This is a genomic window from Pseudomonas sp. P7779 (assembly GCF_013386315.1).
GTDB lineage: Bacteria > Pseudomonadota > Gammaproteobacteria > Pseudomonadales > Pseudomonadaceae > Aquipseudomonas.
Map to the genome: position 1 here is coordinate 56,265 of NZ_JACARZ010000003.1, position 55,308 is coordinate 111,572.

The window sequence follows — 55,308 nt, forward strand, 5'->3', positions numbered from 1 at the left end:
TACGAAGGGATCCTCAAGGGCGTACTGCCGATCAAGCGCCTGCTGGTCAATGATCCGGACAAAAAAGTCGCGGACGTCATGGCCAGTGACCCGGTGAGTTTCCATCCGGACGAAGACGCTTACGACGCGGCCCAGGCGTTTGAGCGTTATGACTTGATCTCGGCCCCGGTGGTCGACAAGAACGGCAAGCTGATCGGCCGTCTGACCATCGATGAAATGGTCGACCTGATTCGTGAGGAGAGCGAAAGCGAAGTCCTCAACATGGCCGGTCTGCGGGAAGAAGAGGATATTTTTGCGTCGGTCTGGAAGTCCCTGCGTAACCGCTGGGCCTGGCTGGCGGTGAATTTGATTACCGCGTTTATTGCTTCACGGGTGATCGGCCTGTTTGAAGGCTCCATCGAGAAGCTCGTGGCCCTGGCTGCACTGATGCCGATTGTGGCGGGTATTGGCGGTAACTCGGGTAACCAGACCATCACCATGATCGTCCGCGCCATGGCGCTGGATCAGGTGGGGACCGGGCATGGCAAGCGTTTGATGCGCAAGGAGCTTGCGGTCGCGCTGATCAACGGCCTGGTGTGGGGCGGTGTCATCGGTATCGTGGCGTACCTGCTGTATGGCAGCTGGTCGCTCGGCGTGGTCATGACGGCGGCCATGACGCTTAACCTGCTGCTGGCAGCGTTGATGGGGGTTCTGATTCCAATGACCCTGGTGCGCCTTGGACGAGACCCGGCGATGGGCGCCAGTGTGATGATCACGGCCATGACCGACAGTGGCGGCTTCTTCATCTTCCTGGGCCTGGCAACCATCTTCCTGCTTTGATCCCTTCCATGGATCGGGGGCATTTGCCCCTTGATCCTTTCCTGACCAAATCCCGGGCAAAAAAAAGCCAGCGCATGGCTGGCTTTCAGCTTTCAGTTGCCAATCAGTTGGCTTCTGCAGCTGCCTCAACGTCGTGGGCGATCAGCGAGACGAGAGCATTTTGCTGGCGGTGGGAGAGCTGACGAAAACGCTGCAGCAGTTCGCGTTCGTGCAGTGACAGCTCGGGGCTGTCCAGGCGCATGCTCAGCTCGTCGCCCAGCGCACCTTCCTGAATCAGGCTTTGTTCCAGGCGTGCGATGATTTCGGAGTTCATGCTGCGGTGATGATTGCGAGCCACCTCGGCAATGCGTTCCCGCATTCCGTCTGGCAGACGTACGACGAACTTGTCAGCCGTACGGCTGGAATAAATTGCCTGTTTCAATGGGCGCATATATTTAACCGGTTAGTTCAGGGGAGCGGTTTTTGGAATTGGCCGCAAGATGCATGTTAGGACAAGGTTTGCTGCCAAATGTTCAACCTGAATTGCAAAGAGGCCGCATCATGCCTCAGATTTGCCAGTTCCTTGGCGTCAATTCTGTGACAAATATTGAACCGGCTACCGGCTTTATGCCAGTACTCATTTCAAAATTTGCGGACTGGTTGGAAAACTTTCCGCGGACGCACCCAAATGAGTGTTGAGCCCGCAGACCCTGGGCGCAAAAGGCTTTTCGGGCGCACATCCTATAGCAATATGGCCTTTTGCCCTTAACTTTAAGATTAGTGGCAAATTGCCAATTTACGAATGCGGAGCGACATATGGTCGGCTGTCCGGACGGACGAGCCGAGGCGTGGCAGCGATTTTAGCGAGGGCGACGAGCGGGGGGATTCAGCGCAGTACGGGATCGAATTTGATGCGGCGACCAATGAAGACTGCCAATACCCACAGGCTGCCAAACACGCCGGCGGCGACGAAGGAGACTGTCTGCACGTCTTGCGACAATACGTTCAGGCCGAGGCCGGCGGCGGCGAGTGCCAGGGTCAGAAACAGCCAGGCGGACTTGTTCATGGAATGCTCCGGTAAGCGGTTCAGAAAACCCAGTGTTCAGTGGCAGGAGCAGCTTGAGTGCCCTGGGTCAGTTGCAGTGGGGATTGCATGTTCGGCTTCATGACAGCCAGTTGCGGGCGCTGTTGCAGGTGATGGGGAATCGCCTGGCTGACCTGCGCGGCGTCGTCGGAAGTGGTGGACTGAAAATGGAACATCACCAGCGCAGCCAGTGCAACGGTATTGAGGGCTAGTAGAAGTGCGCTGTTCATGTGCATGTTCTCCGCAGAGGGCTGGGCCGGACTGTATTTGTAGGATAAAGGATTGCAGGTGTCGTGCCAGTCTTTAATTGACAATAAATCCTTTAAAATCAGACATTTATATAGCGTCCAGATTGCCATGCTGTTGCAATTTGCAATGATGGCATTTTGGGGGAGTGCATTTTGCACGATGGTCCGAACCGTCCGTAATCGTTGAGCGGAATACCACCGGCTGTCACTGGCATGGGCCTACACTCAAAAAGCCAACGGACGACATGACAAAATTCACCTGCGCCGTTAACATGCACGCCGTCCGTCGCCGTGCCCATCGCCGGTTGGCTGTCATTAGTCCCAGTAGCTCAATTGGATAGAGCATCCCCCTCCTAAGGGGAAGGTTGGCCGTTCGAACCGGCCCTGGGACACCACTTCACCGTTGCTGCCCAAGCGGCCTCGATGTCCGCAAGCCCCGATCAGATTTATCTGGCGGGGCTTTTTTGTGGCCGGGCGTTTGAGTGCGGCAGTCTTTTCAAACACCAACCGAACCTTGCCCGCGTTTGAGGTTCACACGGGAGGCAAGAGCGGGGCGGCGCAAGTATTCGTCTGCATCCTGTACCTCGCGGGTGACTGGCGAGCGTCTGACACGTAGCCAATTGGCATGAGCAAAATATTCCCCGGCAACCGCATGTTTTGGCTGTCCGGACCCGACGACGCGGGACTATCATTCCGGTAGTCCTGACACCCACAGCAAGGAGCCGCTCGGAACGCCGATGCGCCAGATCTGGAAACCTTTTCGAGCCCTTTATTTTGCTTCCCTGATGATGCTGATCGGCTCTGGCCTGCTCAGTACTTACCTGGCCTTGCGCCTGGCGGCAGATCACGTCGACAGCCTGTGGGTCGGTGCGTTGATGGCCGCCAACTATTTTGGCCTGGTGTTGGGGGGCAAGATAGGTCACCGCCTGATTGGCCGCGTCGGGCATATCCGGGCCTACGCCACTTGTGCCGGGATCGTCGGCGCGGCGGTGTTGGGCCACGGGCTGATCAACTGGCTGCCAGCCTGGATTGTGCTGCGGATGATTGTCGGCCTGGGCATGATGTGCCAGTACATGGTCATCGAGAGCTGGCTTAACGAACAAGCTGAGGCCAAGCAACGCGGTGCGGTGTTCAGCGGCTATATGATCGCCTCGTACCTGGGCCTGGTGCTGGGCCAGTTGATCCTTGTGATGCACCCACAGTTGGGGCTTGAGTTGCTGATGCTGGTCGCGCTGTGTTTTGCGCTGTGCCTGGTGCCGGTGGCCATGACTCGCCGCATTCACCCGGCGCCGCTGCATCCGGCGCCGATGGAGCCGCGCTTCTTTATCAAGCGGGTGCCGCAGTCCCTCAGTACGGTGTTGGGGGCCGGGCTGATCGTCGGCTCGTTCTACGGTTTGGCGCCGCTGTACGCGTCTCAGCAAGGGCTGACCACCGAGCAGGTCGGCCTGTTCATGGGTAGCTGCATTTTCGCCGGGCTGCTGGTGCAGTGGCCGTTGGGCTGGCTTTCCGATCGATATGACCGCGCGCTGTTGATTCGCTGTTTCGCCTTGTGCCTGGCGGTGGCCGCGTTGCCGTTGGCGATCATGACCCAGGTACCACTGGAAGTGCTGTTCGTCGCGGGCTTTCTCTGTTCCCTTGTGCAGTTCTGCCTGTACCCGCTGGCTGTGGCGTTTTCCAACGACCACGTCGAGGGTGATCGCCGGGTGTCGCTCACTGCGATGTTGCTGGTGACCTACGGCATCGGCGCCAGTGTCGGCCCGCTGTTGGCCGGTGTGGTGATGAAGCTGTTCGGCAGCCATATGCTGTATGCGTTTTTCAGCGTGTGCGCATTGATCCTGGTGTGGCGCATCCGGCCCAAGGCGGTCACCAACCTGCATCAGGTGGACGACGCACCGCTGCATCACGTGGCGATGCCCGACAGCATGTCCAGCTCGCCCCTGGTAGCATGCCTCGATCCGCGAGTGGACGAACAGGTGGTGCAGGACCAGATGCAGACCGCCGTTGTGGATCCCGAGCCAGTTGTCGATCCCGAACTGGATCAGCCGGAGCCTGTCACCGAGCCACCAGAGCATCCGGACCCGGATGATCACCCCCACGACTTGAGCAGGGCGCGCCCCTGAAAGCAAAAACGGGCAGCCCCCTTGAGGGACTGCCCGTTTTTTTGTCGCGACCTTTATTGTTTAAAGGTCGTCGTCCTTGTCAAACCGGCGCGCTTCACGCTGCAGTTGATACACAAACCGCTCGACCTGGCGCTGCACCAGCCCGCTCATGTTATGAAAACGTAGGCCGGCGAAGGTGGTGTTGATCCTTTCTTCGAAGTGCAGGTAACGCAGTTCTACCGAGGTGGTCATGCTGCCAAAGGGTAGCGCGGCGATAAATCGGTCGTAGACCTGGCCCAGTTGCAGGCGCTCGGAAATATCCCCTTCGAAGCGCAATTTGCAGCCGGTGGCGGAAATATCCAGCAACTTGCCGCTGATGGGGGCCTTGAGTTTGTCGCCGCCCAGTTCGACGCTCACCAGTTGCGCCAGCTTCAACGCCGCGCGGAAGGCGTTGCGACGCTGATGGTAAATCACCTCGCCAGGCATGCTGCCGCGGTAAATACGGTGGCCGCCGGCTTCATCGAGGGTCAGGGTGCCGTTGCTTTCCCAGGCTACCCGCACCCCCTCGTGAAAACCTTCGATCCGGAAAGCTTCGCCATTCTCGAGGTAGCGTTCGCCGTCGCGCGGGACCATTTCGTCCAGGGCCAGTGTCTTGCTGTCCCGGTCGATTTCCACCAGGTAGCTTTGAAACCGCTGGTTGCGTTCATGGAAGGTGATGATCAGCGGATCATGGCTTTCTTGCAGCATCCGCAAGGTGCCAGCGATTTCCAGCGGCGTGGTGAGTACCTTGGGTGGCTGCGGAGCATCTTCCGCGTTAAGGGTGTTGAACACGGTTCTTCCATCTCCAGACAAAATACGACTACACGCAAGTGCTGTCATTTTGCCAGTATGTGGCGCGACTTGGATAGGGCGCGCTCAAACTGGTTTCAGGCTTGGCTGCGGGTGCTTGGCTTGGCCAGGCGTGAGGTGGAGCCTTGAGCGTTGTAGAGAGCCGGAGGCTCGCCGCCGTGGAGGATACGCAACTGATTGGCGGTCGTGGCTTGCTGAAGCTGGATGGCCTGGCCGTTGAGGAGGTTGGTTTCCTGGCACAGGGTCAGCAACTGGTTGAGTTCTTTGCTCTGGGCCAGCAACTGGTCGCCCACCGTGGAGTGGCTGGCGAGTTGTTCCAGGCCCTTGTGGTCGGCCGTGAGGCCCAGGCTGATCAGAATCTGGCTGCGCTTCTTGCCGTGCTGTTCCAGCAGGACGATCAGCGATTGCTTGCGCGCCAGGATTTCTTCCAGCATGCGCATGTCCCGGCCGTACAGGGCCAGTGATTCTTCTCGAAGGAGCTCCAGCAGCTGCTGTGCGGGAGGCAGGTCTTCAATGATCAGTTGTAGCAAGTTTTCGTCGTGCATGGCTGGCCTTGGGGTTTAAGCGTCCAAAAGCCTGGCGCAGGCCTTTGCCTAGCGCTCGGCTTCGAAGTTAAGCAGTTTGCTGGCTACACGGTTGCTGTCGACCTTATAGCTGCCATCGGCAATCGCCTGTTTCAATTCGGCCACACGGGCTTTATTGACAACTGGCTGATCGCTCAGCGAGTCAGTGACCTTCTGCAACTGTTGAGCCTCATTGCTCAGGTGTACCGATTCCCCGCTTTGGCTCGCACCGGCCTGTTCTGTCTTGGCAGGCAGAGGCTGGGACTTGGCTTCAACGCTGTCTTTGGCACCGTTGGTGCGCGAAGAACCGGGCGTTGGCAGGGCGTTATTCAAACGACTGAAATCGATGACCATGTTAAAAAAACCTCTGGGTATTTGGACGCTTGCCATGTTTTCGGCCATACCCGGACAAACTTTAGGCTCGATTGACAATAAACCTATGCGCGATGCCGCTTTGCGCACAGTGTAGGAAAAGCTGGCGTCCGATGCCAGTGATCTATAAAGCCACCTCAACCTGCCCCGGCGCAGTCACCCGGGCCTTGATCACGCGGTTGGAATTCAGGTTCTTGACGCGAATCTGTTCACTCATGCCGCCGTTGGACAGGGCTTCCCCCGGCATTTTTACATTCAGGCCACCGCTGCTGGCGGAAATCACCACCTGGTCACCTTTGCGCACGACTTCGGCCTGCTCGAGATGGACCAGGGTAATCACCTGGTCAGCAACCATTGGTCGGGTAAGTTTCTGCCCGAGTGCCTGGTCAAGGGACGTGAGGTAGCTCTGGGTGATCATGCTGATGTCGCGCTCGCGCATCGCGACGTCATCATAACCAATGATTCCGGTACGTTTCAGCGGGCGCGTCACCACCACCACTTCGCGAAACAGTTTGACCTGGGCGGGCACGAACACCGTCCAGGGCGAGGCGCCTTCGCAGCGCACTTTCACGGTCACGCGCCCGATGGGTTGGGCGGGGCTTTCCAGGGAAGCTGTCAATTCTCTGTCGCACATGGGCATGCGCAGGCGCGGATCCAGCTGGTTGACCTGGATTTCGTAGCGGCCCGGTGTCTGCGTCGTGGCCAGATAATCTTCTACAGTGAACTCAAGAAAGCCTTGAGTGACGCCGATAAGCAGATCAGGCAAGGTGACGTTATCGGCGCGGGCCGGCTGGCCCGTAGCCAAGGCAAGCAACGCCATCGAGACGCAGAGCAATCTGCGGTACTGTGGGGATCGGAGGCGTCGGGAAACTGTCGTTTTGATGTCCATGGCCAATAAAAAAGCAAAGCTCGTGCCGTTTAGTGTTGGGTACGCGTCGTACCCCTAAGTTTTAGCGTAGGAGTCTGGGCATGGCCGGTGTAATGGATTCAGTGAACCAGCGCACACAGCTGGTGGGGCAGAATCGCCTGGAGTTGCTGTTGTTCCGTCTGGACGGCAAGCAGTTGTACGGGATTAATGTCTTCAAGGTTCGCGAAGTGTTGCAGTGTCCCAAGCTGACAATAATGCCCAAGTCCAGCCCGGTGGTTTGCGGTGTGGCGAACATTCGTGGCGCGACCATCCCGATTCTTGACCTGGCAATGGCCACCGGTTCGGCGGGGTTGCAGGACCGCGAGAGCCCGTTCGTGATCATTACCGAGTACAACACCAAGACCCAGGGTTTCCTGGTGCGCTCGGTGGAGCGCATCGTCAACATGAACTGGGAAGAGATCCATCCGCCGCCCAAGGGCACCGGTCGCGATCACTACCTCACGGCGGTGACGCGGGTCGACAACCAGTTGGTGGAAATCATCGACGTGGAGAAAATCCTCGCCGAAGTGGCCCCGACCTCCGAGGCGATATCGGTGGGCGTGGTAGACGCCGAAACCGCGCACAAGGCGATCTCGCTGCGGGTGCTGACGGTGGACGACTCTTCGGTCGCGCGCAAGCAGGTGTCCCGTTGCCTGCAGACCGTTGGGGTCGAAGTGGTCGCGCTCAATGACGGTCGCCAGGCCCTGGATTACCTGCGCAAGCTGGTGGATGAGGGCAAGAAGCCGGAAGAAGAATTCCTGATGATGATCTCCGACATCGAGATGCCGGAAATGGACGGCTACACCCTCACGGCCGAGATACGCAACGACCCACGCATGCAAAAACTACATATCATCCTGCATACTTCGTTGTCGGGTGTATTCAATCAGGCGATGGTCAAGAAGGTCGGTGCCGATGACTTCCTGGCCAAATTCCGCCCTGATGACCTGGCATCCCGGGTAGTCGACCGGATCAAGGCAGCAGATCACGGCTAGGGGCCTTTTCCCTGGCGGTCACACGATTTAAGAGGCGGTATCATTGTCTACGGGTAATTTGGATTTCGAACAGTTCCGGGTCTTCCTGGAAAAGGCCTGTGGCATATTGCTCGGTGAAAACAAGCAGTACCTGGTATCCAGCCGTCTCAACAAACTGATGGAGCAGCAAGGCATCAAGTCCCTCGGGGAGTTGGTGCAACGGATCCAGGGCCAGCCACGCAGCGGGCTCAAGGAGATGGTGGTCGACGCCATGACCACCAACGAAACCTTGTGGTTTCGCGATACCTATCCGTTTGAAGTGCTCAAGAACAAGGTGCTGCCCGAGGCGATCAAGGCCGCTCCCGGCCAGCGCCTGCGCATCTGGTCGGCCGCCTGTTCGTCGGGACAGGAACCGTATTCGATTTCGATGGCCATCGATGAGTTCGAGCGGACCAACATGGGCCAGTTGAAGGCCGGGGCGCAAATCGTGGCCACGGATTTGTCCGGCACCATGCTCACCAACTGCAAGACCGGCGAGTACGACAGCCTGGCGCTGGGGCGCGGGTTGTCCCAGGAGCGCTTGCAGCGTTTCTTCGATCCCAAGGGAGCAGGGCGTTGGGCGGTCAAGGCGCCGATCAAGAGCCGGGTGGAGTTTCGTTCGTTCAACCTGCTGGACAGTTATGCCAGCCTGGGCAAGTTCGACATGGTGTTTTGCCGCAACGTGCTGATCTACTTCTCGGCCGAGGTGAAGAAAGACATTCTGTTGCGCATCCACGGCACCCTCAAGCGTGGCGGTTATCTGTTCCTGGGGGCTTCCGAGGCGCTGAACGGTTTGCCGGATCATTACCAGATGGTGCAGTGCAGTCCTGGAATCATTTACCAGGCCAAGTGACGAGTGCTTGGACAAAAAGGGAGGCCTGCACAGGCCTCCCTTTTTTTATGGCCGCAAAGCGGCAAGCCCTCATTGCCGCTTTACTGGCGTTTCGCGGAAACCCTTTGCCGCTTTTCTGGCATTGCCGCCGGCAATTCCCTCGCAAACCCTTGATTTACGGGGCTCAAGCAACTTGGCATGGCCCTTGCTAAATCCTTGTTACGAAAAGCAGGTCAGCCCCTAAAGGTTTCCGCCATGAGCATCAGCTTCGATAAAGCGCTCGGTATCCACGAACAAGCACTGGGCTTTCGCGCCCAGCGTGCCGAAGTCCTGGCCAACAATATCGCCAACGCCGACACCCCGAACTACAAGGCTCGGGACCTGGACTTCTCTGCCGTGCTCGCCGCCCAGCAAGACAAGACCAAGAACGGCACCTTCGCCCTGAACATGACCAACAGCCGTCATATCGAGGCGCAAGGCCTGGGCAATGGTGACGAGTCGCTGCTGTATCGCACGCCGATGCAACCGTCGATCGACCAGAACACCGTGGACGCCCAGTTGGAGCAATCGGCCTACGCCGAGAACTCAGTGAACTTCCAGGCCAGCTTTACCCTGCTCAACAGCAAATTCAAAGGGCTGATGTCAGCCCTGCGTGGAGAATAAGCCATGTCCCTCGCCAGTGTTTTCAATATTGCCGGTAGTGGCATGAGTGCGCAGACCACGCGCCTCAACACCGTCGCCAGTAACATCGCCAACGCCGAGACCGTGTCTTCGAGCATTGACCAGACCTACCGCGCCCGGCACCCGGTGTTCGCCACCATGTTCCAGGGCGGCCAGGGCGGCCAGAGTGGCAGCGGCGATTCGCTGTTCCAGAACCAGGATGCCGCAGGCCAGGGCGTGCAGGTGCTCGGTGTGGTCGAAGACCAGAGCAACCTCGAAGCCCGCTACGAGCCGAACCACCCTGCCGCGAACGAAAAAGGGTACGTGTACTACCCCAACGTCAACGTGGTCGAGGAAATGGCCGACATGATTTCCGCCAGCCGCTCGTTCCAGACCAACGCGGAAATGATGAACACCGCCAAAACCATGATGCAGAAGGTCCTGACCCTGGGTCAGTGATAAGGGGCGCCAAATAATGGCCATTGTTGATAACAGTTCGACGAACACGGCAGTCCAGGACCTTTTTAACTCCAAGGTCAAGACGGCGACAGATAACACCAGCGTCGGTGACGCCGCCAAGTCGGCGACGGGCAACCAGGCGATGGGCAAGGACGCGTTCCTGCAATTGCTGGTGACCCAGCTGAAAAACCAGGACCCGCTGTCGCCCCAGGACAATGGCGCGTTCGTCGCACAGTTGGCGCAGTTCAGCAGTCTGGAAGGCATCAACAACCTGAATGACTCGGTGAATGCGATTTCCAGCAACTTCAGCTCCTCCCAGGCGCTGCAGGCTTCGTCGCTGGTGGGGCGTTCGGTCATCACCCAGACCGACAAGGCGATGGTGGATACCAGCAAGAGCATGACCGGTTCCGTGGCGGTGACGGCGGCGACGGGCAACGTCTCCGTCAAGATCACCGACAAGGATGGCAACGTCGTTCGCACCATCGACATGGGCGCCCAGAGCGCCGGCAACTCCAGCTTCGTCTGGGACGGCAAGACCGATGCGGGTGAGACGGCGCCACCCGGCACCTACACCTTCAATGCCACCACCAAGAATGACAAGGGTGACTCGGTGGCCCTCGCCACCTCGCTGCCGGCAACGGTGACCAGCGTAACCCTGGGCACGAACGGCGCTGAAATGGTGCTGAACCTGGCGGGCGGCCTGGGCAGTATCAAGCTGTCGCAAATTCAGACTATCGGTACATAGAGCCGGCTAAATACGGCAAAAGGAGAGAACAATGTCTTTTAACATCGGCCTTAGCGGCCTCTATGCGGCCAACAAACAACTGGACGTGACGGGCAACAACATCGCCAACGTCGCGACCACCGGCTTCAAGTCGTCCCGTGCGGAATTCGCGGATATCTACGCGGCTTCCAAGCTGGGTACCGGCCAGAACAGCATCGGCAATGGCGTGAACCTGGCGGCCGTGTCCCAGCAGTTCACCCAGGGTGACGTCAACAACAGCGGCGGCACGCTCGACATGGCGATCCAGGGCGGCGGCTTCTTCGTGCAGAAGGGCAGCGACGGTTCGCTGGAATACACCCGCAACGGTGCGTTCCGGGCCGACAAGGACGGCTACATCACCAACAACACCGGCACCTCGCGGCTGCAAGGCTACGCAGCGGATGCAGATGGCAACATCCAGAAGGGCGGCTTGACCGACCTGCAGCTCAACCTGTCGTACCTGCCGCCGAAGGCTTCGAGCAAGGTGGATTCCACCAGTAACCTGAACTCCTCCGAGACGGCGATCGACCAGACGGCGCACCCGTTTGATCCGACCAAATCGGACAGCTTCACCACTCAATATTCCACCACGCTCTACGATACGCAGGGCAACGCGCATCCGATGGTGCAGTACCTGGTGAAGACCGACTCCAACACCTGGAAGTCCTACACCCTGATCGATGGGCGCAACCCTGACGGCTCGCCGATCAGCGGCACCGGTACTGACGTGAAGGCGCCAGTCGCCTCGACGCTGTCGTTTGACACCTCCGGCAAGCTGACCGGGATCGTTACCCCGCCAGCCACCGCTTCCAATACCACCCTGACCATTTCCGACTGGAAGCCGGGCGGCCTGGTCAATGGTGTCTGGACGCCTAACGGTGCGGCCGCCAACGCAGACGGCGTGGCCGTCAACATGGGGAACATCACCCAGTACAACTCCGCCACCTACCGCAACCCGCCGACCACCGATGGCTACGCCACCGGGCAAATCACCGGGCTGAAAATCGACGGCAGCGGCGTACTGTTCGCCACGTTCAGCAACCAGCAGAGCAAGGCCATCGGCCAGATCTCCCTGGCCAGCTTCAACAACGAGCAGGGCCTGCAGCCAGCCGGCGGCACCACCTGGAAAGAAACCTTCGCGTCGGGCCAGCCGGGTTTTGATACCCCGCAAGTCGGTACCCTGGGTTCGATCGTGGCCAACTCCCTGGAGAACTCCAACGTCAACCTGACCAACGAGCTGGTGGACCTGATCAAGGCCCAGAGCAACTATCAGGCGAACGCCAAGACCATCTCCACCCAAAGCACCATCATGCAGACCATCATTCAGATGACCTGATGTTGTCGCTTTAACTCGCTTTACCGAAAAGCCCCTCGCGTGAGGGGCTTTTTTTTGGATGTTCAGATAACGCCTATAGGTGGGGGCGTCACAGGCGGATACACGGCTGTCGGAACGGTACAAGGCCAGCCGGGCGATATCTGGAGCGGATTCAGTCAGGGCTCCGACGGCAACTGCATCACTGTTTCAGCGATAAAAGTCGCCATGATGCACGTCGGTCAGAAGCCCACCGATGTTTTCAAAGAGGTGAAATACCTGCGCGAATCGCGACGGTGTTGTTCCAGGCAAAAGAAAACCCCCGATACGCCGTAGGCCTATCGGGGGTTTTTCAACCTTGGGTGGTTAGACCCAGGGTTTGCTCAGCTTATTGGCAAGCTTCGCAATCCGGCTCGTCGATCGCGCAGGCTTTAGGCACTGGCGCCGGGCCGGCAGGTGCGGCGAGAACCGAATCATCACCGTGGTTGCCGCCGCTGGAAACAGCGTTCAGCTTGCCGGTGTTGATGGTCGACTTCTCGGTGCTGGTGGCAGCCAGGGCACGGAGGTAGTAAGTGGTTTTCAGGCCACGGTACCAGGCCATGCGGTAGGTCACGTCGAGCTTCTTGCCCGATGCGCCGGCGATGTACAGGTTCAGCGACTGAGCCTGGTCGATCCACTTCTGGCGACGGCTGGCGGCGTCGACGATCCACTTGGTGTCCACTTCGAAGGCAGTCGCGTAGAGCTCTTTGAGTTCTTGCGGGATGCGCTCGATCTGCTGCACCGAACCGTCGTAGTACTTCAGGTCGTTGATCATGACCGAGTCCCACAGGCCGCGGGCTTTCAGGTCGCGAACCAGGTACGGGTTGATCACGGTGAATTCGCCCGACAGGTTCGATTTCACATACAGGTTCTGGTAGGTCGGTTCGATCGACTGCGATACGCCAGTGATGTTGGCGATGGTGGCGGTCGGTGCGATGGCCATGATGTTGGAGTTACGAATGCCTTTCTGCACGCGGGCACGTACCGGCGCCCAGTCCAGGGACTCGTTCAGGTCAACGTCGATGTACTTCTGGCCACGTTGCTCGATCAGGATCTGTTGCGAATCCAGCGGCAGGATGCCTTTGGACCACAGCGAACCCTGGAACGTCTCGTAGGCGCCACGCTCGTCGGCCAGGTCGCAGGAAGCCTGGATCGCGTAGTAGCTGACCGCTTCCATGGACTTGTCGGCGAACTCGACTGCAGCGTCCGAACCGTAAGGAATGTGCTGCAGGTACAGCGCGTCCTGGAAGCCCATGATGCCCAGGCCGACCGGACGGTGCTTGAAGTTGGAGTTCTGCGCCTGGGGTACCGAGTAGTAGTTGATGTCGATAACGTTATCGAGCATGCGAACGGCGGTGTTCACGGTGCGTTCCAGCTTGGCGGTGTCCAGCTTGCCGTTGACGATGTGGTTCGGCAGGTTGATCGAGCCCAGGTTGCAAACGGCGATCTCGTCCTTGTTGGTGTTCAAGGTGATCTCGGTGCACAGGTTCGAGCTGTGGACCACGCCCACGTGCTGCTGCGGGCTGCGCAGGTTGCACGGGTCTTTGAAGGTCAGCCATGGGTGGCCGGTTTCAAACAGCATGGAGAGCATTTTGCGCCACAGGTCTTTGGCCTGGATGGTCTTGAACAGCTTGACCTTGCCCGGGTATTCGGTGAGGGCTTCGTAGTACTCGTAGCGCTCTTCGAAAGCCTTGCCGGTCAGGTCGTGCAGGTCCGGTACTTCGGATGGCGAGAACAGGGTCCACTTGCCGTCATCGAAGACGCGCTTCATGAACAGGTCAGGGATCCAGTTGGCGGTGTTCATGTCGTGGGTACGACGACGGTCATCACCGGTGTTCTTGCGCAGCTCGATGAACTCTTCGATGTCCATGTGCCAGGTTTCCAGGTAGGCACATACAGCGCCCTTGCGCTTGCCACCCTGGTTCACGGCTACGGCGGTGTCGTTCACTACTTTGAGGAACGGTACAACGCCCTGGGACTTGCCGTTGGTGCCCTTGATGTACGAACCCAGCGCACGCACCGGGGTCCAGTCGTTACCCAGGCCGCCAGCGAATTTGGACAGCATGGCGTTGTCGTGGATCGCGTGGTAGATGCCCGACAGGTCATCCGGCACGGTGGTCAGGTAGCAGCTGGACAGCTGTGGACGCAGGGTACCGGCGTTGAACAGGGTCGGGGTCGACGACATGTAGTCGAAGGACGACAACAGGTTGTAGAACTCGATGGCACGGTCTTCTTTCTGCTTCTCTTCGATCGCCAGGCCCATGGCCACGCGCATGAAGAACACTTGCGGCAGTTCGAAGCGGATCCCGTCCTTGTGGATGAAGTAACGGTCGTACAGGGTTTGCAGGCCCAGGTAAGTGAACTGCTGGTCGCGCTCGTGGTTGATCGCCTTGCCGAGTTTTTCCAGGTCGAAGGTGGCCAGGATCGGGTTCAGCAATTCGAATTCGATACCCTTGGCGATGTAGGCCGGCAGGGCCTTGGCGTACAGGTCGGCCATCTCGTGGTGGGTGGCGCTGTCGGCGACTTTCAGGAAGCCCAGGCCTTCGGCACGCAGGGTGTCCATCAGCAGGCGCGCGGTGACGAACGAGTAGTTCGGCTCACGCTCGACCAGGGTACGGGCGGTCATCACCAGTGCGGTGTTGACGTCGGTCAGGGCCACGCCGTCGTACAGGTTCTTCAGGGTTTCGCGCTGGATCAGGTCGCCATCGACTTCTTCCAGGCCTTCGCAGGCCTCGGTGATGATGGTGTTCAGGCGGCCCAGGTCCAGCGGTGCAAACGTACCGTCGGCCAGGGTGATGCGGATCGACGGGTGAGCTTGTACGGCAGCTTCTTCGGCCGGGGAACGTACGGCACGTTCCTTGGCGCGCGAGTCACGGTAGATCACGTAGTCGCGGGCGACTTTCTGCTCGCCGGCACGCATCAGGGCCAGTTCGACCTGGTCCTGGATTTCTTCGATGTGAATGGTGCCGCCCGATGGCATGCGACGCTTGAAGGTTGCGGTGACCTGTTCGGTCAGGCGGGCAACGGTGTCGTGGATGCGCGACGAGGCAGCAGCGGTGCCGCCTTCAACTGCAAGAAACGCTTTGGTGATCGCGACGGTGATTTTGTCATCGGTGTAAGGAACGACAGTGCCGTTACGCTTGATCACACGCAATTGGCCGGGCGCGGTGGCGGACAGATCCAGGTTCGAATCAGCGGCCTGCGGCACGGAGCCCTGCGGGTTCTCGCGAGTTGTGTCGGTTTGCATGGGGGGTTGTCTCCACATTCTATATTTATTTGGGCACCATCACGGTGCCCACCGTTCCGTCCTGAAGCACTTACAACAGGCCAGGGGCCTGGCATAACAACTTCGGGACAGGAGGAAGGGAGCTGTTCGCGCCGCTTCCATGCCGAAGTCTTCGGTTACAAGCCTTGGGGCTCTTTACCGTATTCCTGGTGGGTGACAGTTTCGTACTGCAACACCCGTACCGTTTTCGCCTGATCGGGGCAGAAAGCGGCTGCCATCCGCGTGCGCGGTTTGGTCTTCTGAAAAAGGCTTAAGTTCACCAAACAGGAGCAAGAAAGAGCTTGAGTTTCTTGTCTGATTTGTGTTTGGTCTTTTCGCTGAAAACCCTACATGTAGGGTTTTTTTGGCGACGACCTACAAGATAATGCGTTTTGGGGGGCTTAGCAACGGACTACCTGTGGATAACGCTGTGGGTAAAATGTGTATGAAACGTGGAATGGCCGTGTAGGCCGCAGTACTGCTGCATTGCGCCGTTTGTCACCGAATATTCCGAGGTAAAAACAACCGGTTGGATTTTTGCGGGCGCGAACCCTATCACAAAAAAACACGATGTCCGAACGCATTTGCGCGCTTGTGGCAGAGGGCCGGCCCGTTGCTACAATCGGCGGTTATCCATACAGTTTATGCCTCGCCTACATGACAACTGTAGGAGCGGGCTTGCCCGCGAAGGACGTCAACGATGACGCTGGAAACCTGAATAAACGCGGCGCCCTCGAGTTTTCTCGGGCAAACCCGCCCCTACAATAATTAGAACCGAGGTAACGCATGGAGCAAGAAGCCTGGCAGGTATTGATTGTCGAGGACGACGAGCGACTGGCCGAGTTGACCCGTGACTACCTGGAGAGCAACGGCTTGCGGGTGTCGGTGGAAGGCAATGGCGCCCTCGCGGCGGCGCGGATCATCGCCGAGCAGCCGGACCTGGTGATCCTCGACCTGATGTTGCCCGGTGAAGACGGCCTGAGCATTTGCCGCAAGGTGCGCGAGCGCTACGACGGGGTGATCCTGATGCTGACCGCGCGCACCGACGACATGGACCAGGTGCTGGGCCTGGACATGGGCGCCGACGATTACGTGTGCAAACCCGTGCGTCCTCGCCTGTTGCTGGCACGCATCCAGGCCCTGCTGCGGCGCAGCGAAAGCGTCGAGCCGGCACTCCCCGAAAAACAGCGGCGCCTGCAATTCGGCCCGCTGGTGGTGGACAACGCCCTGCGTGAAGCCTGGCTGCATGAGGGCGGCATCGAACTGACCAGCGCCGAATTCGATCTGCTGTGGCTGCTGGTGGCGAATGCCGGGCGGATCCTGTCCCGGGAAGAAATCTTCACTGCCTTGCGCGGCATTGGCTATGACGGCCAGGACCGCTCCATCGACGTGCGCATCTCGCGCATCCGCCCGAAAATCGGCGACGACCCGATCCACCCACGCCTGATCAAGACCATTCGCAGCAAAGGCTACCTGTTCGTCCCCGAAGCTGCGGCTGACCTGACGCCGTGAACTCAATCTTCCTGCGCATCTACGGCGGCATGTGCGCGGCGCTGATTCTGGTGGCGTTGCTCGGCGTACTGGCCTTGCACCTGCTCAATGAAGTGCGCAGCGGCCAGTACCGTGAGCGCCTGGCCCACGGCACCTTCGCGCTGATGGGCGACAACCTGCAACCCATGAGTGCCATCGAGCGCCGCCGTGCCCTGGCAGTGTGGGAGCGCTTGCTGGGTATCCCGCTGCAATTGCAGACCGTGGCCGAGGCGCACCTGGACCTGACCCAGCGTAGCCGTCTGCAACGCGGCCAGGTGTTGGTGGAGCAAACCGGGCCTCACGCGGCCAGGGTGCTGCGCTTGGTCAGTGACCAGGAGCAACTGTTGCTGACCGGTGAAGTGCAGCAAATCAGCGAACAACTGGCGCGCGCGACGATTTACCTGCTGGCCGATGAGCTGGTGCGTTTCCCGGTGGCGGAGCAACCGCAGAAACTCGCAGACCTGAAGGAAGCCAAGGGCTTTGGTTTCGAGATGCACCTGGTGATGCTCAATCAGGCTGATATGGACGAAGACCAGCGCCGCCGCGTGTCCGAAGGCGATACCGTGATGGCCCTGGGCAAGGGCGGGGATTCGATCCGGGTATTTGCCGGCATGGTCGGCACGCCGTGGGTCCTGGAAATCGGCCCGCTGTATCAGATGAATCCGTACCCGGCGCAATGGCTGATCCTGATTGCGCTGATCAGCCTGACCTTGATCGGCTTGATCGTCTATTTATTGGTGCGCCAGCTGGAGCGGCGCTTGAGTGGCCTGGAAGCCGCCGCCACGCGCATCGCCAAAGGCAGCCTGGAAGTGCGAGTGCCGGCCCGCGGCGCCGATTCGGTGGGGCGCCTGGCGGCAGCGTTCAATGGCATGGCCGAGCACCTGCAACGCCTGTTGGCAATTCAGCGCGAACTGGTGCGGGCGGTGTCCCACGAACTGCGCACCCCGGTGGCGCGCCTGCGGTTCGGCCTGGAGATGATCGGCGACGCGGCCACGCCTGAAGCGCGGCGCAAGTATATGGAGGGCATGGACAGCGACATCCAGGACCTCGATGGCCTGGTGGACGAAATGCTCACCTACGCGCGGCTGGAACAGGGGGCGCCGGCACTGAATTTCCAGCGGGTCGACCTCAATGCGTTGCTGGATCAGGTAATTGATGAACTGTCACCGCTGCGCCCGGAAATCAACGTGGCGCGGGGCATCTGCCTGTCCTCGGCGCATTGGGACGATGCATGGGTGGAGGCCGAGCCGCGTTACCTGCACCGTGCCCTGCAAAACCTGGTGAGCAACGCCATGCGCCACGCCCAGGGGCAGGTGCTGATCAGTTACCAGGTGGGCCAGGTGCGTTGCCGCATCGACGTGGAAGACGACGGGCCGGGCGTACCGGAAAGTGCCTGGGAGCGGATTTTCACGCCGTTCCTGCGCCTGGATGACAGCCGGACCCGCGCGTCGGGTGGGCACGGCCTGGGGTTATCCATTGTGCGGCGGATCATCTATTGGCACGGCGGCCGGGCGTTGATCAGCAAGAGCAACAATCTGGGTGGCGCGTGTTTCAGCCTGAGTTGGCCACGGGATCAGGAGAAGGTCTAGGCCTGGACGGCCACCAGGCTCAACAACTGCCCGCCATCCACCGCAAACTGCGCCTCCAGTTCCTTGCCATGGCACCACTCTGCGGACAAGTCCGTCAGCAACCGCAGCCGCGCATGGCCGGTATCCGACCACTCCAGCAACTCGGCATGCTCAAAATAAAAGCGCTTCTGCACGATCGGGTAGAGCGCCTTGAACAGGCTCTCTTTCGCCGAAAACGTCAGCGTCACCAGTTGTGCAACCTGCTCCCGCGGCCCGGCGGCCATGCGCAGCAATTCATCCGGAGTGAGGATCTCCCCGGCCAGGCGTTCCGCCCGCTCCAGGGTCAGCAGGTTCTCCAGGTCCATCCCCAGCCCGCGCCACTGTGACTTGTGGGCGACGATGGCCGCTGCATGGCCGGTGCTGTGGGTGATCGAACCGCTGATGTGCGCGGGCCAGACCGGCGCGCGGTCCTCGCCGATCGCCGGCACGCAATCCAGCCCGTCCAGCTGTTGCAGGGCCGCGCGGGCGCACAGGCGACCGGCCAGGAACTCCGCCTGCCGCTTGGCCACCGAACGCTGGATGCTCGCGGGTGGCGGCACGGCGCTGCGCTGGAAATCGCCGATGGCCAGCAGGGCCGGGTCAAAACGGGTGCTCAGCAAGACCGTGCCGGGCAAGGCATCGGGCAACGGCCAATGGGCGTCAAGTGGGGTGCAGCAGGCGGGTAGGGAATTCATGCCGGGTATTTTGCCGAGTTGCAGGGTCGCTGGATAGCCTGCGGCCGGGGATACGTAAATAACTCTTTACACAGTAGCCGGCCTCGGTTCAGCCCAGGTTCAGAGAGTGTTCAGGGGGAGTTCAGGGGCGTCTGCGTAGTCTGGCCCCGTACCCAAAGCCCAAGCGTATGAGGTAGCACCATGACTGCGATCAAGAAGCTGATGTTGGCCTTAACCATGCTCAGCGCCACCGCTGGCGTCCAGGCCTCTGATTCGAGTTTCGCGGGTTTCTCCAAGGAGAAGAGCAAAAAGCCCTACAGCCTTCTCCAGCGGGTGAGCTTCGAGGATGCCGGAGAACAGGCGGCTCCATGGGGCCATTCCCTGGGCCAGCACACCCCGCAGTCAGACTACCGCGTGGGCAATGAAAACCTGTCAGGTCACTTCAACGGCAGTAAATTGCGCCAGCAAGACCTGCAGGGCCGCTATGATATACCCCAGTTGGAAAGTTGATTTGCCTTGGAGAGCTTTATGAAATTGCTGGTTGTCGAAGATGAGGCGTTGCTGCGCCATCACCTGTTGACCCGCCTTACCGACAGCGGTCACGTGGTCGAGGCCGTCGCCAATGCCGAAGAGGCGCTGTACCAGACCGGGCAATTCAACCACGACCTGGCGATCATCGATTTGGGCCTGCCCGGCATGGGCGGCCTGGACCTGATCCGCCAATTGCGCGCCCAGACCAAGACCTTCCCGATCCTGATCCTGACCGCCCGTGGCAACTGGCAGGACAAGGTTGAAGGCCTGGCAGCGGGTGCCGACGACTACGTGGTCAAGCCGTTCCAGTTCGAAGAGCTGGAAGCGCGGATGAACGCACTGTTGCGCCGCTCCAGCGGTTTCACCCAATCCACCATCGTCGCCGGGCCGTTGCTGCTGGACCTCAATCGCAAGCAGGCGTCCCTCGACGAACAGCCACTGGCGCTGACCGCCTACGAATACCGCATCCTCGAATACCTGATGCGGCATCACCAGCAAGTGGTCGCCAAGGACCGCCTGATGGAACAGCTCTACCCCGATGACGACGAGCGTGATCCGAACGTGATCGAAGTGCTGGTGGGCCGCCTGCGCCGCAAGCTGGAAGGCCCGGCGGGTTTCAAACCGATCGACACCGTGCGTGGCCTGGGCTACCTGTTCAATGAGCGCTGCCGTTGATTCGCTCGCTACGTGTACGTTTGATGCTCGCGGCCACCATCCTGGCCGTGCTGTTTATGCTGGCCTTGTTGCCGGCCATGCAGGGCGCCTTCAGCCTGGCCCTGCAGGACTCCATCGAGCAGCGCCTGGCGTCGGATGTCACGACGCTGATTTCGGCTGCCCGGGTTGAAAACAATCGCCTGCTGATGCCCGCGCAGCTGCCGGACGAGCGTTTCAACCTCACCGACAGCCGCCTGCTGGGCTACATCTATGACCGCGAAGGCCATTTGGTCTGGCGGTCGCGCGCCACCCAGGAAGAAAACATCAACTACAAGCCGCGCTATGACGGGCGCGGCAACGAGTTTGCGCGGATCCGCGAGGCCAACGGCCAGGAATTTTTTGTCTATGACGTCGAGGTCAAGCTGCTGGGCGGCAAGAGCGCGGCGTTCAGTATCGTCGCCCTGCAACCGGTGCGTGAATACCAACTGACCCTCGAAGGCCTGCGGGAAAACCTCTACCTGGGCTTCGGCGCCGCCTTGCTGGTGCTGCTGACCCTGTTGTGGCTGGGCCTGACCTGGGGCCTGCAGGCGCTGCGCCGGCTGAGCCAGGAACTGGATGAAATCGAAGGCGGTACCCGGGAAAGCCTCAGCGAGCAACACCCGCGCGAGCTGCTGCGCCTGACCGGCTCCCTGAACCGGTTGCTCCACAGCGAGCGGGAGCAACGCACCCGTTACCGCGATTCCCTGGATGACCTGGCCCACAGCCTGAAAACCCCGTTGGCGGTGCTGCAAGGCGTGAGTGAAGACATGGCCCAGCGCCCCGAAGATCGGGACCAGGCCTGGGTACTGCAATCGCAGATCGAACGCATGAGCCAGCAGATCAGCTACCAATTGCAGCGCGCCAGCCTGCGTAAAAGCGGCCTGGTGCGCCACCAGGTGCGGCTGGAGCCGGTGCTGCAAAGCCTGTGCGACACGCTGGACAAGGTTTATCGCGATAAGGGCGTGAAGGTCGCCTTTGAACTGCCGGACGAATGCGACGTGCCGATCGAGAAGGGCGCCTTGCTGGAACTGCTCGGCAACCTGCTGGAGAACGCCTATCGCCTGTGCCTGAGCGAAGTGCGCATCACCTTGCAGGAAAGCCTGGAGGGCACCGAGTTGTGCATCGAAGACGATGGCCCCGGCGTGCCGCCGGACCAGCGTGCGCGCATCCTGCAGCGGGGCGAGCGGCTCGACCGCCAGCATCCGGGGCAGGGGATTGGCCTGGCGGTGGTCAAGGACATCATTGAAAGCTATGGCGCCCGGCTGACCCTTGGGGATTCACCGCTGGGTGGGGCTGCGTTCAAGATTCACTTCCCGGCCGTGTGATCTTTATTGGCTGTGCCGGCCTCTTCGCGAGCAAGCCCGCTCCCACATTCGATGGCATTCCCAAGGTGGAACTCGGTCAAATGTGGGAGCGGGCTTGCTCGCGAAGAGGCCAGTCGTACCAATACACACCTAGGTTTCTTGTGCTCTATAGGCCCCCGGCGTCAACCCGGTCCACTTCTTGAACGCCCGATGAAACGCCGACGGTTCGGAAAACCCCAGCTGCTCGGCGATTTCCTGCAACGACAAATCCGCCCGCCCCAAATGATAGATCGCAATGTCCCGGCGCAACTCATCCTTGAGCGCCTGAAAGCTGGTGCCTTCCTCCCGCAAATGCCGACGCAGGGTCTGCGGGCTGATATGCAGGTGCTGGGCGACGGCTTCGAGGTCGGGCCAGGGCGTGCGGTCGCGGCTCAATAAGCGGCGCAACTGGCTGCTAAGGCTGTCGCCTTCATCCGGCCGCGACAGCAGGTCGGCCGGGGAGCGTTCGAGGAAATGCTTGAGGGTGCGCTCGTCCTGCAACAACGGCAGGCTCAGGTAGCGGCTGGGGAACACCAGGCTGCTGGTGGGCGCTGCGAATACCTGCGGGCAGGGGAACAGCAAGTCGTACTCACCGGCGTGGGGCGGCGTCGGGTAGCTGAAGGTGGCCTGGTGCAGGCGGATGCGCTGGCCAATCAGCCAACTGCCGAGACGGTGCCAGATCACCAGCAGGCATTCGCTGAGGAAGTGATCCGGGTCCCAGAGCTGCGAATCGTCCAGGCTCAGGCGGGCCATTTCTCCTTCACGTGTCAGACGCCAGCGCGGACCCTGCGGGAATAGGCTATAAAATAATAAGCCGCGTTCCAGAGCCTTCTCCAGGGTGCGGCAGTGAATCAGCGCGTGGCACATCATGGCGAAAGTGCCGCGCTTGCTCGGGCCTTCGGCGAAGCCCAGGTATTCGTCATCCAGCGCCAGCCACAGCATTTGCAACAACTGGGTGAATTGCTCGGGGGCGATGCGGGCGCGGGGCTCGCTCAGCAGTTCCGCAGTGATGCCGACCTGCTGCAGCAGGCCCGAATAATCGTAGCCGGCCCGGCGAGCACCGCCGAGAGCGGCTCGGGCGTAGTGACTGGCGATGGTTCGTTCACGCATGAGGGGCCTCGTCCATTGAGTGGCGGATGTTAGCCACCCCGGGCGGGTGCAACAAGGCGGATATCCGCCAAATTGTAGGACGAGATCAGGCGAGCAGGCGGAAATCCGCCACTGTCTGTAGGCATAACCTTAAGCTGGAAATCGCCCGAGCGCTGATGTCTAAAGGCCTTCAGGGAGTTTCAGCAGAAGTGGCACGACGCTTGCGATACAGAGCGCAGGGAGACCGCCTCGAGCAGGCTCTCAAACAACAAATCCCTCCAGTGCAGGAGGGTTCGCAATTCAAGTGTCGTGGGCAATGGCGGATATTTGCCACACGGGACGATTGAGGAACTTTGCAATGACGACTCGTCAGCCACTGTACAAATCCCTGTATTTCCAGGTGATCGTTGCAATCGTTATCGGTATTTTGCTCGGTCACTTCTACCCGCAGACCGGCGTGGCCCTCAAGCCACTGGGTGACGGCTTTATCAAGCTGATCAAAATGGTCATCGCCCCGATCATCTTCTGCACCGTTGTCAGCGGCATCGCTGGCATGCAAAGCATGAAATCGGTCGGCAAGACCGGCGGCTACGCGCTGCTGTACTTCGAAATCGTCTCCACCATCGCCCTGCTGATCGGCCTGGTCGTGGTCAACGTCGTGCAACCGGGCGCCGGCATGCATATCGACGTGGCTACCCTGGACGCCTCCAAAGTCGCGGCCTACGTGACTGCCGGTGCCGACCAGAGCATCGTTGGCTTCCTGCTGAACGTGATCCCGAACACCATCGTTGGCGCGTTCGCTACCGGTGACATCCTGCAAGTGCTGATGTTCTCGGTGATCTTCGGTTTCGCCCTGCACCGCCTGGGTGCCTACGGCAAGCCGGTGCTGGACTTCATCGATCGTTTCGCCCACGTGATGTTCAACATCATCAACATGATCATGAAGCTCGCGCCACTCGGTGCCCTGGGCGCCATGGCGTTCACCATCGGTGCCTACGGCGTAGGTTCGCTGGTGCAGCTCGGTCAGCTGATGATCTGCTTCTACATCACCTGCATCCTGTTCGTGGTGCTGGTGCTGGGCGCCATCTGCCGCGCACACGGCTTCAGCGTCCTGAAACTGATCCGCTACATCCGTGAAGAACTGCTGATCGTACTGGGTACTTCCTCGTCCGAATCCGCACTGCCACGCATGCTGATCAAGATGGAACGTCTGGGCGCCAAGAAGTCGGTAGTCGGCCTGGTTATCCCGACTGGCTACTCCTTCAACCTGGACGGTACTTCGATCTACCTGACCATGGCTGCCGTGTTCATCGCCCAGGCGACTGACACCCACATGGACATCACCCACCAGATCACCCTGTTGCTGGTACTGCTGCTGTCGTCCAAGGGCGCTGCTGGCGTGACGGGTAGTGGTTTCATCGTACTGGCCGCTACCCTATCGGCTGTTGGCCACCTGCCGGTTGCCGGCCTGGCGCTGATCCTGGGTATCGACCGCTTCATGTCCGAAGCCCGCGCACTGACCAACCTGGTTGGCAACGCTGTTGCAACCCTGGTTGTGGCCAAGTGGGTCAAGGAACTGGACGAAGACAAGCTGAAAGTCGAACTGGCTTCCGGTGGTCGCGGTATCTCCGACACCCGTGAAGAAGACGACCTGGGCGTGGCCGAAGGCCCGGCTCCAACCGCCGTCAAGTAAGGCTGCAGCGTTTGTGAAAAACCCATCTTCGGATGGGTTTTTTTATGCCTTCGGGAAGCATCAGTCACTTCGGATGATGGTTTATGTGATTGCCGCCGACCGCCGGGTTTGCCTACTCTGTGGCCAATCGAATCGGAATCGGAGTCCGCATGTCAGGTCCCTTGGCGTCCCTCAAAGTACTGGATTTCTCCACCTTGCTGCCGGGGCCGTTCGCCTCGTTGCTGCTGGCCGACATGGGCGCCGAGGTGTTGCGCATCGAATCCCCCACACGCATGGACCTGCTGCGAGTACTGCCGCCCCATGACCAGGGCGTGTCGGCCAGCCATGCCTATCTGAACCGCAACAAACGCAGCCTGGCCCTGGACCTCAAGCAGGCCGAGGCGGTGGCGATCGTGCGGCAACTGGTGGCGGACTACGACATCGTCCTCGAGCAGTTCCGCCCCGGGGTCATGGAGCGCCTGGGCCTGGGTTACGAGGCGTTGAAGGCGATCAACCCAAAGCTGATCTACGTCTCCATCACCGGCTACGGCCAGACCGGCCCCTACAAGGATCGCGCCGGCCATGACATCAATTATCTGGCCCTGGCAGGCATTGCCAGTTACACCGGGCGCCAGGACAGCGGGCCGTTGCCCTTGGGTGTGCAGTTGGCGGATGTGGGGGGCGGCTCGTTGCACGCGGTGATCGGTTTGCTGGCGGCGGTGATTGCCCGGCAGCACAGTGGGGTGGGGCAATACCTGGACGTGAGCATGACCGACTGCGCCTTCAGCCTGAATGCCATGGCCGGCGCCGGTTACCTGGCGTGCGGCGTGGAGCCGGCGTGGGAGAACCAGGTGCTCAATGGCGGCAGTTTCTATGACTATTACCGATCGCGGGAAGGACGCTGGTTGTCGGTGGGCAGTCTGGAGCCGGCGTTTATGCAGCAGCTGTGTACGGCCCTTGGCCGCCCTGAATTGGCGGCAATGGGCCTATCGCCCAAACCCGAGCAGCAGAAAGCCCTCAAGCTGGCGCTGCAGGTCGAGTTCGAGAAACGCAGCTTTGATGAGCTGTGTGAGCTGTTTGCCGGGATTGATGCGTGTGTCGAGCCGGTGCTGAATCTGAGCGAGGCCGTTGAACACCCGCAGTTGAAAGCCCGGGAGCTGGTCAGCCAGGTGCCGCGGGGCGATGGTTCCAGCCAGGCGCAAATGGCCTGCCCGCTGAAGTTTTCCGAGGGCTTGCCGGCGGCCAGGCACATAGGCGCGGCGGTGGGCGCTCACAGCGATGAGGTGTTGGCGGAGTTGGGATTCAGTGCTCAGCAGATAGATGATCTGCGGCGTGCCAAGGTGATTCAGTAGCGCCTGGGCCGGCCCCTTCGCGAGCAAGCCCGCTCCCACATTCAACCGAGTTCCATCGTTGGAATGCGATCAAATGTGGGAGCGGGCTTGCTCGCGAAGAGGGCCATACAAGCACCACAAACCTCACTCGACGCGGCTTTCCCCGGTAAACACCAAAGTCTGCCGGCACCTGCGGCACAAATACCGCCGCCCCTGGCCCACCAACCCGTGACGCTGGGGCGAAAACGGGAAGTCACTGTCGGCACACGGACAGCGGTAGATATACCGCGTGACGCGCCGCCGCTGGATTTCATAGGTGTGGCAGCGGTCCGGCGGCAGTTCGTAAACCCCACGCATGATCAACTGCCATTCCTCGCCATGGGGCTGGATGCGCTCGCCGAACAATTGGTGGGCAATCAGGTGCGCCACTTCATGGGCGACTGTCTGTTTAAGGAAGTGTTGGCTGTTTTCACGGTACAGCTGCGGGTTGAAGCGCAGCAGGTTCTCGTGCAAATGCGCGACACCGGCCTTCTGGCCCCGCAGCTTGAGGCTGACCTGGGGGCGTTTGAAGCTTCGTTTGAAAAAGGATTCGGCTTGCAGGAAACAATCTTCGACGCGGGTATTGAGTTGCTCGGGCATGCTGTACATATCTCCAGAGATGTCCAGTATGCCGCAAACAAGGGTGTATCCGAATCTGTCAGGCGCCGAATGGTCATGCATAACGCACAAAGCCACCTTGCGGTGGCTTTTCCTGCGGGTAAACCGCGTCAGTTGGTGTAGATCGGGCCTACGCCCAGCCCCCAGACGATCACGGTAAAGGCCATGATCGCCACCAGCACCACCAGGCCTACCGCCAGTACCGAGCTGGAAAACAGGAAGCCCTCGTCCGGGTGGATGTTCATGAAGGTCGGCAGCCCCACGTACAGCAGATACACCGTGTAGCAAATGGCCGCCGTGCCCACCACCATGCCCAGCCACATATGCGGGTACAGCGCCGCCAGCCCGCCGATAAACAGCGGTGTCGCGGTGTAGGTGGCAAACGCCACGCAGCGCGCCATGCTGGGGTTGGCGTCATAGGTGCGGGCCATCCAGTGAATGAACGCGCCCATCACCGCCACGCCGCCGAGCATCGCCGCGTAGGACATGAGGGTCATCCACAACGCGCTTTCCACCGTCAGCATCACCGGGGCGCGGCTGCCGATGACCCAACCCACCTGAGTGGTACCGATAAAGGCTGAGACAGCGGGGATGGCCGCGAGAATCAGCGTGTGGGTGAGGTACATGTGGCCGATGCTTTCTTCTTTATCGCCACGAATTTCCCGCCATTCCTGATCGGGGTGGGTGAAAAGTCCCACGACGTGATGGATCATGCCAGTCACTCCTGTCGTTATTACCATCGCCCCCCAGCGGAGCGCCCACGGGCCAATTGGCCTGAAAGGTCTGGATATATGTGCGACCTTATGTCGCAGTATAGGAAGTGATGACCGGAAAAAGTGTGGGGCTTTAGAGCAAATTGCGCTGTAAACATTGGGCTTAATCGCGGCGGGGTCTGTTGATTGGAATGCGGTCAACTGTGGGGGCGGGCTTGCTCGCGAATGCGGTGGGTCAGCTAAACACCTGGCGAATGACACTTCGCGTTCGCGAGCAAGCCCTCTCCCACATTGGAACTCGGTCGTCCATCCCGGTAAAATACCCGGCTTTTCGTCACACACCTTTCGCGGATCCAAGCGCCATGGGCACTCTTACGGTCAACCAGAACAAACTGCAAAAACGCCTGCGTCGCCTGGCCGGCGAGGCAGTCGCCGATTTCAATATGATCGAAGAGGGCGACAAGGTCATGGTCTGCCTGTCCGGCGGCAAGGACAGCTACACCATGCTCGACGTGCTGATGCACCTGCAAAAGGTCGCGCCGATCAAGTTCGACATCGTCGCCGTGAACATGGACCAGAAGCAGCCGGGTTTTCCCGAGCATGTGCTGCCGGCCTACCTCAAGGAATTGGGGATCGAGTACCACATCGTCGAGAAAGACACCTATTCGGTGGTCAAGGAGCTGGTCCCGGAAGGCAAGACCACCTGCTCGCTGTGCTCGCGCCTGCGCCGTGGCACGCTCTATACGTTTGCCGACGAAATCGGCGCGACCAAGATGGCCCTGGGTCATCACCGCGATGACATCGTCGAAACCTTCTTCCTCAACATGTTCTTCAACGGCAGCCTCAAGGCCATGCCGCCCAAGCTGCGGGCCGATGACGGGCGCAACGTGGTGATCCGCCCACTGGCGTACTGCCATGAGAAGGACATCCAGGCCTACTCCGACCTCAAGCAATTCCCGATCATCCCGTGCAACCTCTGCGGCTCCCAGGAAAACCTGCAGCGCCAGGTGGTCAAGGACATGCTCCAGGATTGGGACCGCAAGACCCCGGGCCGCGTCGACAGCATCTTCCGCAGCTTGCAGAACGTGCAGCCGTCGCAGTTGGCTGACCGTAACCTGTTCGACTTCACCAGCCTGCGTATCGACGAAAGTGCGGCGTCGCGCTTCGTCAACGTAGTGAACCTCTGAGTGTTTTCACCGCTCTGACAGACGGCGCTCCTGGGCGCCGTTTTCATTTCAATCCTTAGGAGAGGGCATGCGCGATTACAAGTGGCTGCACGAATATTGTCTGAACCGGTTTGGTTCGGCGGCCGAGTTGGAAGCCCACCTGCCTGTGCCCCTGACCCCGGCGAAACTGCGCAAGATCAGCGATGACCGCTACCTGTCGACCTTGTCGCTGCGGGTGTTTCGCGCCGGCCTGAAGCACAGCGTGGTGGACGCCAAGTGGCCGGCCTTCGAGCAGGTGTTCTTTGGGTTTGACCCGGAAAAAGTCGTACTCATGGGCGCCGAGCACCTGGAGCGGCTGATGCAGGACACGCGCATCATCCGTCACCTGGGCAAGCTCAAGAGCGTGCCGCGCAATGCGCAGATGATTCTGGATATCGAGAAGGAAAAAGGCAGCTTCGGCGGGTTTATTGCCGACTGGCCGGTGACCGATATCGTCGGCCTGTGGAAGTACCTGAGCAAGCACGGCCACCAGTTGGGCGGGCTGTCGGCGCCGCGCTTTTTACGGATGGTGGGCAAGGACACGTTCGTGCCGAGCTATGACGTGGTAGCGGCGCTGAATGCGCAGAAGATCGTCGACAAGGTGCCCACCAGCCTGCGGGACCTGGCCACGGTGCAGGGCGCATTCAACCAGTGGCATGCCGAGAGCGGGCGGCCGATGTGCCAGTTGTCGATGATGCTGGCTTACACCGTGAATCATTGATACCGGGTTGATGCCATCGCAGGTAAGCCAGCTCCCACACTTGGAATGCATTCCTCTATGGGAGCTGGCTTGCCTGCGATAGCGGCAGGTCAGGCACTACAAAAGCATCAGGCAGGCAATCCTTCCCCCGCCAACCGCCGATTCAGCTGATGCCGGTACCGCACATACATCAACGCCGTGCAGAACACCGCCAGGCTCGCCAGCATCTCGAGCACACCAAACCACTGCCGGTTCGGGTCATAGGCCGCCAGCGCGCCCTTGATGAAATACAGGTTCACCACAAAGCACATCCATGAATGCCCGCGCGCGCTGCCCAGGATCATCCCCGGCGCCAGCAACAGCAGCGGCACCAATTCGATCAGCAGAATCACCCACGGCCGCGCGCCATGCAGATCGGCGAACGCCAGGTAGTAGGCACACAGCAGCCCCACCAATCCCAGGAACGCCAGCAGGCTCAACGCCCGCATCGCCTTGACCCGTGGCTCCAGCCAGGCCTGGGGCGGCAGTAGCTTAGGCTTCCTGGCCACGGCCGTTCTCCAGTAGCGCAGCGGTCTTCGCCAGGCGCAGGCCGAGTGCGCGGCACAGGGCGATCTCGTGTTGATCCAGTGCGCGCTTGCCGTCGGCACCGGAATGGTGGCTGGCGCCATAAGGCGTACCACCGCCCTTGGTGTCGAGCAGCGCCTGTTCACTGTAGGGCAGTCCGGTGATCAGCATGCCGTGGTGCAGCAGCGGCAGCAGCATCGACATCAGTGTGGTCTCCTGGCCGCCGTGCAGGCTGGCGGTGGAGGTGAACACACCTGCCGGCTTGCCGACCAGGGCGCCGGTCAGCCACAGGTTGCTGGTGCCGTCGAGAAAGTACTTGAGCGGCGCGGCCATGTTGCCGAAACGGGTCGGGCTGCCCAGCGCCAGGCCTGCGCAGTTCTTCAGGTCGTCGAGGCTGCAGTACAGCGGGCCGTCGACCGGAATGTCCGGCGCCACGGCCTCGCATTCACTGGAGATGGCCGGCACGGTGCGCAGCCGCGCCTCAAGCCCGGCTTGCTCGATGCCCCGGGCAATCTGCCGGGCCATTTCGCTGACTGAACCGTTGCGGCTGTAATACAACACCAGCACATACGGCGCACTCACGAAACCAGCTCCAGGATGTTCTCCGGTGGGCGGCCGATCACGGCCTTGTCGGCGGTGGCGAGGATCGGACGCTCCATCAGTTTCGGATGAGCGGCGATGGCAGCGATCAACTGTGCTTCGCTGAGGCTGGTGTCAGCCAGGTTGAGGGTTTTATATTCGTCCTCGCCGGTACGCAGCAGTTGCCGCGCGCTGATGTTCAGCTTGCCCAGCAGGGCCTGCAATTGCGCGGCGTCGAGCGGGGTTTCCAGGTAGCGCACCACCGTCGGTGTGAGGCCACGGGCTTCCAGCAGTTCGAGCGCACCGCGGGATTTCGAGCAGCGCGGGTTGTGATAAAGCGTCAGATCGGTCATGTGCGGGTCGCATCTTGCGTAAGGTGGCGGGTATTCTACCCGCGCTGCGCCGCGTCCTTAAACCATGAGAGGCGATAGGCCGCAGCCAACGTTCATTTTTACGAAGGATTACCCCATGACGAGGCGACTGTTAGGCGCATTGGCAATCATCGGCACACTGCTGCTCAGCGGCTGTGGCAATGATTATGGCGTTGACCAATATGGTCAGAAAGTGGCCGCCGAACGCCTGGACAAGCAATGGCTGGTGGTTAACTACTGGGCCGAATGGTGTGGCCCGTGCCGTACCGAAATCCCGGAACTCAACGCCTTGGCCGAACAGCTCAAGGGCCAGTCGGTGGGGGTGTTCGGGGTGAATTTCGACAACGTCCAGGGTGAAGAGCTCAAGAGCGCCAGCGAGAAGCTGGGCATCAAGTTCACCGTACTGGCGCAGAACCCGGACGGGATCTTCGACATTCCCCGCAGTGAAGCCCTGCCGGTGACCTACATCATTGATGACAAGGGCAAGGTGCGCGAGCAACTGATGGGTGAGCAGACGGCGGAAGGGGTGTTGGCCAAGCTCAAGGCGTTGCGCGGATAAAAAATGTGGGAGCGGGCTTGCTCGCGAATGCGGTGTGACAGTCACCGGATACATCGACTGATCCACCGCTTTCGCGAGCAAGCCCGCTCCCACATTTAGACCTGCTGCGCCTTACAGATCAGCCTTCTTCCAGCCACAACCGCAACGGCTTGCCATCCGCCGGCCAGAAGCGGGTCTGTTCGATCGGCGAAATGTCCCAGCGCTGCACGCCCTGCAGGGCCTGGAAGAAGCGGTGCTCCTGCTCCATCAGCGCTTCGGCGCAGAGTTTGCGGGTGCTGCCGACCTTGCCGAAGCTCAGCTTGTCGCCGTCCAGGGTGTAGGGCGCAAACCAATGGTTGCAGCCACCATTGCCATAGGCCCGGCCATCGGCACCGAGGGTCACGGTCAGGTGGGCGTAATCCATCAGCGGCCGCTCACCGATCCATTCCACCACGTAGCTGTGATCCTGCTTGAGCTTGACCTCGTCGCTGGCGCAGCCCGCCAGGCCTGCACCCAGCACGGCCAGCATCAGCAGGGCTTTCATTGCGCGGCCTGCTGGCATTTCGGGCAGCGGTGCTTGTCACCCAGGGTGGCCCAGCCCAACTCGGTAACCCGTGCAGTGGCGGCCGGTTGCAGCGGCTCCTTGGTCAGCTTGGTTTCCACCGCGAATTCAAACTCCAGCACGTTGTCGCAGCTGTCGCAGTTGACCTTCCAGGTGTGAATCTCCAGTTCGCCGAATTTCGGCCCCTGGGCCATGGCGACCCACTGGCCCGCCGGGCGGATGGAGTAGCGCGCATCGCCTTCGACGGTCAGGCGCATCGACAGGGTTTTGCTGCCGCGCAGGGTGACGATCAGAACGTCGCCGTTCTTGATCGAGCCACCGTTGCCGGTGACTTGATAACGGCCCGGCACCAGGGCCCGGCATTCGATCAGGGTGTGATGCGGGCTCAGCAAGCTGAAGCGGAAATCGTGTTCGGCCATGGATCCTCCAAATAGGCGCGGCATCCTATCATGCGCCGCTACCCATCATGGCGCGGCTATGTGACCGCTGATCATCCTTCGACGAGGTTTTGCGCCTGCCCGCCAGCCCACGCCGCGATGTTGGCCAGGGTGGTGCCGGCAATCGCCCCCAGCGCCTCGTGGGTCAGGAAGGCCTGATGCGCGGTGATGATCACATTGGGGAAGGTCAGCAGGCGCGCCAATACGTCGTCTTGCAGGGGCAGGTCCGAGCGGTCTTCGAAAAACAGCTGGGCCTCTTCTTCATACACATCCAGCCCCAGATAGCCGAGCTGGCCGTCCTTGAGCGCGTCGATCAGCGCCGGGGTGTCCACCAGGCCGCCGCGCCCGGTGTTGATGAGCATCGCGCCGGGCTGCATATGGGCGAGGCTTTGGGCGTTGATCAGGTGTTTGCTGTCCGCCGTCAGCGGGCAATGCAGGCTGATGACCTGTGACTCGCCCAGCAACTGCGGCAGGCTCACATACCGGGCGCCAAGGGCCTCGACCTGCGGATTGGGGTAGGGGTCGTAGGCCAGCAGTTGGCAGCCGAACCCGGCCATGATCTTGGCGAATGTGGCGCCGATCTGCCCGGTGCCGACCACGCCGACGGTCTTGCCCACCAGGTCGAACCCGGTCAGGCCGTGCAGGCTGAAGTCACCGTCGCGGGTACGGTTGTAGGCGCGGTGCAGGCGGCGATTGAGGGCCAGGATCAACGCGACCGCATGTTCGGCCACCGCATGGGGCGAGTAGGCCGGCACCCGCACGATGGTCAGGCCCAGGCGCTTGGCGGCGGGCAGGTCGACATGGTTGTAGCCGGCGGAACGCAGGGCGATCAGGCGGGTGCCGCCGCTGGCCAACTGCTCCAGCACCGGGGCGCTGAGGTCATCGTTGATAAAGGCGCAGACCACTTCGTGGTGTTCGGCCAGGGCCACGGTGTCGAGGTTCAGCCGGGCCGGCTGGAATTGCAGCTGCATGCCTTCGGGCAGCGGTTGGGCGAGAAAGCTGTCGCGGTCGTAGGTCTGGCTGCTGAAGAGGATGATGCGCATCAAATATTCCTTCTTGATGATGGAAAGCTGATTTTGTGGCGAGGGGGCTTGTCTGTGGTGAGTGAGCTTGTTGTGGGGAGAGAGCTTGCTGTGGCGAGGGAGCTTGCTCCCGCTGGGCTGCGCAGCGGCCCCAAAATCCTGGGAGCGCTTCGCACTCCAGCGGGAGCAAGCTCCCTCGCCACAGCAAGCTCCTCACCCCAGCAAGCTGCTTCGCCACATTGCCCCGAAAGTTTACGCGCTGACTCGCGCCTCGCTGGCCAGCCGGGCAATCGCCATGTCCAGTTCATCCAGGGCCGGCATGGCCTTGGCGTCGTCCTGCTTGAGCAGGGTCTCGGCCCGTTGGCAGGCCGCACGCAGTTGCGGCACGCCGCAATACCGGGTGGCGCCGTGCAGGCGGTGCACCCGTTCGATCAGGGCGTTGCGGTCATTGGCGTCACGGGCGACGCGAATCGCTTCACGGTCCGCTTCCAGCGAGGCCAGCAGCATCGCGAGCATGTCTGCCGCCAGATCCGCCTTGCCGGCCGCCAGGCGCAAACCTTCTTCATGGTCCAGCACCGGCAATTGCGTGGCATGCCCGAAACTTTCGGTGCCACGGTCCGGGCCCTGGTTGCGCAGGGCCAGCCCGGTCCATTTCAACACCACCTGGGCCAGTTGCCGTTCGCTGATGGGTTTGGTCAGGTAATCATCCATGCCGCTTTGCAGCAGGGCGCGTTTTTCGTTGGCCATCGCATGGGCCGTCAGCGCGACGATGGGCAGCGGTGTGCCATGGCGTTCGCTTTCCCACGTGCGGATTGCCTCGGTGCTCTGGCGACCGTCCATCCCCGGCATCTGCACGTCCATCAGCACCAGGTCGAAGGCTTCCTGCTTCACTGCCTCGATGGCCGAGTAACCGCTTTCCACCGCCTGGACCTTGGCGCCCATGTCTTCCAGCAGGGTTTGCACCAGCAGCAGGTTGGCCGGGTTGTCGTCGACACACAGCACCCGCGGCGCGCGGCTGGACAGGGGCTCGCCGGGTTCGCTGCGCAGCGGGCGCGGGCTGATCAGGTCGGCCAGGGCGCGACGCAGTTTGCGGGTGCACGCGGGCTTGGCCTGCAACTGGCTGTTGGGGTTGGGCACCGAGGGGTTGAACAGCAGCTGTTCGGTGGTCGGGCACAACACCAGTACCTTGCAGCCCAGGTGTTCGAGGTCCCACAGGTGCTGGTTCAAACGCTCCGGCGGAATGTCATTGGCGGTGATGCCCAGCACGGCCAGGTCAATCGCCTGTTCGGTCTGGTGGGCGCTGGTGATGCCGTTGGTCAGGCTTTCCAGGCTGTTGAACGGGGTGACTTCCAGGCCGCAGTCTTCCAGCTGATGTTGCAGGGCCTGGCGCGCCAGCTCGTGGTTTTCCAGCACCGCCACGCGCCGGCCCAGCAGCGGCGCGGAGGGCAGGTCTTCGATATCGTCACGGGTTTTCGGCAGGTTCAGGCTGATCCAGAATTCCGAGCCTTCTCCCGGCGTGCTGTCGACGCCGATCTCACCGCCCATCTGTTCGATCAGGCGCTTGGAAATCACCAGTCCAAGGCCGGTCCCGCCGGGTTGGCGTGACAGCGAATTGTCCGCCTGGCTGAACGCCTGGAACAGCGCCCGCACATCCTGGTTCGACAGGCCGATGCCGGTGTCCTGCACGCTGATGCGCAGTTGTACGCTGTCTTCCTGTTCGTCTTCAATCATGGCGCGGGCAACGATGGTGCCTTCGCGGGTGAACTTGATCGCGTTGCTCACCAGGTTCGTGAGGATCTGCTTGAGCCGCAGCGGGTCACCCACCAAGGCGAGCGGCGTGTCGCGGTAGACCAGGCTCACCAGCTCCAGCTGTTTGGCGTGGGCGGCCGGGGCGAGGATGGTCAGGGTGTCTTGCAGCAAGTCCCGCAGGTTGAACGGGATGCTGTCGAGCACCAGCTTGCCGGCCTCGATTTTCGAGAAGTCGAGGATTTCGTTGATGATGCCCAGCAGGTTATCGGCGGATTTTTCGATGGTGCCCAGGTAATCCAGTTGGCGCGGTGACAGTTCGCTTTTCTGCAACAAATGGGTGAAACCAAGGATGCCGTTCAACGGCGTGCGGATTTCATGGCTCATGTTGGCCAGAAACTCCGACTTGATGCGGCTGGCTTCCAGGGCTTCCTTGCGGGCCAGGTCCAACTCGATGTTCTGGATCTCGATGGTTTCGAGGTTTTGCCGCACGTCTTCGGTGGCCTGGTCGATGCTGTGTTGCAATTCTTCCTGGGCGTTTTGCAGGGTCTCGGCCATGCGGTTGATGCCCGAGGCCAGGTGATCCAGCTCCTGGCTACCCAGGGGTGGCAAGCGGGTTTCGAGATTGCCGTCCTTGAGTTGCGCGACGGCCTGTTTGATCAGGCCGATCGGTGAGTTGATCGTACGGCTGATGCGCAAGGCGAGGGCTGCCGTGCAGATCAGGCCGATGGCGATCAGCAGCAGGCTGGCGAACAGGCTGCGGTAGCCACGCAGCAACATGCCGTTGTGGGACAGTTCCAGCTCGACCCAGCCGAGCAGGCGGTCGGATTCATCCGGGATCAGTTCACCGGCGAGGTTGCGATGGCGGCCGAACACCGGCAGCAGATAACGGGTGGCGTCATTGCCGGTGCGCTGCAACAGGTGCGAACTGTTGCCGATGGGCGGCTGGTTGAGCATGGTCGGCCCGGCGTGGGCCAGGGGCGTGCGGTCGGGCCCGAGGAACGATACGGCGCGCACATCGGTTTGTTCCAGGGACTGGGTGGCGATGCGTTCCAGCAGGTCGGTGTTCCTGGTGCCGAGGGCCGGGGCCACCAGCGGCGCCAGTTGCTCGGCGATCATCTCGCCGCGTTGCAGCAACTGCGACTGCAACTCCGAAAGCTGCATCCAGGTGAAGTACCCGCCCAGCAGCAACGCCATCAGGCTGGTAGGCAATAAGGTCAGCAACAGTACGCGGCCTTTTATCCCCATTCTTTTAAGCACGCCACTCTCCTGCTACCACACTGTTGTCGAATTCCACGCAGGCATCCGGCCCGCGCCACCTGCGCAGTGTAGCCATTTGCGCGGCGGGGAATCTTGCAAAATTAATGACCTGAGGCAAACCTTGGGCCGCCGGACGCCCGGCGGCGGTTGCTCATGGGGGGGCAATCTTGAATAATCAGTCATTGAGAATGACTTGCAGACGCTAATGAATCCCGCAGCACTTGGCTTACCCAGTATCCTGGCGATTGAAGACGATCCTGTGCTTGGCGCCTATGTCCATGAGCAATTGGGCCTCTGTGGCTTCCAGGTGACCTGGTGCCAGAATGGCCAGCAGGGCCTGCAAATGGCCCGCGATCAGCGCTTCGACGTGGTGTTGATGGACATCCTGCTGCCGGGCATGGACGGGTTGTCGGTGCTCACGCATTTGCGCCAGAGCCATTCGATGCCGGTGATCCTGATGTCGGCCCTGGGGGCCGAAGCCGATCGCATCAGCGGTTTTCGCCTGGGGGCCGACGATTACCTGCCCAAGCCGTTCAGCATGGCCGAGTTGCGGGTGCGCATCGAAGCGATCCTGCGCCGGGTCGCCCTGGACCGGCGGCCGTTGCCGGCCCTGGCGGCGGTGCGCGGCGATGCCCGCAGCCTGCGTTTCGATGACGAGCTGTGTGATGTGTTTCACCGGGAGCAGTGGGCCGGCCTGACCCGCAGCGAATATCGCCTGTTGGAAACCCTGCACCGCAACGCCGAAGAAGTCCTCAGCAAAGCCTTCCTCTACCAGCATGTGTTCCAGCGCAGCTATGCGCCCCATGACCGCAGCCTGGACATGCACATCAGCCAGATTCGTCGCAAGCTCAAGGCTGTCGGCTACAGCGAGCGGGAAGTGCGCACGGTGTGGGGCAAGGGCTATGTGTTGAGCGGTCACGATGACGGGCTTTAAAGCCGCGTTCAAACGGCTGCCGGGCAAGCATTCGTTATTCTGGAAACTGGCCTGCCTGCTGATCGCGTTTTGCTTGCTGATGATCTGGCTCAGTTGGTCATGGGGCCGGTATATGGAAGAGCAGAATGCCTTTCTGTCCAGCGAGGCCCGCGCCACCCTGAGCGGTTATGCCGCTGGCGCGGAACTGGCCTGGAACAAGGGCGGCAACGCCGGTGTGGACGAATGGTTGCACACCCTGGGCCAGCGCGAGCGCACCTGGGTGGGGGTCATCGGCAACGACCTGCAATCCCTGAGCAGCTACCCACTGACGGACAAGGAGAGCCAGCGCCTGACCTTCCTGCGCGGCCTGGACTGGCCCGTCAGCCGGCATGCCAAGGGCCTGCCGTGGTTGAAAATCCCGTTCCCGCTCGACCCGGGTGCGGGCTCCCTGGTGATCGAGTTGCCGCGGCGTTTCATGCCCGGGCAAAACCAGCTGTTCTGGCGGATCGTCACCAATGGCGTGATTCCCGGCCTGTTCACCCTGCTGCTGTGCATCGGCCTCTACCGGCTGTTGATCATGCCTCTCAACCACCTGCGAGAGCAGGCCAACGCCTGGCGTGCCGATCAACTGGGCACCCGGCTTTCCCGCGACACCACCAGCCGCCAGGATGAACTGGGGGAATTGGGCCGCGCGTTTGACCAGATGTCTGAACGCCTGCAAGGCACCGTGGCCCTGCAACAGCAACTGCTGCGGGATTTGTCCCATGAGTTGCGCACACCGTTGAGCCGCCTGCGTGTGGCCAGTGACAGCGAGCAGGACCTGACCCAGCTGCGCGAGCGCCTCGGGAGGGAAATCGACGGCATGCAGCGCCTGGTGGACGACACCCTGCAACTGGCCTGGCTCGACACCGAACGCGCGCCGTTGCCCAAGGAAGACATCCAGGTGCAGGCGCTGTGGGACATGCTCCGGGAAAACGCCTGTTTTGAAAGTGGCTGGCCGGCTTCACGCTTGCAGTGCGAGCTGGGGGCCGACTGCTGGGTGCGCGGTCATCTGAACCTGCTGGCCCAGGCATTGGAGAACATCCTGCGCAATGCCATCCGGCACTCTGCGCAAGACGGAACGGTGCAATTGGGCGGGCAGCGTGAGGGGGATCACTGGCACTTGTGGCTGGAAGACCAGGGCGGCGGGATCGATGAGGTGGAGTTGGAGCGAATCTTTGCGCCATTCACCCGACTGGACGGCTCAAGGCCCGGCGACGGCGGCTTTGGCCTGGGCTTGAGCATTGCGCGCAACGCTGTGCAGCGTCAGGACGGCAGCCTGTGGGCGGAAAATACCGGCCAGGGTTTGCGTGTGCACATGCGCTTGCTGGCGCGCTAACGGTTACAACCTGCGCTGTTTGCGTTTTTTCCACTGGCGGGCCACCCACCAGCGCCAATAGCCCATGGTCAGGCAATAACCCAGCACCGCCATCACCAGCCCCAGTACTACCGAGCCCAGCAGGAACGGTTGCCACAGCGTCGACAACTGCCCGCTGATCCATTCCCAGGTCAGCTCGTCGGGCATGCTGCGGGGTGGCACATTCATCAGCCAGGCCCCGGTCATGTAGGTGCAGAAAAACACCGGCGGCATGGTAATCGGGTTGGTCAGCCAGACCAGGCTCACGGCAATCGGCATGTTGCCGCGCACGCTGATGGCGAGGACCGCTGCCAGCAGCATCTGCAAGGGAATGGGGATGAATGCCGCGAACAGGCCAACGGCCATGGCCCGCGCGACCGAGTGCCGATTGAGGTGCCAGAGATTCGGGTCATGCAGCAACTTGCCGAGAAAGCGTAAGGACTTGTGTTCCCGAATGCTGGTCGGATCGGGCATGTACCGTTTGAATAAGCGCCGTGGCATAAGGGGTCCAGGTCAGTTCGAGGGGCAAGTATGCCCGCATTCCACGAACGTGAAATTCAGACTTTGTGACAAATAATAATAGGCCACACCGCTAGCCCGGCTAAGACTCAATGGGTCGCTTTCAAGGAAAGATCCATGAGAACAGGGATGTTCGCACTCGCGCTGGGGCTGCTCGCCTTGCGTTTTTTACCCGCGTTGCCGTCCGGCGGCTGGCTGTTGCTGATGCCGGTGCTGGCCCTGATGCTGTTGCCTTTTCGTACCTATCCGCTGGGGTTTTTCCTGCTTGGCCTGGGCTGGGCATGCCTCAGCGCGCAGTGGGCGCTGGATGACCGGTTGGCCCCGCATCTGGATGGCCAGACCCGCTGGGTGGAAGGGCGTGTCAGCGGGTTACCGCAGCAGATGGGCGACGGTGTGCGCTTCGAACTGACCGACAGCCGGTCACGCAAGGACCTGCTTCCCAAGCGCATTCGCGTGTCCTGGCGCGGCGGCCCACCGGTTAAGAGCGGTGAGCGCTGGCGACTGGCGGTGACTCTCAAGCGTCCTTCCGGATTGCTCAATGCCGATGGCTTTGACTATGAAGCCTGGCTGCTGGCCCAGCGGATTGGCGCCACCGGCTCGGTCAAGGACGGCCAACTGCTGGCACCGCCACGACATGCCTGGCGCGACGGGATTCGCCAGCGGCTGCTGGCAGTGGATGCCCAGGGGCGAGAGGCGGGCCTGGCGGCGCTGGTGCTCGGCGATGGTTCCGGGTTGGCCGCCGAGGATTGGCGGGTCCTGCAAGCCACTGGCACCGTGCATTTACTGGTGATATCCGGGCAGCACATCGGCCTGCTGGCGGGGTTGATCTATGGCCTGGTCGCCGGGCTTGCGCGCTACGGGGGGTGGCCAAAACCTTTGCCGTGGCTGCCCTGGGCCTGCGGCCTGGCGTTTGCTGCGGCGCTGGGCTACGGCCTGCTGGCAGGTTTCGAGGTGCCGGTGCAACGGGCCTGCGTGATGGTGGGCCTGGTGTTGCTGTGGCGTCTGCGGTTTCGTCACCTGGGAATCTGGTGGCCGCTGTTGCTGGCGCTGGACGCGGTGCTGATCCTCGAACCGCTGGCCAGCCTGCAGCCGGGGTTCTGGTTGTCTTTTGCGGCTGTTGCGGTGCTGATTTTGGCGTTCAGTGGCCGATTGGGCCCCTGGCCCTTGTGGCAAGCCTGGACCCGCGCCCAATGGATGATTGCCATCGGCCTGTTTCCGCTGCTGCTGGTGCTCGGCCTGCCCATCAGCCTGAGCGGGCCGCTGGCCAACCTGGTTGCGGTGCCGTGGATCAGCCTGGTGGTGCTGCCCCTGGCCTTGCTGGGTACGGTGTTATTGCCGCTGCCTTATATAGGAGAGGGGTTGTTATGGCTGGCGGGCGGCACACTGGACGGGCTGTTCAAGGCCTTGGCGCTGCTGGCGCAGTACTTGCCGGCCTGGATACCGGCGCAAGTGCCCATTGGCTATTGGCTGGTGAGCCTGCTGGGGGCGGTGCTGTTATTGCTGCCCAAGGGCGTCCCGTTTCGGCTGCTGGGCTGGCCGATGTTGCTGCTGGCAGTGTTCCCGCCGCGGGAGTCGATACCTCATGGGCTGGTCGAGGTGGTGCAGCTGGATGTCGGCCAGGGGGTGGCGATCATCCTGCGTACCCGCAACCATGTACTGCTGTATGACGCCGGGCCGCGCTCCGGTGAGTTCGATCTTGGCGCGCGTGTCGTATTGCCTGCGTTGCGCAAGCTGGGGGTCGCAGAGCTGGACGTGATGCTGCTCAGTCATGCCGATGCCGATCATGCCGGCGGCGCGTTGGCCGTCGCCCATGGGTTGCCGGTCAAGCGTGTGGTGGGCGGTGAGACGGCACGGCTGCCGGCCTCGCTCGGTACCCAGGCGTGTGTCAGCGGCGAGCAGTGGGAGTGGGACGGCGTGAGGTTCGAGCTATGGCAATGGCCTGATGCGACGGACGGTAACCAGATGTCCTGCGTGTTGCGGGTGCAGGCCAATGGCGAGCGCTTGTTGCTGACCGGGGATATTGACCATGACGCCGAGCGGGCATTGCTGGCCACTCCCATGGGCGCTCCTGTCGATTGGCTGCAAGCGCCGCACCACGGCAGCCGCAGCTCGTCGTCATGGGCCTTTCTACAGCGCCTGGCACCCAAGGCCGTGTTGATTTCCCGGGGGCGCAGCAATGGGTTTGGCCACCCGCATCCACAGGTGCTGGAGCGTTACCAGGCCATGGGCAGCGCGATTTATGACAGTGCCGAGCAAGGCGCACTCCGCCTGCAACTGGGCACGTTCCAGCCGCCGCTGGCCGCGCGCAGCCAGCGGCGTTTCTGGCGCGAGCGCCCGCCGCAAAACAGCGTTACCAAAGAGCGGCCCCTGCGTCAGGATGCTCTGGGGCAGGCCAGCCCTTCCACCGGACCCTTATGGTAAAGTGGCGCACTTTTTCGAGGGGACATTCACTGTGTGGGAATTGGTCAAATCCGGCGGCTGGATGATGTTGCCGATCATTTTGAGTTCCATCGCCGCACTCGGCATCATCGCCGAACGCCTATGGACCCTGCGTGCCAGCCGTGTAACGCCTGACCACCTGCTGGGCCAGGTCTGGGGCTGGATCAAGAACAAGCAGCTCGACAAGACAAAACTCAAGGAACTGCGCGCCAACTCGCCCCTGGGTGAAATCCTCGCCGCCGGCCTCGCCAACTCCAAGCACGGTCGCGAGATCATGAAGGAGTGCATCGAAGAGGCCGCCGCCCGGGTCATCCATGAGCTGGAGCGCTACATCAATGCCCTGGGCACCATCGCCGCCATGGCACCGTTGCTCGGCCTGCTCGGTACGGTGCTGGGCATGATCGATATTTTCAGCTCATTCATGGGGTCGGGCATGACCACCAACGCCGCAGTGCTGGCCGGTGGTATTTCCAAGGCCTTGATCACCACGGCGGCGGGCCTGATGGTCGGTATTCCTTCGGTGTTCTTCCACCGTTTCCTGCAACGGCGCATCGACGAACTGGTGGTGGGCATGGAGCAGGAAGCCATCAAGCTGGTGGAAGTGGTACAGGGCGACCGTGACGTGGACCTGGTTGAGGGCAACGCGTGAAATTTCGTCGCAAGCAACGGGAAAACGTCGATATCAACCTGGCGTCGTTGATCGACGTGGTGTTTATCCTGCTGCTGTTTTTTGTCGTCACCACCACCTTTACCCGGGAAACCCAGCTGCGCGTCGACCTGCCGGAAGCCGTCAGCGGTTCGCCGGCGGAAGACCAGCAGGCCAAGCAACTGGACATCGCCATCAGCGCCGATGGCGTGTTCTCGGTGAATAACCAGTTGCTGGAGAAAAACGACCTGGCCAGCCTGATGGAAGCGCTGCAAAAAGAGTCTGGTGGGGACACTAACTTGCCACTGTCCATCAGCGCCGATGGCAACACCAAGCACCAGGCCGTCATCACGGCGATGGACGCTGCCGGCAAGCTCGGCTTCAGCCATTTGCGCATGACCACCGTCGAGGCGGCGAGCCAACCCTGATGGCCATGACTGATCGTTTGCTCAAGGCCTGGTACGAAGGCCATCCTGCACTTGCGTTATTGCAGCCGCTGGAATCCCTCTATCGCCGGGTGGTGCAGCGCAAGCGCGCACGGTTCCTGGCGGGCGAGGGCGAGATCTATCAGTCGCCGGTGCCGGTCGTGGTGGTAGGCAATATCACGGTGGGCGGCACCGGCAAGACGCCCATGATTCTCTGGCTGATCGACCGTTGCCAGCGCAGTGGTTTGCGCGTCGGTGTGGTCAGCCGCGGTTATGGCGCCAAGCCGCCACAGTTTCCATGGCGCGTAGAGGCCGATCAAACCGCTGCGGTGGCGGGGGACGAACCCTTGCTGATCGTGCAGCGCAGCGGCGTGCCGCTGATGATCGACCCCGACCGCAGCCGCGCCGTGAAGGCGCTGTTGGCCAGCGAAACCCTCGACCTGATCCTCTCCGACGACGGCCTGCAACATTACCGCCTGGCCCGTGATCTGGAACTGGTGTTGATTGACGCCGCCCGCGGGCTGGGTAACCGTCGCTGCCTGCCGGCGGGGCCGTTGCGTGAGCCGGTCGAGCGTTTGCAGAGCGTCGATGCGCTGCTTTACAACGGCGCAGGTTCTGACCGTGACGACGGCTTTGCCTTCCGTCTGTTGCCTGCCGCGCTGGTCAACCTGCATTCCGGCGAGCGTAAACCCGTCGAACACTTCGCGGTGGGGCAGCAGGTACATGCGGTGGCCGGCATCGGCAACCCGCAACGTTTCTTCAACACCCTTGAAACGCTACACTGGCGCCCAATACCCCATGCTTTTGCCGACCACGCGCCGTACAGCGCCGAGGTCTTGAATTTCACGCCGGCACTGCCGTTGGTCATGACTGAAAAGGACGCGGTGAAGTGCCGCGCCTTTGCCAGGCCCGACTGGTGGTACCTTGCGGTGGACGCGGCACCGTCACCGGCGTTTATCGCCTGGTTCGACACGCAGTTGATGCGCTTGCTGCCCGCTCGCCTTTTGCCTTAAAACGCTGCTCTCCAGGACATACTCATGGACACCAAACTGCTCGATATCCTCGCTTGCCCGATCTGCAAGGGGCCGCTCAAGCTCAGCGCCGACAAAACCGAGCTGATCAGCAAGGGCGCCGGCCTGGCGTACCCGATTCGTGATGGCATTCCGGTAATGCTCGAAAGCGAAGCCCGCACCCTGACCACCGACGAGCGCCTGGATAAATGACCACCGCCTTCACCGTTGTCATCCCGTCCCGCTACGCCTCCACCCGCCTGCCCGGCAAGCCGCTGCAACTGATCGGCAACAAGCCGATGATCCAGCTGGTGTGGGAACAGGCCTGCAAAAGCAGCGCCGAAAGGGTAGTGGTGGCCACCGACGATCCGCGCATCATCGAGGCCTGCAAAGGCTTTGGTGCCGAAGCGGTGCTGACCCGTGAAGACCACAACTCCGGTACCGACCGCCTGGCCGAAGTGGCCACAAAGCTGGGCCTGGCGGCGGACGCCATCGTGGTCAATGTGCAAGGTGACGAGCCGTTGATTCCGCCCAGCGTGATCGATCAGGTGGCGGCCAACCTGGCAGCCCATGGCGAAGCGCGCATGGCGACCCTGGCCGAGCCGATTGAAGACATCGAGACCCTGTTCAACCCCAACGTGGTGAAAGTGGTCAGCGACATCAATGGCCTGGCGCTGACCTTCAGCCGCTCCACCTTGCCGTGGGCGCGGGATGCGTTCGCCAAACAGCCTGACGTGCTGCCGGCTGGCGTGCCGTACCGTCGCCACATCGGCATCTACGCCTACCGCGCCGGTTTCCTGCACGACTTCGTGAGCTGGGGCCCGTGCTGGCTGGAAAATACCGAATCCCTGGAACAACTGCGTGCCCTGTGGCACGGCGTGCGCATTCATGTGGGCGATGCCCTGGAAGCGCCGCCGGCGGGCGTCGACACCCCTGAAGACCTCGAGCGCGTCCGTCGCCTTCTGGGGGCCTGATGCAGGTTCTGTTCGTCTGCCTGGGCAACATCTGCCGTTCGCCCACGGCCGAAGGCGTTCTGCGCCACAAATTGCGCGAAGCCGGCCTGGCCGATCAGGTTGAAGTGGCCTCTGCCGGTACCGGTGATTGGCACGTCGGCAACCCACCGGACAAGCGCAGCCAGCGTGCAGCGCTGCAACGCGGCTACGACCTGTCGGCCCAGCGTGCACAACAGGTGTCGCGTGCCGACTTTTCCCGCTACGACCTGATCCTCGCCATGGACCAGAGCAACCTGCGCAACCTCAAGGCCATGCAGCCGGCTCAGGGCAAGGCGGACCTGGACCTGTTCCTGCGCCGCTACGACTCGGTGGTGGATGAAGTGCCGGACCCGTACTACGAAGGTGACCAGGGCTTTGAAACTGTCCTCGACCTGATCGAGCGCGCCTGTGACCTGTTGGTGATTGAATTGAAGGGCCGGTTATGACTTTGCAGGTACGGGCACAGGTTTCGCTCAAGCCGTTCAACAGCTTTGGTATCGACGTGCGTGCCCGGCTGTTTGCCGAGGCCCACAATGACGCCGACGTGCGTGAGGCCCTGGCCTGTGCCGCCGAGCAACAACTGCCGTTGCTGGTGATTGGCGGTGGCAGCAACTTGCTGTTGACCCGGGATATTGACGCACTGGTGCTGCGCATGGCCAGCCAGGGCATCCGGGTGTTGCACGACGATGGCGTGCAGGTCGTGGTTGAGGCCGAAGCGGGCGAAGCCTGGCATCCGTTTGTGCTGTGGACCCTGGCCAAGGGCTTTTCCGGCCTGGAAAACCTCAGCCTGATTCCCGGAACGGTCGGCGCCGCACCGATGCAGAACATCGGCGCCTACGGTGTAGAGATCAAGGATGTATTCAGCGGCCTGACCGCCCTTGATCGCCAGACCGGCGAACTACGGGATTTCAGCCTGGCCGAGTGCAACTTTGCCTACCGCGACAGCCTGTTCAAGCACGAAGTGGGGCGCTGGCTGATCCTGCGGGTGCGTTTTGCCCTGAGCCGCGCCGTGCATCTGAAACTTGAATACGGGCCGGTGCGACAGCGCCTGACCGAGCAAGGCATCGCGCAGGCCACGCCCAGCGATGTCAGCCGCGCGATTTGCAGCATTCGTAGCGAGAAACTGCCCGACCCGGCGGTGCTCGGCAATGCGGGGAGTTTCTTCAAGAACCCGCTGGTGTCCCAGGCACTGGCTGCCGAGTTGCAGCGTCAATACCCGGACCTGGTGGCTTACCCCCAGGCCGACGGGCAGATGAAACTGGCCGCCGGCTGGCTGATCGACAAGGCCGGCTGGAAAGGCTTTCGCGATGGCGATGCCGGCGTGCATCGCTTGCAGGCACTGGTATTGGTGAACTACGGCGCGGCCAGCGGCCAGGACATTGCCGGGCTCGCGCTGCGTATCCAGCAGGACATCGAAAAGCGCTTCAAGGTGGTGCTGGAAATGGAGCCGAATCGCTATTGAACTAAGCTTGTTTTTTGACGCACCAAGCCCTGCATTGCAGGGCTTTTTTATTGCCGGTGAGTTAACTTAGCTGACTACCGATATTTTTGATCAACCCATAGATGCTGTTTATCAAAATCAGTTGCAAGGTTGGCGGGAGGCGAAAGCCTGATGGACAGTGTTGATCTGAATGTATTACGCAGCGTGCTGGAATGGCGTCTCGCCGGGCAGCGAGTGGTGCTGTACAGCGTGGTCCAGACCTGGGGCAGCGCCCCGCGTCCGCCGGGGGCGATGCTGGCCTTGCGCGGCGACGGGGTGGTGATTGGCTCGGTGTCCGGCGGCTGCATCGAGGACGACTTGATCGCCCGGTTGCAGGACGGTCGGCTGCCTGACGACGGGCCGCCGGTGCAGCTTGTCACCTACGGTGTCACCCGGGACGAAGCGGCGCGTTTTGGCCTGCCGTGTGGCGGCACCCTGCGTCTCACCGAAGAGCGGGTGAGTGATCCGGGTTGGGTAGCTGAACTGCTGGCGCGCTGTGAGGCCCACGAGATTGTCGCCCGTGAGTTGGACCTGGCCACCGGCGAGGTGGTGTTGAGCGGTGCGAGCAAGACCGATGTGGTCAGCTTCAACGGCGAGCGTTTGCGCGCGATCTACGGTCCGCGCTGGCGCCTGCTGCTGATCGGCGCGGGCCAGCTGTCACGTTATGTGGCGGAAATGGCTCGGTTGCTGGATTTCGAAGTGCTGATCTGCGACCCGCGCCAGGAGTTTGTTTATGGCTGGGAGGAGCAGCACGGGCGCTTTGTGCCGGGTATGCCGGATGAAGCGGTGTTGAATATCCAGACCGATGAACGCACTGCCATTGTCGCGCTCACCCATGACCCGCGCCTGGATGACATGGCGTTGCTGACGGCCCTCAATTCCCGGGCGTTCTACATAGGCGCGCTGGGTTCGCGGGTCAACAGCCAGAAGCGCCGGGAAAACCTCGCGGCACTGGGGCTCAGTGCGGACGCCATTGCGCGGCTGCATGGGCCGATTGGTCTGCATATCGGCAGCCATACGCCGGCGGAAATCGCCTTGTCGTTGATGGCGGAAATCGTCGCCATCAAGAACGGGATCGATCTGCTGCAGAAAAAGCCGTTGCAGGCAGCGGTCAGTTGACGGGCATCGCCGTAATCATCCTGGCAGCGGGGCAGGGCAGTCGTTTTCGGGCCGAGGCGGGTGCCGATCAGGACAAGTTGCTGGCGCCCTGCGTGGGCCGGGATGGCATCACGCGGCCGGTGATCGAGCAGGTATTGGTGAATCTGCCGCCTGTGGCTACGAGACGTTGGCTGGTGACGTCACCGGATCGCACCGAAGTGATTCGGTTGGCTAAGGTGCACGGTTGCGAAGTATTGCTTTTGCGCTCGCCGGGCATGGGTGACAGCATCGCCGCAGCGGTGGCGGCCAGTGGGCCGTCGGCTGGTTGGCTGGTGGTGTTGGGGGATATGCCGTTTATCCTGCCGGCAAGTATCGAGCAAGTGATGGCAGGCCTGGAGGAAGACGGTATCAGCGCCCCGGTGCATGCAGGTCAGTACGGGCACCCCGTGGGGTTTGGCCGTTCATTCGGCCCGGCCTTGATCGCGCTGACCGGAGACCGCGGGGCAAAACCGTTATTTGCCAAGGCTTCGGTGCAGGAAGTCGTAGTCGATGATCCCGGTGTGTTGTGGGACGTCGATGTGCCAGGGTTGTTGGACTACCGCTAACTGATGTAGCGGGCATAAAAAAGCCCCGCCTGATCACTCAGGCGGGGCTTTTTAGTGGCCGATGGAATCAGACGAGGGGTTTAGGCTCGTGCTCTTCTTCCAGCGCCTTAGGGTGGTGCTCTACCACTTCTTCAACGGAACGTACGTTCTCGTCGATGGCAGGGGCAGTGTGCTCAACCACGGCTTCGGTGACCGGAGCAGGGGTTGCTTGGGCAACTTCAGCGACGGCTGGAGCAGCTTCGGCAGCGGCCTTGGCAGCAGCGGCGGCCGCTTCAGCTTCCTTGCGACGACGACGCACTTCGCGTGGGTCGTTCGGCGCACGGCCATTTTCGGTCAGGGCGCTGGCCGGAGCGGCTTCAACCACCGGGGCTGCCACTTCGGCAACCACTGGCGCTTCAACCACTGGCGCAGGCTCGGCAACAACGGCAACAGGTTCAGCAGCGACCACCACTTCAGCGACTGGCACTGGAGCTTCTTCGACCACTGGCGCAGGCGCTGGAGCTTCAACCGCTTCAACCACCGGGGCAGGTTCGGCAGACCACTGGAAGGCGGTCTGTTCTTCGCGAACTTCACGCACTTCAGGGGTTGGCTCGGCAACCGGTGCTTCAACGGCGGCTTCAACCACGGGCTGTTGTTCAACAACAGCGGCAGGCTCGGCAACCACTTCAGCTTCAGGCTGAGGCTCGCGAACTTCGCGAACTTCGCGAACTTCACGAACGTGACGAGCCGGCGCTACTTCCACTTCCGGAACAACCGGGGCTTCGACCGGGGTCGTTGCTTCAACCACTGGCGCTTCGACGGCTGGCGTCTCTACAACAGTGTTTTCCTGGATGGCAGCGGTGGCTGCTTCAGCTTGCTCGTTGGCCTGGGCTTCAGCAGGTGCGCTGATGACCGAGCTGGCGACAGCAGCGGTAACGGCCAGGCCGGCAGCCAGTTCGGCGCCAGTCGGTTCGCCGGTAGCGGCTGCGTTGGCTTCGCCGGTCTCTTCCGAGCCTTCGATTTCGTTGCCGTTGGCATCACGTTGACGCTCACGACGGTTGCTGCGACGACGCTGGCCACGGGAGCGGCGGCGTGGACGATCGCCTTCGGCGTTGTCCTGGCCGTCTTCCTGTTGCTGGTCTTCGTTGGACAGCAGCTCTTCTTCTTCACCGGCTGGAGCCGCTTGCTCGGCACGTGGTTGACGCTCTTCACGAGGAGGGCGTGGCGCACGTTCTTCACGCGGCTGACGAGCTGGACGCTCTTCAGCAGTGGCAGCGGTGGCAGCAGCAGCGGCTACGGCTGGAGCGGCATCCAACGGCTCGCGCAATTCACGCACGCGTTCTTCACGCTCGCCACGTGGCTTGCGGTCTTCACGTGGAGCGCGTGGAGCACGCGGTGCACGTTCTTCGCGTGGTGCACGCTCTTCACGGGCTACGGTTGGTGTTTCTTCACGGGCTTCGCGCGGTTGGCGCTCTTCACGTGGGGCGCGTTCTTCGCGGGGTGCACGTTCTTCACGAGGCTTGCGCTCTTCGTCACGGCGACCGTTGCGATTGCGGCTCTGCTGGCGACCGTTGCGACGCTCTTCATTGCGTGCAGGGCGTTCAGTCACAGGCTTCTCGACCACAACTGGAGCCACTGGCTCTTCCTTGGTGGCGAACAGGCTGACCAGCGACTTCACCAGGCCCTTGAACAGGCTTGGCTCAGGCAGGGCAGCTGGTGCGGCAACCGGCGCAGCTGCCTCGACCGGAACCGGTGCGTTGGCACGGGCTGGCGCGGTCTTGACGGCGGCTTCCTGGCGAACCAGGGTGCGGGTCGCAGCGGCTGGCTGGACTTCTTCCACTTCGGCAGCGGCAGCAGCGATTTCGTAGCTGGACTGGTTGACGTGGGCTTCCGGGCTGTCATCACGCAGGCGCTGCACTTCGAAGTGCGGTGTCTCGAGGTGATCGTTCGGCAGGATGACGATGCGGGCACGGGTGCGCAGTTCGATCTTGGTGATCGAGTTGCGTTTTTCGTTGAGCAGGAACGCAGCGACCGGGATCGGCACCTGGGCGCGCACTTCGGCAGTGCGGTCTTTCAGGGCTTCTTCTTCGATCAGGCGCAGGATCGCCAGCGACAGCGATTCAACGTCACGGATGATGCCGGTGCCGTTGCAACGCGGGCAGACGATGCCGCTGCTTTCACCCAGGGATGGACGCAGGCGCTGACGGGACATTTCCAGCAGGCCGAAGCGCGAAATGCGGCCGACCTGTACGCGGGCACGGTCAGCTTCCAGGCATTCGCGGACTTTCTCTTCCACGGCGCGCTGGTTCTTGGCTGGGGTCATGTCGATGAAGTCGATCACGATCAGGCCGCCGATGTCACGCAGGCGCAGCTGGCGGGCGATTTCTTCAGCCGCTTCCAGGTTGGTCTGCAGGGCGGTTTCTTCGATGTCGCTACCCTTGGTGGCACGCGCCGAGTTGATATCGATGGACACCAGGGCTTCGGTCGGGTCGATCACGATGGAGCCGCCGGAAGGCAGTTCGACGACGCGCTGGAAAGCGGTTTCGATCTGGCTTTCGATCTGGAAACGGTTGAACAGCGGAACGCTGTCTTCGTACAGCTTGATCTTGCTGGCGTACTGCGGCATCACCTGGCGGATGAAGGTCAGGGCTTCGTCCTGGGCTTCGACGCTGTCGATCAGCACTTCGCCGATGTCCTGGCGCAGGTAATCGCGGATGGCGCGGATGATCACGTTGCTTTCCTGGTAGATCAGGAATGGCGCGGAACGATCCAGGGACGCTTCCTTGATAGCGGTCCACAGCTGCAGCAGGTAGTCGAGGTCCCACTGCATTTCTTCGCTGCTGCGGCCCAGGCCGGCAGTGCGCACGATCAGGCCCATGTCGGCCGGAGCGATCAAGCCGTTCAGCGCTTCACGCAGTTCGTTGCGCTCTTCGCCTTCGATGCGACGGGAGATACCGCCGGCACGCGGGTTGTTCGGCATCAGGACCAGATAACGGCCCGCCAGGCTGATGAAGGTGGTCAGGGCGGCGCCCTTGTTGCCACGTTCTTCTTTTTCTACCTGAACGATGACTTCCTGGCCTTCGCTCAGGACGTCCTTGATGTTCACGCGGCCTTCAGGGGATTTCTTGAAGTATTCGCGGGAGATTTCTTTGAGGGGCAGGAAACCATGGCGCTCGGAGCCGAAATCGACAAAGGCAGCCTCAAGGCTTGGTTCGATGCGAGTAATCCGGCCTTTATAGATGTTGGCCTTCTTTTGCTCGCGTGCACCGGACTCGATGTCCAGGTCGTAGAGGCGTTGGCCGTCTACCAGTGCAACACGCAACTCTTCGGGTTGAGTTGCGTTAATCAGCATTCTTTTCATGTTGTACCGTCGGTTTCCGGGCTGCCGGAAACGGCGTTCGGCACACACGACTTCTCACGGTCGGTGTCAGGTGCGTCAAGAGTGGTTGGCCACTCCAGTGTCCAGCAATACCCGCCAAAATGGGCGGTATCGCGACGTACGCTTCCTGCTTGCTGTGGTGACTTAAGCACTCAGTCAGGAGGAGGAATCAACCGGCGACTGTGGACGAGATGAAGCGTCTAAATATAAGCCTAGTGCTACACAGTCCGACGGTTGTGCATCTCCACCCTACACGTATCCCTGATAATTCGGGTGCTGCCGCGCGCAGAATCCGCAGCGGGTTGGCATTTACCGTGTTCTCCAATGGGGAGTCCACGCTCATGGCTAAACAAGACCGGGTGTGGGCGATTGTGCTCTCACTCAGCTCGTAACAGGCGTTGTTTCCGAAGCATTCGCCGTGGTCTGGCTCCAGACTGACTGCACTTTGTGAACTGGCCGTAAATATCGGCGCAAAAGGCGAGTAATCACTCTGCTTTTTGCACTCGCTTCAGGCCTCATGTCACCTGCGCTTGTTACAATCTCGAGCCTTCCAGGGTGGCGAAAGCCCCGTAGGACGGCCTCGCGTCCTGATGAATTGCGATGGTCAGGGCCGGCAGTTTGCCGCTAGTCCTCTGTCCAGGCCGCTTTTGGCGGCGTTCGCGACTATAGCAGCAATGATTAAGTGCTTCAATTCCATAAAAAATTGTTATCATCGCCGCCATGACGACTACCGCCCCCCAGACCCCCAGCGTCCAGCTGCTCGAGGTCTCGCCGGAATATGCCGGCCAACGCATCGACAACTTTCTTCTTGCCAGGCTCAAAGGCGTGCCCAAGACCTTGATTTACCGCATTTTGCGTAAAGGCGAAGTGCGCGTGAACAAAGGCCGGATCAAGCCCGAGTACAAGCTGCAGGCGGGCGACATCGTCCGCGTGCCGCCGGTGCGGGTGCCTGAGCGGGACGAACCGGTCCCACTGGCCCAGGGCTTGTTGCAGCGCCTTGAAGCGTCGATTGTCTTCGAAGACAAGGCACTGATCGTGATCAACAAGCCGTGTGGCATCGCGGTTCACGGTGGCAGTGGCCTCAACTACGGGGTGATCGAAGCCTTTCGTCAGTTGCGCCCGGATGCCAAGGAGCTGGAGCTGGTCCACCGTCTGGACCGTGACACCTCCGGCCTGTTGATGATCGCCAAGAAACGCAGCATGTTGCGCCACCTGCATGCCGCCCTGCGCGGTGATGGCGTGGACAAGCGCTACATGGCGCTGGTGCGTGGCAACTGGGCCACTTCGATCAAGAGCGTGCGCGCGCCGTTGCAGAAGAGCAACCTGCGTTCCGGCGAGCGCATGGTCGAGGTGGACGAGGAGGGCAAGGAGGCGCTGACCCTGTTCAAGGTGCTGCGCCGCTTTGGTGACTTTGCCACCATGGTCGAGGCCAAGCCGGTCACTGGCCGTACCCACCAGATTCGTGTGCACACCCTGCATGCGGGGCACTGCATTGCCGGCGATACCAAATACGGCGATGAAGATTTCTCCAAGGAAATCCGCGACCTGGGTGGCAAACGCCTGTTCCTGCACGCCTACATGCTGACCGTGCCGCTGCCCGATGGTGGCGAATTGAAGCTGCAAGCGCCTGTCGATGAAATGTGGGCCAAGACCGTGGAGCGCCTGAGTGTCGCACCCTGACTACAAGCTGTTGATCTTTGACTGGGATGGCACGCTGTGTAATTCCATTGGTCGGATTGTCGAGTCGATGCACGCTGCGTCGACCCGTTCCGGTTATGCATTGTGCGACGACCTGGCGGTCAAGGGCATTATTGGCCTGGGCCTGCCGGAAGCGATCCGCACCCTGTACCCGGAGATTGGTGATGACGAGCTGATAGCGTTTCGTCAGCACTACGCCGATCACTACATGGCGCTCGATGCCCAGCCTTCGCCGCTGTTTGAAGGCGTGGCGCAGGCCATGGAAGCATTTCGCGCCGACGGTTATCACCTTGCGGTCGCGACCGGCAAGGCCCGTCGCGGCCTGGACCGGGTGCTCAAGGCCCATGGCTGGGAAGATTATTTCGACGCCACCCGTGCGGCGGATGAAACCGCCAGCAAGCCCCACCCTCTGATGCTCGAGCAGATCCTCGCTCAATGTGGCGTGTCGCCTCGGCAGGCGTTGATGGTGGGTGATGCGTCGTTCGACCTGATGATGGCGCGTAATGCTGGCATGGACTCCGTGGCGGTCAGCTACGGCGCCCAATCTGCCCAGGCGTTGCAGGCCTACGAGCCGCGCCTGACAATTGACCGTTTTTCTGAATTGCAGGCCTGGCTCAGCCGGGCCCATTAAGTCTTTGCTGGGGTGGATGGCATGACCGATGAGTGGAAAGCGCCTGAGAAGGCCAATGCCGATAACAATGGCGATGACAGAAGCTGGAAGTTGCTGGAGAAGACCCTGCTGGCCAGTGTCCAGGAGCAGCGTCGCTCCCGGCGTTGGGGGATCTTTTTCAAGCTTCTGACCTTTATTTATCTGTTGGGCATGCTGGTGCTGTTCAGTCCGCTGATGGACATGGAGAAGAGCGCCACCCGAAGCGGTAATTACACGGCGTTGATCGAAGTGCGCGGAGTGATTGCCGACAAGGAGTCTGCCAGTGCAGACAACATCGTCAGCAGCCTGCGGGCGGCCTTCGAGGACTCCAAGGTCAAGGCTGTGATCCTGCGCATCAACAGCCCGGGCGGCAGTCCGGTGCAATCGGGTTACGTGTACGACGAGATTCGTCGCCTGCGCGCCTTGCACCCGGACATCAAGCTGTATGCAGTGATTTCCGACCTGGGTGCTTCGGGTGCCTATTACATCGCCAGTGCCGCCGACCAGATCTACGCCGACAAGGCCAGCCTGGTGGGTTCGATTGGTGTGACGGCGGCCGGTTATGGCTTTGTCGGCACCATGGAGAAGCTCGGGGTTGAGCGTCGTACCTACACGTCAGGTGAGCACAAGTCGTTCCTGGACCCGTTCCAGCCGCAAAAGGCGGATGAAACCCAGTTCTGGCAGGGTGTGCTGGATACCACTCATCGGCAGTTCATTGCCAGTGTGAAGCAGGGGCGCGGTGACCGGCTCAAGGATAAGGAGCATCCGGAGCTGTTCTCCGGTCTGGTCTGGTCTGGCGAGCAAGCGCTGCCATTGGGCTTGATCGATGGCCTGGGCAGTGCCAGTTCGGTGGCGCGGGACGTGATTGGCGAGAAAGAACTGGTGGACTTCACTGTTCAGGAGTCGCCGTTTGACCGTTTCTCCAAGAAGCTGGGTGCCAGCGTGGCTGAGAAGCTGGCGCTATACATGGGCTTCCAGGGTCCGACCCTGCGCTGAGAGCTTGAGCGCGACATGGCTCGAAATGTGGGAGCTGGCTTGCCTGCGATAGCATCACCTCGGTGCAACTGATGTACCGAGGTGTCTGCATCGCAGGCAAGCCAGCTCCCACATTTGTTTGTGATGTTCTCAGGGAATCTGTACGCCTTCGGCCAGTAGCATGTCCACCAGTCGGATCAGCGGCAGTCCGACCAGGCTGGTGGCGTCTGGACCTTCGGTGCTTTGAAACAGGCTCACCCCCAGGCCTTCGGCCTTGAAGCTGCCAGCGCAGTCGTAGGGCTGCTCGATGCGCAGGTAGCGTTCGATGCGTGCGGCGTCCAGCGTGCGCATGTGTACGGTGAAGGGGATGCAGTCGACCTGGCAATGGCCGGTGGCGCTGTTCAGTACAGCCAGGCCGGTCAGGAAGCTGACGCGCTTGCCACTGGCCGCCAGCAGTTGCTCACGGGCCTTCTCGAAAGTGTGGGGCTTGCCGATGATCTGGCCGTCGAGCGCGGCGACCTGGTCCGAGCCGATGATCAGGTGGCCCGGATGGCTGTCAGCCAGGGCGCGGGCCTTTTCCTCGGCCAGGCGCTTGACCAGCTCCACGGCGGACTCGTCCGGACGGTGGCTTTCGTCGATATCCGGCGAGCTGCAGATGAACGGCAGGTGCAGGCGGTTCAACAATTCCCGGCGATAAACCGAGCTGGAAGCGAGTAATAAAGGCAGCATGGGCGTCTCCTCAAGGCAGTCGCGGATTCTAGCGGGGAGGCCCGGTGACGGACAGGGCTGAATTTCCTTTGACATGGCCGGGTGCATCCCTATAATGCTGCGCCTATGTTGAATGACCCGATTCCACCTCACGTTGACCCGCGCAAATTGGCTGATCGTGGCACCACCCTTCAAGGTGAGCTGCTCCTGGCCGATTTGGAGAGACTCTGCGACCCGCTTTCCGACACTGTCGGTACGGTGCAGGCTAAATTCGTTTTTGAACGAGATGAACGTAAGTCTGTGGTAATCC

General features: G+C 61.4%; 56 protein-coding genes and 1 tRNA gene (2 of these 57 running past the window's edge). 35 read left to right on the forward strand and 22 right to left on the reverse strand.

Annotation, left to right across the window (positions count from 1 at the left end):
• On the forward strand, positions 1-819 hold the 3' portion of the coding sequence (gene mgtE / locus HX869_RS00600; protein WP_003214265.1) for a magnesium transporter. The gene continues 624 nt to the left of window position 1, outside the view; only the last 819 of its 1,443 coding nucleotides appear in the window; its start codon lies beyond the left edge, outside the window; it ends in the stop codon at positions 817-819.
• A gap of 103 nt (positions 820-922) precedes the next feature.
• Here mgtE and HX869_RS00605 read toward each other — a convergent pair whose 3' ends face one another.
• From HX869_RS00605 to HX869_RS00615, 3 genes are all read right to left on the reverse strand, one after another.
• The gene (locus HX869_RS00605) at positions 923-1,249 is read right to left on the reverse strand and encodes an Arc family DNA-binding protein (RefSeq protein WP_003175643.1); all 327 of its coding nucleotides are present in this window, start codon (positions 1,247-1,249) and stop codon (positions 923-925) included.
• Between the two features lie 435 nt (positions 1,250-1,684).
• Positions 1,685-1,864, reverse strand: a complete 180-nt coding sequence (locus HX869_RS00610) for a PA3371 family protein (protein WP_003214263.1) — start codon at positions 1,862-1,864, stop codon at positions 1,685-1,687.
• A gap of 20 nt (positions 1,865-1,884) precedes the next feature.
• Positions 1,885-2,112, reverse strand: coding sequence for a hypothetical protein (locus HX869_RS00615; RefSeq protein WP_003214261.1), 228 nt, complete (start codon positions 2,110-2,112; stop codon positions 1,885-1,887).
• A 336-nt stretch (positions 2,113-2,448) separates the two neighbouring features.
• On the opposite strand from HX869_RS00615, the gene HX869_RS00620 reads away from it, so the two are divergent.
• Both HX869_RS00620 and HX869_RS00625 read left to right on the forward strand, forming a co-directional pair.
• Positions 2,449-2,525, forward strand: a tRNA-Arg gene (locus HX869_RS00620).
• 342 nt (positions 2,526-2,867) lie between these two features.
• The gene (locus HX869_RS00625) at positions 2,868-4,250 is read left to right on the forward strand and encodes an MFS transporter (protein WP_102369716.1); all 1,383 of its coding nucleotides are present in this window, start codon (positions 2,868-2,870) and stop codon (positions 4,248-4,250) included.
• A gap of 60 nt (positions 4,251-4,310) precedes the next feature.
• On the opposite strand, the gene HX869_RS00630 is transcribed toward HX869_RS00625, so the two are convergent.
• The 4 genes from HX869_RS00630 to flgA all read right to left on the reverse strand — a co-directional run bounded on the left by HX869_RS00630 (position 4,311) and on the right by flgA (position 6,902).
• Complete coding sequence (locus tag HX869_RS00630; RefSeq protein ID WP_003214258.1) at positions 4,311-5,060, reverse strand: flagellar brake protein; 750 nt, start codon at positions 5,058-5,060, stop codon at positions 4,311-4,313.
• Positions 5,061-5,155: 95 nt separating this feature from the next.
• Positions 5,156-5,623: a flagellar protein FlgN gene (gene flgN / locus HX869_RS00635; protein ID WP_003214256.1), complete on the reverse strand. Its 468-nt coding sequence runs from the start codon at positions 5,621-5,623 to the stop codon at positions 5,156-5,158.
• Positions 5,624-5,671: 48 nt separating this feature from the next.
• Positions 5,672-5,995 carry a flagellar biosynthesis anti-sigma factor FlgM gene (gene flgM, locus HX869_RS00640; protein ID WP_003214254.1) on the reverse strand — a complete coding sequence of 108 codons (324 nt, stop codon included), beginning with the start codon at positions 5,993-5,995 and terminating at the stop codon, positions 5,672-5,674.
• Between the two features lie 142 nt (positions 5,996-6,137).
• Positions 6,138-6,902, reverse strand: a complete 765-nt coding sequence (flgA, locus tag HX869_RS00645; RefSeq protein ID WP_032899382.1) for a flagellar basal body P-ring formation chaperone FlgA — start codon at positions 6,900-6,902, stop codon at positions 6,138-6,140.
• Between the two features lie 80 nt (positions 6,903-6,982).
• Between flgA and HX869_RS00650 the strand changes: the two genes are divergently transcribed.
• The 6 genes from HX869_RS00650 (at position 6,983) to flgE (ending at position 11,983) form a co-directional block, all read left to right on the forward strand.
• Positions 6,983-7,915, forward strand: coding sequence for a chemotaxis protein CheV (locus HX869_RS00650; RefSeq protein ID WP_003214250.1), 933 nt, complete (start codon positions 6,983-6,985; stop codon positions 7,913-7,915).
• A 43-nt stretch (positions 7,916-7,958) separates the two neighbouring features.
• Entirely contained in the window at positions 7,959-8,786 is an 828-nt protein-coding gene (cheR, locus tag HX869_RS00655; RefSeq protein ID WP_003214248.1) for a protein-glutamate O-methyltransferase CheR, read from the forward strand.
• A 234-nt stretch (positions 8,787-9,020) separates the two neighbouring features.
• The gene (gene flgB / locus HX869_RS00660; RefSeq protein WP_003214246.1) at positions 9,021-9,428 is read left to right on the forward strand and encodes a flagellar basal body rod protein FlgB; all 408 of its coding nucleotides are present in this window, start codon (positions 9,021-9,023) and stop codon (positions 9,426-9,428) included.
• A gap of 3 nt (positions 9,429-9,431) precedes the next feature.
• Positions 9,432-9,884 (forward strand): flagellar basal body rod protein FlgC, encoded by a 453-nt coding sequence (flgC, locus tag HX869_RS00665; protein WP_003214244.1) that lies wholly within the window; start codon positions 9,432-9,434, stop codon positions 9,882-9,884.
• A gap of 16 nt (positions 9,885-9,900) precedes the next feature.
• On the forward strand, positions 9,901-10,629 hold the full coding sequence (flgD, locus tag HX869_RS00670; RefSeq protein WP_003214242.1) for a flagellar hook assembly protein FlgD: 729 nt from the start codon (positions 9,901-9,903) through the stop codon (positions 10,627-10,629).
• Between the two features lie 31 nt (positions 10,630-10,660).
• Positions 10,661-11,983, forward strand: coding sequence for a flagellar hook protein FlgE (gene flgE, locus HX869_RS00675; protein WP_003214240.1), 1,323 nt, complete (start codon positions 10,661-10,663; stop codon positions 11,981-11,983).
• 364 nt (positions 11,984-12,347) lie between these two features.
• On the opposite strand, the gene HX869_RS00680 is transcribed toward flgE, so the two are convergent.
• Complete coding sequence (locus HX869_RS00680) at positions 12,348-15,245, reverse strand: ribonucleoside-diphosphate reductase subunit alpha (protein ID WP_008435294.1); 2,898 nt, start codon at positions 15,243-15,245, stop codon at positions 12,348-12,350.
• Between the two features lie 804 nt (positions 15,246-16,049).
• Here HX869_RS00680 and HX869_RS00685 point away from each other — a divergent pair.
• Together HX869_RS00685 and HX869_RS00690 are read left to right on the forward strand one after the other, a co-directional pair.
• Positions 16,050-16,775, forward strand: coding sequence for a response regulator (locus HX869_RS00685; protein ID WP_008435295.1), 726 nt, complete (start codon positions 16,050-16,052; stop codon positions 16,773-16,775).
• Positions 16,772-18,382, forward strand: coding sequence for an ATP-binding protein (locus HX869_RS00690; protein WP_003214234.1), 1,611 nt, complete (start codon positions 16,772-16,774; stop codon positions 18,380-18,382). The genes HX869_RS00685 and HX869_RS00690 overlap by 4 nt, the downstream gene beginning before the upstream one ends.
• On the opposite strand, the gene HX869_RS00695 is transcribed toward HX869_RS00690, so the two are convergent.
• On the reverse strand, positions 18,379-19,095 hold the full coding sequence (locus HX869_RS00695; protein WP_177041358.1) for a 4'-phosphopantetheinyl transferase: 717 nt from the start codon (positions 19,093-19,095) through the stop codon (positions 18,379-18,381). The genes HX869_RS00690 and HX869_RS00695 overlap by 4 nt on opposite strands.
• Before the next feature lie 180 nt (positions 19,096-19,275).
• On the opposite strand from HX869_RS00695, the gene HX869_RS00700 reads away from it, so the two are divergent.
• Genes HX869_RS00700 through HX869_RS00710 form a run of 3 tightly spaced genes read left to right on the forward strand, consistent with a single transcriptional unit; the run spans position 19,276 to position 21,623 of the window.
• Entirely contained in the window at positions 19,276-19,584 is a 309-nt protein-coding gene (locus HX869_RS00700; protein ID WP_178902597.1) for a hypothetical protein, read from the forward strand.
• Positions 19,585-19,602: 18 nt separating this feature from the next.
• A complete protein-coding gene (locus tag HX869_RS00705; RefSeq protein ID WP_178902598.1) occupies positions 19,603-20,280 on the forward strand; it encodes a response regulator transcription factor in 678 nt (225 codons plus the stop codon).
• Positions 20,277-21,623, forward strand: coding sequence for an ATP-binding protein (locus HX869_RS00710; RefSeq protein ID WP_023659245.1), 1,347 nt, complete (start codon positions 20,277-20,279; stop codon positions 21,621-21,623). The genes HX869_RS00705 and HX869_RS00710 overlap by 4 nt, the downstream gene beginning before the upstream one ends.
• Before the next feature lie 129 nt (positions 21,624-21,752).
• Here HX869_RS00710 and HX869_RS00715 read toward each other — a convergent pair whose 3' ends face one another.
• Positions 21,753-22,751, reverse strand: coding sequence for an AraC family transcriptional regulator (locus HX869_RS00715; RefSeq protein WP_003214223.1), 999 nt, complete (start codon positions 22,749-22,751; stop codon positions 21,753-21,755).
• Between the two features lie 337 nt (positions 22,752-23,088).
• Here HX869_RS00715 and HX869_RS00720 point away from each other — a divergent pair, with 337 nt between their 5' ends.
• Entirely contained in the window at positions 23,089-24,423 is a 1,335-nt protein-coding gene (locus tag HX869_RS00720) for a dicarboxylate/amino acid:cation symporter (RefSeq protein ID WP_008435307.1), read from the forward strand.
• Between the two features lie 149 nt (positions 24,424-24,572).
• On the forward strand, positions 24,573-25,754 hold the full coding sequence (locus HX869_RS00725) for a CaiB/BaiF CoA-transferase family protein (protein WP_177019555.1): 1,182 nt from the start codon (positions 24,573-24,575) through the stop codon (positions 25,752-25,754).
• Positions 25,755-25,877: 123 nt separating this feature from the next.
• On the opposite strand, the gene HX869_RS00730 is transcribed toward HX869_RS00725, so the two are convergent.
• Entirely contained in the window at positions 25,878-26,372 is a 495-nt protein-coding gene (locus HX869_RS00730) for a SprT family zinc-dependent metalloprotease (RefSeq protein ID WP_178902599.1), read from the reverse strand.
• Between the two features lie 128 nt (positions 26,373-26,500).
• Positions 26,501-27,103: a Yip1 family protein gene (locus tag HX869_RS00735; protein WP_004371402.1), complete on the reverse strand. Its 603-nt coding sequence runs from the start codon at positions 27,101-27,103 to the stop codon at positions 26,501-26,503.
• 362 nt (positions 27,104-27,465) lie between these two features.
• Between HX869_RS00735 and ttcA the strand changes: the two genes are divergently transcribed.
• Both ttcA and HX869_RS00745 read left to right on the forward strand, forming a co-directional pair.
• On the forward strand, positions 27,466-28,290 hold the full coding sequence (gene ttcA, locus HX869_RS00740) for a tRNA 2-thiocytidine(32) synthetase TtcA (protein WP_008435321.1): 825 nt from the start codon (positions 27,466-27,468) through the stop codon (positions 28,288-28,290).
• A gap of 67 nt (positions 28,291-28,357) precedes the next feature.
• Positions 28,358-29,029 (forward strand): DNA-3-methyladenine glycosylase I, encoded by a 672-nt coding sequence (locus tag HX869_RS00745; protein WP_004371396.1) that lies wholly within the window; start codon positions 28,358-28,360, stop codon positions 29,027-29,029.
• Between the two features lie 107 nt (positions 29,030-29,136).
• Here HX869_RS00745 and HX869_RS00750 read toward each other — a convergent pair whose 3' ends face one another.
• The 3 genes from HX869_RS00750 to arsC are packed head-to-tail and all read right to left on the reverse strand — an operon-like array spanning position 29,137 to position 30,504.
• Entirely contained in the window at positions 29,137-29,556 is a 420-nt protein-coding gene (locus tag HX869_RS00750) for a DUF2069 domain-containing protein (protein WP_177019556.1), read from the reverse strand.
• Complete coding sequence (gene wrbA, locus HX869_RS00755; RefSeq protein WP_004371390.1) at positions 29,540-30,154, reverse strand: NAD(P)H:quinone oxidoreductase; 615 nt, start codon at positions 30,152-30,154, stop codon at positions 29,540-29,542. The genes HX869_RS00750 and wrbA overlap by 17 nt, the downstream gene beginning before the upstream one ends.
• On the reverse strand, positions 30,151-30,504 hold the full coding sequence (gene arsC / locus HX869_RS00760; protein WP_004371385.1) for an arsenate reductase (glutaredoxin): 354 nt from the start codon (positions 30,502-30,504) through the stop codon (positions 30,151-30,153). The genes wrbA and arsC overlap by 4 nt, the downstream gene beginning before the upstream one ends.
• 115 nt (positions 30,505-30,619) lie before the next feature.
• On the opposite strand from arsC, the gene HX869_RS00765 reads away from it, so the two are divergent.
• Positions 30,620-31,081 carry a TlpA disulfide reductase family protein gene (locus HX869_RS00765; protein WP_004371382.1) on the forward strand — a complete coding sequence of 154 codons (462 nt, stop codon included), beginning with the start codon at positions 30,620-30,622 and terminating at the stop codon, positions 31,079-31,081.
• Between the two features lie 118 nt (positions 31,082-31,199).
• Here the strand turns inward: HX869_RS00765 and HX869_RS00770 are convergent, their stop codons facing one another.
• The 4 genes from HX869_RS00770 to HX869_RS00785 all read right to left on the reverse strand — a co-directional run bounded on the left by HX869_RS00770 (position 31,200) and on the right by HX869_RS00785 (position 36,087).
• Complete coding sequence (locus tag HX869_RS00770; RefSeq protein WP_004371380.1) at positions 31,200-31,604, reverse strand: META domain-containing protein; 405 nt, start codon at positions 31,602-31,604, stop codon at positions 31,200-31,202.
• Positions 31,601-32,041 carry a hypothetical protein gene (locus tag HX869_RS00775; RefSeq protein WP_178902600.1) on the reverse strand — a complete coding sequence of 147 codons (441 nt, stop codon included), beginning with the start codon at positions 32,039-32,041 and terminating at the stop codon, positions 31,601-31,603. The genes HX869_RS00770 and HX869_RS00775 overlap by 4 nt, the downstream gene beginning before the upstream one ends.
• Before the next feature lie 71 nt (positions 32,042-32,112).
• Positions 32,113-33,102, reverse strand: coding sequence for a 2-hydroxyacid dehydrogenase (locus tag HX869_RS00780; RefSeq protein WP_178902601.1), 990 nt, complete (start codon positions 33,100-33,102; stop codon positions 32,113-32,115).
• A gap of 231 nt (positions 33,103-33,333) precedes the next feature.
• Complete coding sequence (locus HX869_RS00785; protein ID WP_008434994.1) at positions 33,334-36,087, reverse strand: response regulator; 2,754 nt, start codon at positions 36,085-36,087, stop codon at positions 33,334-33,336.
• A 205-nt stretch (positions 36,088-36,292) separates the two neighbouring features.
• Here HX869_RS00785 and HX869_RS00790 point away from each other — a divergent pair, with 205 nt between their 5' ends.
• Both HX869_RS00790 and HX869_RS00795 read left to right on the forward strand, forming a co-directional pair.
• Entirely contained in the window at positions 36,293-37,021 is a 729-nt protein-coding gene (locus tag HX869_RS00790) for a response regulator transcription factor (protein ID WP_178902602.1), read from the forward strand.
• A complete protein-coding gene (locus HX869_RS00795) occupies positions 37,008-38,378 on the forward strand; it encodes a sensor histidine kinase (protein WP_008434990.1) in 1,371 nt (456 codons plus the stop codon). Before HX869_RS00790 ends, HX869_RS00795 begins: the two co-directional genes overlap by 14 nt.
• 3 nt (positions 38,379-38,381) lie before the next feature.
• Here HX869_RS00795 and HX869_RS00800 read toward each other — a convergent pair whose 3' ends face one another.
• A complete protein-coding gene (locus HX869_RS00800; RefSeq protein WP_004371367.1) occupies positions 38,382-38,897 on the reverse strand; it encodes a DUF2062 domain-containing protein in 516 nt (171 codons plus the stop codon).
• A 147-nt stretch (positions 38,898-39,044) separates the two neighbouring features.
• On the opposite strand from HX869_RS00800, the gene HX869_RS00805 reads away from it, so the two are divergent.
• The 10 genes from HX869_RS00805 to HX869_RS00850 all read left to right on the forward strand — a co-directional run bounded on the left by HX869_RS00805 (position 39,045) and on the right by HX869_RS00850 (position 47,610).
• Positions 39,045-41,336, forward strand: a complete 2,292-nt coding sequence (locus HX869_RS00805) for a DNA internalization-related competence protein ComEC/Rec2 (RefSeq protein ID WP_178902603.1) — start codon at positions 39,045-39,047, stop codon at positions 41,334-41,336.
• Positions 41,337-41,367: 31 nt separating this feature from the next.
• A complete protein-coding gene (locus tag HX869_RS00810; protein ID WP_004371363.1) occupies positions 41,368-42,003 on the forward strand; it encodes a MotA/TolQ/ExbB proton channel family protein in 636 nt (211 codons plus the stop codon).
• The gene (locus tag HX869_RS00815) at positions 42,000-42,428 is read left to right on the forward strand and encodes a biopolymer transporter ExbD (RefSeq protein ID WP_004371361.1); all 429 of its coding nucleotides are present in this window, start codon (positions 42,000-42,002) and stop codon (positions 42,426-42,428) included. The genes HX869_RS00810 and HX869_RS00815 overlap by 4 nt, the downstream gene beginning before the upstream one ends.
• Positions 42,428-43,438 carry a tetraacyldisaccharide 4'-kinase gene (gene lpxK / locus HX869_RS00820; RefSeq protein WP_178902604.1) on the forward strand — a complete coding sequence of 337 codons (1,011 nt, stop codon included), beginning with the start codon at positions 42,428-42,430 and terminating at the stop codon, positions 43,436-43,438. The genes HX869_RS00815 and lpxK overlap by 1 nt, the downstream gene beginning before the upstream one ends.
• A gap of 24 nt (positions 43,439-43,462) precedes the next feature.
• Positions 43,463-43,648 (forward strand): Trm112 family protein, encoded by a 186-nt coding sequence (locus HX869_RS00825; protein WP_003174668.1) that lies wholly within the window; start codon positions 43,463-43,465, stop codon positions 43,646-43,648.
• Positions 43,645-44,409: a 3-deoxy-manno-octulosonate cytidylyltransferase gene (gene kdsB, locus HX869_RS00830; protein ID WP_008434982.1), complete on the forward strand. Its 765-nt coding sequence runs from the start codon at positions 43,645-43,647 to the stop codon at positions 44,407-44,409. Before HX869_RS00825 ends, kdsB begins: the two co-directional genes overlap by 4 nt.
• Complete coding sequence (locus tag HX869_RS00835) at positions 44,409-44,873, forward strand: low molecular weight protein-tyrosine-phosphatase (RefSeq protein WP_004371338.1); 465 nt, start codon at positions 44,409-44,411, stop codon at positions 44,871-44,873. The genes kdsB and HX869_RS00835 overlap by 1 nt, the downstream gene beginning before the upstream one ends.
• Positions 44,870-45,889 (forward strand): UDP-N-acetylmuramate dehydrogenase, encoded by a 1,020-nt coding sequence (gene murB, locus HX869_RS00840; RefSeq protein WP_178902605.1) that lies wholly within the window; start codon positions 44,870-44,872, stop codon positions 45,887-45,889. Before HX869_RS00835 ends, murB begins: the two co-directional genes overlap by 4 nt.
• 150 nt (positions 45,890-46,039) lie before the next feature.
• Positions 46,040-47,026, forward strand: coding sequence for an XdhC family protein (locus HX869_RS00845; protein ID WP_008434978.1), 987 nt, complete (start codon positions 46,040-46,042; stop codon positions 47,024-47,026).
• On the forward strand, positions 47,023-47,610 hold the full coding sequence (locus HX869_RS00850) for a nucleotidyltransferase family protein (protein WP_177022196.1): 588 nt from the start codon (positions 47,023-47,025) through the stop codon (positions 47,608-47,610). The genes HX869_RS00845 and HX869_RS00850 overlap by 4 nt, the downstream gene beginning before the upstream one ends.
• Before the next feature lie 67 nt (positions 47,611-47,677).
• Here the strand turns inward: HX869_RS00850 and rne are convergent, their stop codons facing one another.
• A complete protein-coding gene (gene rne, locus HX869_RS00855; RefSeq protein ID WP_177022195.1) occupies positions 47,678-50,950 on the reverse strand; it encodes a ribonuclease E in 3,273 nt (1,090 codons plus the stop codon).
• A 738-nt stretch (positions 50,951-51,688) separates the two neighbouring features.
• Here rne and rluC point away from each other — a divergent pair.
• Genes rluC through HX869_RS00870 form a run of 3 tightly spaced genes read left to right on the forward strand, consistent with a single transcriptional unit; the run spans position 51,689 to position 54,311 of the window.
• Positions 51,689-52,648, forward strand: a complete 960-nt coding sequence (gene rluC / locus HX869_RS00860) for a 23S rRNA pseudouridine(955/2504/2580) synthase RluC (protein WP_004371325.1) — start codon at positions 51,689-51,691, stop codon at positions 52,646-52,648.
• Positions 52,635-53,297: an HAD-IA family hydrolase gene (locus tag HX869_RS00865; RefSeq protein ID WP_004371323.1), complete on the forward strand. Its 663-nt coding sequence runs from the start codon at positions 52,635-52,637 to the stop codon at positions 53,295-53,297. The genes rluC and HX869_RS00865 overlap by 14 nt, the downstream gene beginning before the upstream one ends.
• A 21-nt stretch (positions 53,298-53,318) precedes the next feature.
• Entirely contained in the window at positions 53,319-54,311 is a 993-nt protein-coding gene (locus tag HX869_RS00870) for a S49 family peptidase (protein WP_008434971.1), read from the forward strand.
• A 129-nt stretch (positions 54,312-54,440) separates the two neighbouring features.
• Here HX869_RS00870 and HX869_RS00875 read toward each other — a convergent pair whose 3' ends face one another.
• Positions 54,441-55,019, reverse strand: coding sequence for a nucleoside triphosphate pyrophosphatase (locus tag HX869_RS00875; protein WP_004371319.1), 579 nt, complete (start codon positions 55,017-55,019; stop codon positions 54,441-54,443).
• 105 nt (positions 55,020-55,124) lie between these two features.
• Here HX869_RS00875 and HX869_RS00880 point away from each other — a divergent pair, with 105 nt between their 5' ends.
• A protein-coding gene (locus HX869_RS00880) for a YceD family protein (RefSeq protein WP_004371317.1) crosses the window boundary here: on the forward strand, positions 55,125-55,308 show its beginning. The gene runs 344 nt beyond the window's last position; the window shows 184 of its 528 coding nt (coding positions 1-184); its start codon is at positions 55,125-55,127; the stop codon falls past the right edge of the window.

Bases quoted from the DNA above. Each gene is read 5' to 3' on its own strand.
- HX869_RS00605 (WP_003175643.1), bottom strand. From the start codon at position 1,249: ATGCGCCCATTGAAACAGGCAATTTATTCCAGCCGTACGGCTGACAAG.
- HX869_RS00610 (WP_003214263.1), bottom strand. From the start codon at position 1,864: ATGAACAAGTCCGCCTGGCTGTTTCTGACCCTGGCACTCGCCGCCGCC.
- HX869_RS00615 (WP_003214261.1), bottom strand. From the start codon at position 2,112: ATGAACAGCGCACTTCTACTAGCCCTCAATACCGTTGCACTGGCTGCG.
- HX869_RS00625 (WP_102369716.1), top strand. From the start codon at position 2,868: ATGCGCCAGATCTGGAAACCTTTTCGAGCCCTTTATTTTGCTTCCCTG.
- flgN (WP_003214256.1), bottom strand. From the start codon at position 5,623: ATGCACGACGAAAACTTGCTACAACTGATCATTGAAGACCTGCCTCCC.
- flgM (WP_003214254.1), bottom strand. From the start codon at position 5,995: ATGGTCATCGATTTCAGTCGTTTGAATAACGCCCTGCCAACGCCCGGT.
- flgA (WP_032899382.1), bottom strand. From the start codon at position 6,902: ATGGACATCAAAACGACAGTTTCCCGACGCCTCCGATCCCCACAGTAC.
- HX869_RS00650 (WP_003214250.1), top strand. From the start codon at position 6,983: ATGGCCGGTGTAATGGATTCAGTGAACCAGCGCACACAGCTGGTGGGG.
- flgB (WP_003214246.1), top strand. From the start codon at position 9,021: ATGAGCATCAGCTTCGATAAAGCGCTCGGTATCCACGAACAAGCACTG.
- flgC (WP_003214244.1), top strand. From the start codon at position 9,432: ATGTCCCTCGCCAGTGTTTTCAATATTGCCGGTAGTGGCATGAGTGCG.
- flgD (WP_003214242.1), top strand. From the start codon at position 9,901: ATGGCCATTGTTGATAACAGTTCGACGAACACGGCAGTCCAGGACCTT.
- flgE (WP_003214240.1), top strand. From the start codon at position 10,661: ATGTCTTTTAACATCGGCCTTAGCGGCCTCTATGCGGCCAACAAACAA.
- HX869_RS00680 (WP_008435294.1), bottom strand. From the start codon at position 15,245: ATGCAAACCGACACAACTCGCGAGAACCCGCAGGGCTCCGTGCCGCAG.
- HX869_RS00685 (WP_008435295.1), top strand. From the start codon at position 16,050: ATGGAGCAAGAAGCCTGGCAGGTATTGATTGTCGAGGACGACGAGCGA.
- HX869_RS00695 (WP_177041358.1), bottom strand. From the start codon at position 19,095: ATGAATTCCCTACCCGCCTGCTGCACCCCACTTGACGCCCATTGGCCG.
- HX869_RS00700 (WP_178902597.1), top strand. From the start codon at position 19,276: ATGACTGCGATCAAGAAGCTGATGTTGGCCTTAACCATGCTCAGCGCC.
- HX869_RS00705 (WP_178902598.1), top strand. From the start codon at position 19,603: ATGAAATTGCTGGTTGTCGAAGATGAGGCGTTGCTGCGCCATCACCTG.
- HX869_RS00715 (WP_003214223.1), bottom strand. From the start codon at position 22,751: ATGCGTGAACGAACCATCGCCAGTCACTACGCCCGAGCCGCTCTCGGC.
- HX869_RS00720 (WP_008435307.1), top strand. From the start codon at position 23,089: ATGACGACTCGTCAGCCACTGTACAAATCCCTGTATTTCCAGGTGATC.
- HX869_RS00725 (WP_177019555.1), top strand. From the start codon at position 24,573: ATGTCAGGTCCCTTGGCGTCCCTCAAAGTACTGGATTTCTCCACCTTG.
- HX869_RS00730 (WP_178902599.1), bottom strand. From the start codon at position 26,372: ATGCCCGAGCAACTCAATACCCGCGTCGAAGATTGTTTCCTGCAAGCC.
- HX869_RS00735 (WP_004371402.1), bottom strand. From the start codon at position 27,103: ATGATCCATCACGTCGTGGGACTTTTCACCCACCCCGATCAGGAATGG.
- ttcA (WP_008435321.1), top strand. From the start codon at position 27,466: ATGGGCACTCTTACGGTCAACCAGAACAAACTGCAAAAACGCCTGCGT.
- HX869_RS00745 (WP_004371396.1), top strand. From the start codon at position 28,358: ATGCGCGATTACAAGTGGCTGCACGAATATTGTCTGAACCGGTTTGGT.
- arsC (WP_004371385.1), bottom strand. From the start codon at position 30,504: ATGACCGATCTGACGCTTTATCACAACCCGCGCTGCTCGAAATCCCGC.
- HX869_RS00765 (WP_004371382.1), top strand. From the start codon at position 30,620: ATGACGAGGCGACTGTTAGGCGCATTGGCAATCATCGGCACACTGCTG.
- HX869_RS00770 (WP_004371380.1), bottom strand. From the start codon at position 31,604: ATGAAAGCCCTGCTGATGCTGGCCGTGCTGGGTGCAGGCCTGGCGGGC.
- HX869_RS00775 (WP_178902600.1), bottom strand. From the start codon at position 32,041: ATGGCCGAACACGATTTCCGCTTCAGCTTGCTGAGCCCGCATCACACC.
- HX869_RS00780 (WP_178902601.1), bottom strand. From the start codon at position 33,102: ATGCGCATCATCCTCTTCAGCAGCCAGACCTACGACCGCGACAGCTTT.
- HX869_RS00790 (WP_178902602.1), top strand. From the start codon at position 36,293: ATGAATCCCGCAGCACTTGGCTTACCCAGTATCCTGGCGATTGAAGAC.
- HX869_RS00795 (WP_008434990.1), top strand. From the start codon at position 37,008: ATGACGGGCTTTAAAGCCGCGTTCAAACGGCTGCCGGGCAAGCATTCG.
- HX869_RS00800 (WP_004371367.1), bottom strand. From the start codon at position 38,897: ATGCCACGGCGCTTATTCAAACGGTACATGCCCGATCCGACCAGCATT.
- HX869_RS00805 (WP_178902603.1), top strand. From the start codon at position 39,045: ATGTTCGCACTCGCGCTGGGGCTGCTCGCCTTGCGTTTTTTACCCGCG.
- lpxK (WP_178902604.1), top strand. From the start codon at position 42,428: ATGGCCATGACTGATCGTTTGCTCAAGGCCTGGTACGAAGGCCATCCT.
- HX869_RS00825 (WP_003174668.1), top strand. From the start codon at position 43,463: ATGGACACCAAACTGCTCGATATCCTCGCTTGCCCGATCTGCAAGGGG.
- kdsB (WP_008434982.1), top strand. From the start codon at position 43,645: ATGACCACCGCCTTCACCGTTGTCATCCCGTCCCGCTACGCCTCCACC.
- HX869_RS00835 (WP_004371338.1), top strand. From the start codon at position 44,409: ATGCAGGTTCTGTTCGTCTGCCTGGGCAACATCTGCCGTTCGCCCACG.
- murB (WP_178902605.1), top strand. From the start codon at position 44,870: ATGACTTTGCAGGTACGGGCACAGGTTTCGCTCAAGCCGTTCAACAGC.
- HX869_RS00845 (WP_008434978.1), top strand. From the start codon at position 46,040: ATGGACAGTGTTGATCTGAATGTATTACGCAGCGTGCTGGAATGGCGT.
- rne (WP_177022195.1), bottom strand. From the start codon at position 50,950: ATGAAAAGAATGCTGATTAACGCAACTCAACCCGAAGAGTTGCGTGTT.
- rluC (WP_004371325.1), top strand. From the start codon at position 51,689: ATGACGACTACCGCCCCCCAGACCCCCAGCGTCCAGCTGCTCGAGGTC.
- HX869_RS00870 (WP_008434971.1), top strand. From the start codon at position 53,319: ATGACCGATGAGTGGAAAGCGCCTGAGAAGGCCAATGCCGATAACAAT.
- HX869_RS00875 (WP_004371319.1), bottom strand. From the start codon at position 55,019: ATGCTGCCTTTATTACTCGCTTCCAGCTCGGTTTATCGCCGGGAATTG.